Origin of the sequence: Desertivirga xinjiangensis, assembly GCF_024436435.1 — a bacterium.
GTDB classification, from domain to species: Bacteria; Bacteroidota; Bacteroidia; order Sphingobacteriales; family Sphingobacteriaceae; genus Desertivirga; species Desertivirga xinjiangensis.
Map to the genome: position 1 here is coordinate 1 of NZ_JAFMZP010000012.1, position 57,671 is coordinate 57,671.

Here is a 57,671-nt window from a genome sequence, read left to right on the forward strand (position 1 = left end):
GGACGCTAAAAGTAAAAGTTATGGAGCCGAATCTTTCAATCTGAGTATAAAAAAAAACGTCCCATAATTGCTTATGAGACGGCCTCTTTTTTTTGAGATCCGCTCTGTATCATGCTTGTTTCATTAATCAATAAAAAACAAGCTATTTTCCTTCCTATTGCTTAAGTTTGCCACAAGATTTTCGGAATTGAACTTTTACATCACATATGTTCTTGTAGCACTTTTACTGTTCTCTTTTACTGCAGTATTCGCCTTGTTTGCGGTGTATGCCGAGAGGAAAGTCTCTGCTTTTATTCAGGATCGTTTAGGCCCGATGGAAACAGGTAAGTTTGGGAGCTTGCAAACAATCGCGGATATTCTTAAAATGCTTCAGAAAGAGCTTATTACGCCTGCAGCTGCAGATAAGGTGCTGTTCGTGGCTGCTCCTGTCATTATTTTTGTTTCTGTATACATGGGCTTTGCAAGCCTTCCTTGGGGGCCAGGCTTAATTCCTGCATCTCTTAACCTGGGAGTGCTTTATGTATTTGCCATAGTTTCTGTTGAAGCAGTGGGTATATTAATGGCTGGCTGGGGATCAAATAACAAATATTCCTTACTTGGAGCCTTACGCTCCATTGCCCAGGTGATCTCTTATGAGATACCGGCTGGGATTGCAATTATCTCGGCTGTGATGATAGCACAGACGCTTGATCTTCAGGAAATCGCCATACAACAGGGTGTATTAAGTACGGAGGGTTCAAAGTTTTTGGGATTTTGGGATGTCAGTGAAACCGGCGGGATATTCGCCTGGAATATTTTCAGGGCTCCCCACCTGATAGTTGCATACGTTGTTTACTTTATTGCCTCTCTTGCGGAATGTAACAGAGCTCCTTTTGATATTCCGGAAGCTGAATCAGAACTGGTATCGGGTTTCCATACCGAATATACAGGAATACGGTTTGCATTTGTGTTCCTGGCGGAATACTCTATGATGTTCCTGGTAGGAATGTTTGGAGTAATACTGTTCCTTGGCGGATGGAATACTCCTCTGCCTAATATCGGGAACATAAAATTAGCTGAATGGACAACCGGAGCGGCCTGGGGTGTTTTCTGGATTGCAGCCAAAGTTTTGCTTGTTGTATTTGTTCAAATGTGGATTCGTTGGACCTTACCACGTTTCCGTGTAGATCATCTTATGGATTTGTGCTGGAAGGTTTTGACACCTCTGGCCTTTTTGTGCATGGCCATTTCCGGAGTTTGGCGATTATTAATAATGTAATTTGAATATAAAAAACACGATATCGGCATTTACTACAGCTTGTAAGGGTTTACTTCTTACATTGAAGCATTTTTTTGCTATTGCAAAAAAGCGTAAAAGCATTGATGTTAAGGATGATAACTATTTTTCACAACAGGAAGGGGTGGTTACCGTACAGTATCCCAAAGAAAAGATACCGGTACCCGAAGTAGGGCGTTACCAGCTGCATGTGGAAATCGATGACTGTATAGTATGCGATCTCTGCGCCAAAATTTGCCCGGTTGATTGTATTGAGATTGAAAGTATCAAAGGAACAGGACCTCTGGGCCAAACTTCGGATGGAACGGTGAAGCGCTTACACGCAGCTAAGTTTGATATTGACATGGCTAAGTGCCTGTATTGCGGTTTGTGTACTGTTGTATGTCCAACTGAGTGCATCACCATGACCAACCAGTACGACAGAAGTGTGACACAATTGTCGGAACTTACTTATAAGTTTTCTGAAATGACACCCGAAGAGGCTGAACAAAAGAGACAGGAACTTGCTAAGCAGCAGGCAGATAAACAGGCAGCTAAAGAAGCTGCAGCAAAAGCTAAAGAAGGTAAGTAATGAGCGTTGAACAAATAATATTTTATGTTTTCGCAGCAATGGTGCTATCGTCGGCTCTGTTTGTTGTCGCCACAAAAAACCTGGTTCATTCGATCTTTCTTTTTTTCATCACTCTTTTCTCAATGGCCGGCTTGTTTGTTTTTGCTTTGGCCGACTTTATTGCCCTTAGCCAGATCGTGATCTATGTTGGAGGAGTCTTGGTGCTGATGATCTTTGCCTTTCTTCTTTCGAACAAACAGATATTGGATAACCCTAAACCTATGCGGTCGAGGTTTTTGGGGATACATCACCTGCCAGGAATATTTGTGGCACTGGTGTTCTTTTTAGTGCTGATATGGACGATTTCTCTGGTAGACATTGGCCAATTGCAATGGGTCAAAGAATCGCAGGAAAATACCGTGAAGGCTTCGGATAATACTATTCATTATATCGGTATAAATTTAATGACCCGTTACCTGCTGCCATTTGAAGTGGTCTCGGTATTTCTCATGATGGCTTTGATAGGCGCTGCGCATCTCGCCAGAAAGGAAAGAAAGGTATGATTCCATTAGCGCACTTTATGTTTGTCAGTGCGGCTTTGTTTTGCATCGGCATCTACGCCGTGTTGTCAAAGCGAAACGCGATCATGATATTGGTAGGAATTGAATTAATGTTGAATGCAGCTATTCTCAATCTGGTAACATTTAGCAAACACGATAAGTTTGAAGCCAGCGGGCAAGTGTTCGCTCTTTTTGCTATAATTTTAGCTGCTGCAGCGGTGGCAGTTTCGCTGGCAATTATACTTAACGTATATAAATATTACAGAACGATCGACCCAACTAAAATTGATAATCTAAGGAACTGATTTGGATACGATTACACAGGAAACAACATGTATACTGGCTTTGGTAGCCACCCTGATGCCCTTGCTTTCGTTTGCCGGTATTCTGCTCGTTCCGGGAAGGACTGACCGCGGCGCATTTTTCTCCATTTTAAATATTTCTTTCAGTCTGCTTTTGTCTGTCCTTGTTTTTATTAAAGTATGGGACCAACCGGTTGTTCATCAGCAGCTGGAGTGGTTTACAATTGGCAACTGGCATTTTAAAGCTGGCATTTTAATCAACAACCTTTCGGCTTTAATGCTTTTGCTGATTTCATTGATCGCTGCACTGGTGCATATATACTCCCTTAAATACATGGAGGGTGATCCCTATTTGTTCCGTTATTGGGCATATCTCGGCTTGTTCTGTTTCTCCATGTTCGGCCTGGTTATTACAGATAGCCTGTTGCTTTTATACATGTTCTGGGAGCTAGTTGGATTTTCTTCCTATCTCCTGATTGGATTTTGGTTCACCAGGAAAGCTGCGGTTCAAGCCAATAAAAAGGCCTTTATTATGAACAGGTTAGGCGATCTGGGCTTCCTTACGGGAATCATGATCATCTTTACGCAGTTTCAGACATTAGATATCAGCCTTCTTTTTAGTGAAGGTGGCTTCGTAAGTCATGCTACCATTCAAAATGGCTTCTGGGTGTTCAGCTCTAACAAAATGCCGGATATTTGGCTTACCATAGCAGGGCTGGCTTTCTTTTTTGGTGCTGCTGCCAAGTCGGCGCAGTTCCCCTTACATACCTGGCTACCCGATGCCATGGAAGGACCAACCTCGGTGTCGTCCCTTATTCATGCTGCAACGATGGTAGCAGCGGGCGTATTTCTATTAGGCAGGATCTATCCCATATTTAACTCGGAGGTACTGCTGGTAATTGCTGTGATCGGGGCATTTACTGCATTTATGGCGGCTACGATAGCCCTCGTCCAAAATGACATTAAGCGAATATTGGCATTTTCCACTATTTCACAACTCGGGTTTATGATGCTGGCAATGGGCGTAGGCGCCTATGGCTCTGCTATATTTCATCTGATCACTCATGCCTTCTTTAAGTGTTTGTTATTTTTATCGGCGGGCGCGGTGATACATGAAATGCATCACCTGAAGGAAAAATACAAGCTGGATATTGATCACCAGGACATCCGGCTGATGGGAGGATTAAGGAAGTTTATGCCCCTTACATTTATCACCATGCTTCTTGCTGCTTTGGCATTGATAGGAATTCCGGGGACATCAGGCTATTTATCAAAAGATGCCATACTTATTCAGGCCTTTGAATGGTCGGAAGGGCAGGCGGGTTTCTGGAAAGTAATTCCCTACTCAGCACTCATTACATCATGGTTAACGGCTTTCTATATTTCAAGATTGATATTTAAGGTGTTTTTTGGCAGGCTCCGGCTAAATGATATTTGTGGTCAGACGTTTTCCCTGCATGAAGCACCGAAGATCATGACGTATGTCTTAGTAGCCCTTGCAACCTTTTGCTTATTCCCTTTTTTCTCTTTTAATCCACTTCATTACGAGCATTCATGGATCATTGAAGGCCTGAATGTGGTCTCGAACATAGGGAGAGTCAATATTTACCACACACTCATCCCGGCTGCAGTTAATCTTTTTGCAGTGCTTATCATATACCTGAGCTTTACCTGGTATGTAAAACGGGGGAAGTCTCCTGATCTTTCGAACTCTGCTTTATTCCGGTTCGCGGAGAATCAGTGGTACTTTGATAAAATATATCAGAATAGCTTTGTAAATGGTATACTGTTGCTATCGCGTTCGGTTTTCGCTTTTGACAAGGCTGTAGTCGACGGATTCGTCAATTTATTGGGAAGAGCAACGGTTCTTATTGCAGGACTTTCTCAGTGGCTTGACCGCCGTGTGGTAGACGGCGTTGTGAACGGAGCGGGCTCTGTCACAAAAATAATTGGTAATTTCGCGCGTCATTTTCAGACCGGCCGTTTGCAGCATTATCTGGTGACTATGTTGCTGATAGTTCTCTCATTTTTCATTATTAAATACTTTAGCCAGGCTATATGAGTTTGCTTTCTTTGTTGATATTTATTCCATTAGTTGCAGGGCTGATCATACTTCTGCTTCCATCGATATGGCAGCAGCATTATAAATATCTGGCTCTCGGAGCGATTGTTGTCCAGCTTCTCCTGAGTGCTTACGTATATTTGAATTTCGATGGTTCTGTCTATTCAGGGATTGACACTCAGAGTAAATATCAGCTGGTTGAAAGATTACCCTGGATACGTCTTGATCTCGGTTCTTTCGGAGCGCTTGAAATAGACTATTTTTTAGGTATCGACGGCTTGTCTATGCCCTTTCTGGTGCTAAGCTCCCTGGTAATGCTTGTTGCCCTCATATCCTCATGGGAAATAAAAGACAATCTGAAAGGCTTTTTTGCACTTTTCCTTTTGTTAGACACTGCAGTTATGGGGGTCTTTTGTGCGCTCGATTTCTTCTTGTTTTACGTTTTTTATGAACTCATGCTGCTTCCGCTATACTTCCTGATAGGTATGTGGGGAGGCATAAGACGTGAGTATGCTGCCATTAAGTTCTTCCTGTATACTTTATTTGGCTCAGTGTTTATGTTGCTGGTTATCATTGGGCTGTATTTTTCTGTAACTGACCCGCAAACCGGAAATCATACCTTTAACATGCTGCATATGATGAACCCTGACAATTACGTTCAGGGATCTATTTTTTCGGCTTTAGCCAATCAGGAGTTATTTGGTATTCCGGCACGGTTACTGGCGTTCATCGTGTTGTTTATCGCCTTTGCAATCAAGGTGCCTGTTGTTCCCTTGCATACCTGGCTCCCTGATGCACACGTGGAAGCTCCTACACCTGTATCCATAATACTTGCAGGGATCCTGCTCAAAATAGGAGGTTATGGCATATTAAGGATATGTTTCAGTATTTTTCCCGATGCGGCTATTGAATCTGCCTGGTGGTTGGGACTGATCGGCGTGGTCTCTATTATTTACGGAGCTTTAAACGCCCTGGCACAAAAAGATCTTAAACGGCTCATTGCATATTCCTCGGTATCGCATATGGGTTTCGTGATGCTCGGTATCGCGTCGGTCACTTCTGAAGGTATAAGCGGAGCCATGATGCAGATGATCAGCCACGGCTTTTTGTCATCCATGCTCTTCTTTCTTGTAGGAGTGATCTATACACGGGTGCACGACAGGCAAATCCCTAATTTCCGGGGTTTGGCTTTGATCATGCCTAAGTACACCACTTTTGTGATGATCGCTTTTTTTGCCTCGTTGGGATTACCGGGTTTTTCTGCTTTTATTGCCGAAGCGTTCAGCTTGATCGGTGCCTTTAACTCAGAAAGTATCAACGGATTACTTCCACGCTGGATGGCTGTTTGTGGTTCTCTGGGTATGCTGTTAGGTGCCGCATATTTGCTCTGGACCCTGCAAAGAATGTTTTTTGGGAAAACACGCTTGTGGGGAGGGGAGGATTGGAGGCAGAAGCTTACAGACCTGAACGGTCGCGAGATTTTCGCCCTTACATCACTTTCTGTTATGGCTTTATTGCTGGGTATTATACCTTCTCTGGCCTTTGATAAAATGAATGCTTCAGTATTGGAATTAATTCGTTTAGTGAATTTGAGATAAGATGAACGAATACCTGCCTTTTTTATCTGGTCTGCTAAAGGACACGCTTTCAGGGATACCTTATATCCTGCCAGAAATTGTTTTGGTGCTCACTTTCCTTGTTGTTATAGTCGCCGACTTATTCCTTCAGGGAAAACGATCGTCTGCCGCTTTCTGGCTGAGCATTACCGGGATTATTATCTCAGTCTTCTTTAGTTTCAAACAGATCGAGGCTGGTGCCGATGTCCGTTTATTGTTCTTCGAAAATATTCAGCTCGATCAGGTAGCTGTTTCCTTTAAGTTCATTTTTGCCTTTGTGGTTCTTTTGTTTGCACTGTTCATCAGGTACGACAGGAATTTACAAAGCCACGCAAAAGGAGTGGGCGACCTGTACATGCTTTTACCTGCGGTTCTTCTTGGATTAAATTTGATGGCGATGTCAACGAGCCTGCTGATGATCTATATTTCTATTGAAATGGTTTCTATTGGCTCGTACCTAATGGTCGGTTACGTATCTGCCGGAAACAGGCAAACTGAAGCTTCCATGAAGTATGCCTTATTTGGATCGGCATGTTCTGCAATTATGCTTTATGGCATTTCCTTGTTATATGGTTTTACCGGCACAATCAATATTAGCGATCCTGATTTTATTGTTCACTTAGGTGAGATCCCGGAACCGGCGACAGCTTTGGCGATTATTTTAACCATGGTAGGCATCGGTTTTAAATTGTCGTTTGTTCCTCTGCATTTTTGGAGCCCCGATGTATATGAAGGCGCACCTACTCCCGTCACCGCCTTTTTGTCTACGGCACCCAAGATTGCGGGCTTTGCTATCCTGGTCCGGTTTCTATTTCCGTTTTATGATCAGCAATCACAGACTAAAGAAGTGTTTGATTTTGAAACTACCTTCGCAGTTGTCGCTATCATCACGATGATCGTAGGGAACTTTGCTGCCCTGTGGCAAAATAACATCAAGAGAATGCTAGCCTACTCTTCAATTGGGCATACGGGCTTTGCTCTGATGGCGGTGGTATCAAATTCCGACTATGGAGTACAGTCGTTGGTTTTTTATTTCAGCATATATGCTATAATGAATATGGCGGCATTCATGCTCGCCGGAAGAATTGAACGGCAAACGGCGGCCACAGAGGTTGATGATTACAAGGGTTTAGGTAGTGTTCTTAAGGCAGAAATGGTCTGTTTTGTAGTGATCTTAATTTCGCTCACAGGCCTTCCGCCAACAGCAGGGTTTCTGGCAAAACTCTATGTCTTTTCTGCTGCTTTTGAAAAGTATACCTCGTCGGGCTCCATATGGATGGTAGCCCTGCTCATTACCGGAGCTCTTACCACAGTTGTATCTTTATTCTATTATCTGAAAATTCCATTGAATGCCTATTTGCGGAAATCTGCAAACCCTTACAATATTGAGAATGCGAAGGATCCACTCATTTTTATTATTGCAATTCTTACTTTTTGTGTCATTTTATTCGGAATATTCCCTTCATTGATCTCCTGGTGAATTTCCTTTAAATGTTATAACAATTAATTCGATTAAAACCTTAATTTTGCATACTCATAAACAGTCATGAGTGAATCGATAAAACATGAGTGCGGCATCGCCCTCATTCGTCTCTTAAAACCTCTCTCTTTTTATCAGGAAAAATACGGCACGTCGCTTTACGGCCTGAATAAGCTGTATCTTCTGATGGAAAAACAGCATAATCGTGGGCAGGATGGTGCAGGTATAGCTACAATTAAATTTGATGTTGCCCCGGGCAACCGTTACATCAGCAGACACAGAGCTATGGGCTCTTCTGCGGTGTCTGAAATCTTTGAATACGTTCAGAAGAAATTTGCTGATATCCCTTCCGACCTGATGCAGGATGCTGCATGGTTAAAGGAAAATGTCAGTTTCACCGGCGAAGTACTCATGGGCCACCTGCGTTATGGAACCCATGGAAAGAATAGTGTGGAGAACTGCCATCCATTTCTTCGTCAAAACAACTGGATGAGCCGAAATTTGGTAATTGCGGGAAATTTTAACATGACGAATGTTAATGAACTTCTTGAGCAGCTGTATGAATTGGGTCAGCATCCTAAAGAAAAAGCCGATACGGTTACCGTACTGGAAAAGATTGGCCACTTTTTAGACGACGAGAATCAGGAATTGTTTGATCAGTTTAAAAAGCAGGGATACAGTAATGCGGAGATCAGTCACCTGATAGCCGACAATCTGGATGTAGCGAAGATATTGCGCCGCTCGGCAAAAACCTGGGATGGCGGATACACCATAGAAGGCATTTTTGGTCACGGAGACGCATTCGTAATGCGTGATCCCTCAGGTATCAGGCCTGCTTATTATTATATTGACGATGAAATAGTAGTTGTTACTTCTGAGCGTCCGGCGATACAAACTGCGTTTAATGTTCCTTTTAGCCAGATAAAAGAGATTAAACCAGGGCATGCATTAATTATAAAGAAGAACGGAACGATTTCTGAAGAGCAGTTCAGGGAACCTGCCGAACATAAGTCTTGCTCCTTTGAACGTATTTATTTCTCACGAGGCAGTGATGCTGCTATTTATCGCGAGCGTAAGCAGCTGGGTAGGTTACTTGTTCCCCAGATCCTGGGATCTGTAAATCATGATCTAAAAAATACGGTGTTTTCTTTTATTCCGAATACTGCCGAAGTTGCTTTTTACGGAATGGTAGAAGGTTTGCATAAATATATTAAGCAAGTTCAGAAGGATACCCTGTTAAAAAGGGCAGATAAGATCTCCGATGAGGAACTTGAAGAAATGTTGAGTATGGCTCCGAGGGTAGAAAAGATCGCTATCAAGGATGCCAAGCTACGTACCTTTATCACCCAGGATGCCGACAGGCAGGATATGGTATCTCATGTTTATGACACTACCTATGGCCTGATAAAGGCTGGCCAGGATAACCTGGTGGTTATTGACGATTCAATTGTGAGAGGTACCACATTAAAACAAAGTATCCTTAAAATACTGGACCGTTTAAATCCTAAGAAGATTGTGATCGTTTCCTCTGCGCCTCAGATCCGTTATCCTGATTGCTATGGTATTGACATGTCGCGTATGGGCGAATTTGTCGCTTTCGAAGCAGCAATTTCCTTGCTAAAAGAAAGCGGCAGAGAATATATTATCTGGGATGCTTATGAAAAGTGTAAAGCCTCAGTTAATATGGATAAAAATATAGTGCCAAATTATATTAAGGCAATATATGAGCCATTTACAGATGAGGAAATTTCAGCGAGAATTGCGCAGATCATTTCTCCGAAGGGAATAAATGCCAAAGTGGAAGTGATCTATCAGAAGCTGGAGAACCTGCATACTGCATGTCCTGAACATTTGGGCGACTGGTACTTCTCAGGTGATTACCCAACTCCTGGAGGAAATAAAGTAGTGAACCGCGCATTTATGAATTGGGTAGAAGGAAAGAACCAGAGAGCGTACGTTTAGGTTTTATGCTCCAGGTAGGCGTGGTAGCTCGAAATTGCTTAATCGTCATGCCGATCCTGAATCAAGTTCAGGATGACGTTCTCGGCATCTTTTGAACCATGTTTGGATAACTTGCTTAGGCAAGAGGTCCTGAAACAGGTTCAGGGCGACGAAGGAATAAGTTTCCGTACAATGCTAAGAAATCATAGTGGGTCCGTGCGGAGGGCCTTCTTTGATTTTTTTATATCAAACTTTCCGTAAAAACCAGGCTCCAGATCAGTTTAAGTGCAAAGATCAATATCAAGCCTCCTGCAACCCTGTTCAGTAAAATTATTGTCTTTTCTTTAATGCGATACCTGAACTTATTGGCATAATAAGCCTTTAAGGTATCCATGCTGAATTGGGTGATGAGTATGAACCCGAAAAAAGGTATTATTTCATCAGCATCTAATTTACCTTTTACTGAAATAAGGCTGCTTGTCACACTTATCCAGTACAGTAAAAGTGAAGGATTAAATATGCACATCAGAAATCCTTTAAAAAAGTATCCTGTATTGCGTCTTGCTGAGGTCGTATTCTGATAGTTTATCTTAACTTTCTTCAAGAGGTAATAGCAGCCTATTCCAAAAAGCACAGCACTTCCGGCAATGCCTATTGGCATCCGGTATTGATTTTCAAATTTAATGAAGGAGGAGCCATAGATAGCAAGCGAAACATACACGAGATCGCTCAATACCACTCCTGCAGCCAGCCACATTCCTGCATGAAACCCCTTTTCAATGCTGGTCTTTAGCAAAGCAAAAAATACCGGACCAGTTGCAAATGATAACACTATCCCTAATCCAATACCTGATATAATTGATTCAAGCATACTTTGGCCCGTTGCAAATTTGCGAATATGCAATTTTAAATGATAAAATCATTAACATTAAACTTTAATGATTCAAAAATCCAAAAGTTTTGAAATATCCGGAAATTAAATCTATTTGCCGAATTAAAATCCAAATTTTGAAATGTTAGCTTTGCGAAAAGAAGGAGGACAAACATTGTTTAATAAACCGAGCTTTGAAGATATTTTCATGAATCTGGCATCAGATCTGGCTTTACGTTCGCACTGCGTAAAGGCTCAGGTCGGAGCAGTTCTCACTAAAGACACCAGAATCATTTCTATTGGTTATAACGGGCCGCCGGCTCATACGCATAATTGTGACGAGGAATGGCCAGAAACCGGATGCCCTCGTGACGCCCGGGGAAGCTGCTCCCTTGCACTTCATGCTGAAGAAAATGCTATTTTATATGCGACAAAAAATGGGGCGGATCTGGAAGGCTCCACCTTATACGTTACCCTTTCCCCATGTTTGCCGTGTGCCAGGCTAATCTTCTCTTCAGGAATAAAAAAGGTGATTTATAAAAAGTCGTACGCGCAGTATAAAGGCCTGCCATCAGACGAAGGAGTGGAGTTTTTAAATAAGTTCGGCGTCCAGGCTATACAAACACGGTCCGTCATCTCATAAGTCTGCACGACAATATCCTGCATAAACTTGAGAGTCTTTCAACTGGTTGTCGTTACTCGATCTAACTTAAACAAAAAACCTTATTGTGCAAGGCACAATAAGGCTCTAACTAAAAATCAACGATGGGTAACATGAACATTTATTTATACATAAGCAATTAAAGTTGTTGCGATCATTAAAACGTGAACAATAACGCTAAAGAAAAAGGTAGAAAGGCTCATCCTTATTCCCACACCGCCCATGTTGGCAACTATGCAGGCAAAAACGAAATCATACTGATTGCCAGAAATGGTGCAGTTGGCCCCCCGAGCGAATAAACCAAAAGAAAGGTCAGGGGTAAAAAGAATCCTCCGATCAGGATCAGCGATAAGAGCCACCATACAATGGATATTTTTTCTTGTGCGTCGGCGAAAGCATTAAATTTTTGCATTAAATTTAACTCTGTGGTGTTACCTAAAGAGAGAGCTTCGCTGGTTTGAATTTTTTGGATAGCCATGATGTTTTATTTTCTACATCAAAGGTCCGGAATAAGCTGCCTGAAAAGTATGATCTACATCACTGCATTTAAGGATATTAATTATCTTTTACGTTTAATCTGTTTATAACCGTGCTGGCGCAGGCGTACCACTTAGCCAACCCTAAGCTGATCCCAGCACAAAGCCTCATTGTAGCATTTTTGTACTAAAAACTAGAATAGGTCCTGTATTAAGGACATCTTTTGCTTTATAATAAGATTCTGGCTCGGCTATGTAAAATCCTAGGATCTTTTTTTGAAGCTAAGTTTTGAAAACCTGAAGAGCATAGGATGTTTTTAATATGTAAAAATGTTGTTGGAATACATTTTGCTGTATACAAGGAGATAACGTGTGTTTAAATATAGTGTGTTAAATAAAAGAAATATGAGAAACTTTGTGTCCCCCTCGCTAGAAGAAAGTTTAATGAAATTTAGTCCGACAGATTCTATCCGTCAACAACCGGAAACCACATATAAGGCTCAAAACGGATGGTTTGGTGTAGATAGCCTGAAATCTCCACAGCAGAAAACCGGATACAGAAGAAGGATAATCAAAGGGGCTAGAGCATAATCAAGCCCCTTTCCTTTTAGATCTTTTCGAAATCGTGCTCAGCTTTACTATACATTACTCAGCTCATCAAGCAATACAGTACCAATAGCGTCAATTGTTTGAGCTACTATCTCATCCGGAGTTCCTTCGAACTGGAACTTAGTTTTCCATGCCCTGTCTTTCACATAACCATGAACGAACATGGTTCCTACCGGTTTTTCTTCAGACTCGCTTCCCCCTTCGGATGCCAGGCCGGTTACCGCTACAATCACATCGGCAGGTATAAGCGTTTTTAACGATTCAGCAAGATATTGAGTCACCTCTGGTGATTCAGCTGTGTATTTGTCAATAACTTCAGAGGGGATGTTCATTAAGCCCTCTTTAACACTTCGGTCATAACAAACTATGCTGCCCTTTATTATCTCACCACAGTTGGGGACAGATGTGAAGTCATAAATTAGGCGTCCGGTGCTTGCGCTCTCCGCAAAAGCAATTGTAAGATTATGAGAAAGCAAGCTATGGCAGCAGGCAATTACTGATTTTGAAGGCATATCAAGTTTTTTTGTTTTGAAACACTTAATCTGCGCAAAGGTTTATGATTTTCGGTAAGTTTCAGTTTTAGCTTGCTTTTCCTTTTAGTTCCCAATGGTCCTTTATTACGTTTCCCTTGTCGTCCTTCTTCAATCGCCGCGCATATCTTTCGCCTTTGACAGTGCCTTCCGACGTCAATTTTCCAATGAAAAGCAATATAGCTTCACCGTCTTCGTTGGTCTTAATAGCTAGATCATTTCCTTTGAATGTTAAATTAATCATACTTGAAGGTTCATGTGTTTTATTGAGGACTTGCAGCAATGCGGAACTTAATTTCATAGTTTTTGAATAGTTTAGCAGTGTTCGATTTTTCTGATATATTTACCGAAAGCAAATAAATATGTTTAAAAAACTCTATTGTCTTTTAATGGCCAGCTTGATTACTTGTGCTTCGCTGGCTCAACAAACAAAATCCTCTTCAAAACTTCCGCCAAACATGTTCCAGAAGAAACTTGCCAATGGGCTCGACCTTCTGGTTGTGGAAGATAGCAGTGTGCCGCTTGCAACGATTGAGCTTGCAGTCAAAAACGGCGCTTATACCGAAACTCCCGAATACAATGGTCTGAGTCATTTGTACGAGCATATGTTCTTTAAAGCAAACAGGGATTATCCGAGTCAGGAAGATTTTTTGAACAGGGTAAGTGAGCTTGGTATTCAGTTTAACGGAACCACATCTTACGAGCTGGTCAATTATTATTTCACGTTGCCAAAGTTCAATCTGGTTGAAGGACTTAAATTCATGAATTCTGCGGTCAGGTACCCCAAGTTTGATAAGGATGAGATGGCAAAAGAGAATATTGTGGTCGATGGAGAATTCCAGCGCAACGAGTCTAATCCTTATTTCGCCTTAAACGACGAGATGAACCGCAGGCTTTGGGGCGATCTATACAGCCGCAAAAATACTATTGGTGACCATGATGTAATTCGCTCTGCAACTCCTGCGCAAATGGATACTATTAAAAATCGTTATTACTGGCCTAATAACTCCTTGATCACCATTGCAGGCGATGTAAAGCACGAAGAAGTATTTCGCAACGCCGAACTGATCTTTGGCGACTGGCAGCCTTCAGGCTTTGATCCGGCTAAGAAATGGCCGGTGCCTGAATTTAAGCCCCTACAAAAAACAGACTATTTTATCGTAGAGTCTAATTTGTCGCGGGTACCGCTCATTATGATGAATTGGCATGGCCCAGATACCCGTAACGACATTAAAGCTACTTATGCAGCAGATGTTTTCTCCTTCATTATCAATCAAAACTCATCTAAATTTAGCCAGGCGCTTGTAGATGCAGGGCTGGCTCTACAGGCAAACATTGGTTATCTTACGCTAAAACATACGGGGCCTATTAGTGTTTTTGTGGTTCCGAATCCGGCGAAGATTAAAGAATGTATTGAAGAAGTTAATAAACAGATTGCACTATGGGACACAGACAGCTATATCACCGATGCGCAGATCGAAACAGCAAAGAGACAATTGGAGATCAGCCAGGTCAAAGATGAGGAGATCACGTCGAACTTTACCCATACTATTTCGTTCTGGTGGGCTGCCGCTTCTATCGACTATCTTAACTCCTACATTGAAAATCTGAGAAAAGTAAACCGTGAGGACTTAAAACAATATGTGCGGAAGTATATTAAAAACAAACCGCATGCCTCCGGAATGCTGATCAGCGCTGAAGCAAAACAACAAATAAAGCCAGAGCTTTTTTTTAAAGCACCCTAGCTTAGACCTTGAACTACTTATAAATGAAACCAGGCTTGCTCACAAACATTGGCAGATCATTACAATAAACAAATTACCCGAATGAAACATATTCATCTCCATATATTTTTACTATTCATTTCTGTCAGCGTGTTTGGACAGAATACCGCAACTTCTTTTGACGTAGCGGGCATTAAAGTCATCCTTAAGCCTACCATCAAGGAGGTGATCGACGTGAACATGTATTACCGCGGAGGAGTAGCTAATTATCCTGCGGAAAAAGCAGGACTTGAAAACCTGAGCCTTGCTGCTGCCACAGAATGCGGCACAAAAAAGTATAGCGGTAACGCTTTCAGAGACCGGGCGGAAAGTTATGGTATCGACCTGGGAGGCTCTTCCAATTATGACTATGGTATAATTAGTATGACCTGTATTTCGCGCTTCTTTGACCAAGGTTGGGATTTGTTTGCCGAAGCCGTATCCAATCCCGTTTTTGATCAGCGCGAACTAGGTATGCTGAAGGATAAAATTGTGTCGGGTGTTAAGCAGTCTGAATCTGATCCGGATGACAGGATAGAGCAGTTAACGATGCAAAATGCATTTGCCGGCACCCCTTACGCTATTAATCCTGGCGGTGAAGAATCGACTTTGAACAAATTATCGGCTCAGGAGGTGAAGGATTATTATTACAATACACTACTCAACAAAAAGAGGATGTTTATTGTAATCGTAGGAAAGATCACCAAAGAACAGGTAATTAAAAAGATCCAGGCCTCGTTTGCCAACTTGCCTGTGAAGACCTATAAACCAATTGTTCTTAACGTTCCTGCCGCCACAGGTAAACTATTATCTGAACAGCGTCAGCTGGCTACAAATTATATTACCGGAAGCTTCAACGCTCCGCAAGTTAATAGTCCCGACTTTCTGCCATTCCGTTTGGCGATCTCTAATCTCAGTAATAAGCTTTTCCGCGAAATACGTACCAAAAGGAATCTTTCATACGCCCCTTATGCTTATGCATCCACGCGGCTTATGCCCCTTGCTGTTATGTACGTAAGCACTACAGAAGCTAAAGCCTCGGTAGAAGTGATGATCGAAGAGTTACGGCGCTTAAGAGAGACCGGTTTTACCGAAGACGAGCTTCAATCGGGAAAAAGCAACTTCATAACCAGCAACTATATGAAGGAAGAAAGCAGTGGTGCCATCGCTGCTGCCCTGGGTAATGCAGAAATTATGGGCGACTGGCGTATTGCTGAAGAATCGGCAGATCGAATTCAGAAAGTGACCCTGAAAGAAATGAATGAAGTATTAAAAAAATATGTAAGCGATATACGCTGGACCTTCCTCGGTGACGAAAACGTTTTAAACAGCAGCAGGGAAGTATTCAAAAACAAGATCTGATAATCCTTATGAAAACTATTCTTACCGTTACGCTTAACCCTACGGTTGATAAAAGCACAAGCATTGATAAGCTGGTGCCAGAAAAGAAATTGAGATGCGAACAGCCTAAGTTCGAACCCGGGGGTGGCGGTGTGAATGTGTCCAGGGGCTTGTCGCGGTTAGGGCTGAACTCCCGGGCCTTTTTTCCTTCCGGAGGACGCACTGGCCGCTTGTTGCAGGAACTCCTGGAAAAAGAAAGGATCAGCGCAGTGCCGATTGAAGTTAAAGGAGAAACCCGCGAGAACTTTATAGTGGTCGAAACCGGTACGAACCAGCAGTTCCGTTTTGGCATGCCAGGCTCCGGCATCTCAATCGAAGAACAGGATGCTATCATGAAGGCCTTACTTGAATTGTCACCCTTCCCCGATTTTGTTATCGTTAGTGGCAGTCTCCCTCCTGGAATAGATCCGTCTTTCCTGGGGCAGATGGTTAGGCAATTGAAAGTGAAAGGAGCAAGGATCGTTGCTGATACTTCGGGCGAAGCGCTGGAGCGAATGGTAGAAGAAGGGGTATTTCTTTTGAAACCAAATTTGGGTGAACTGGCTAAGCTGGTTGGAAAGGAGAGCCTTGACAATGATTCGGCTGACGAGGCCGCTCAAGAGCTTATACAGCAAGGAAAAACTGAACTCATCGTGGTTTCTTTGGGCCCTCAGGGGGCTTACCTGGTTACAAAGGATATTACAGAACATGTGCCTGCTCCAACAGTAAAAAAGCTCAGTACAGTAGGAGCAGGTGACAGTATGGTGGCCGGTATGGTATCTGTATTGGCCCGGGATGGAAGCTATTCAGAAATGGTAAGAATGGGTGTGGCCTGCGGCAGCGCTGCGACCATGAATTCAGGAACGCAGCTGTTTAAAAAAGAAGATGCATACAGGCTTTTTGAGTTTCTAAGCCGCAACAGCCAGTCATTTTAGGTGGAGTTTGCTGTTTTTATAGCTGTAACTGAAATAGATAAGCAGGCCTAATCCCAACCATACTAAAAAACGCAGCCAGTTGGTATAGCCTAGCTCGGTCATCAGGTAAAAGCAGCTTAATAAACCCAACACGGGTATCAGGGACAGGTTCTTAAGGAAACAAAGTACTGAAACCACGATCGCCAGTACAATAAACAGGAAGTAGGGGAGTACATCTTTGTAGCTGTGCCAGTCGCCTGTATAAACGAAAAGCTTAACCAAAGGCGACCAGAATACGAAGAACGCCGCCAGGGTAAGTCCCGGAACAATATACTTTGAATTGATATAGGGTATCCGGAATCTGCCAGGTCGCGCTTCCATGTCCTCTTCAAGTACTAATACTCCTGCACAAACTAAAACAAAGGCAAAGAGAGTTCCGATACTCGTCAAATCGGTCACTTCCGTCAGGTTCATAAACAAGGCAGGCACAGCCACCACAAAACCGGTAACAATGGTTGCAAAAGATGGTGTTTTATATTTGGGATGGATCCGGGAAAAAGCTTTCGGTAAAAGGCCGTCCCGGCTCATGCTCATCCAGATGCGTGGCTGCCCCATCTGGAAGATCAGCAATACGCTGGCGGTGGCTATAACTGCACTGATAGAGATAATATAGCTGATATTATCAAGTCCGATGCGTTCAAATACAAAAGCTAGCGGATCGGCAACCTGAAGTTCTTTATAGTTGACCATGCCCGTTAACACCAGCGCAATGAGGATGTAAAGTACCGTACAGATCAGGAGAGAGTATATCATACCTTTTGGGAGATCCCTTTGTGGATTCTCGCATTCTTCAGCTGTGGTAGAGATGGCATCAAAGCCAATGTATGCAAAGAATACACCCGAAACTCCTTTCATTACGCCTGAAAAGCCATTCGGTAAAAAAGGACTCCAGTTTGCCGGTGTTACATAGAAAAAACCAAGTATGATAACCGCTACCACTACCCCTATTTTGAGTAATACCATGGCGTTGGTCGCTTTTTTAGTTTCCCTTATGCCGATATAAACAAGCCAGGTGATCAGTGCTACAATCACCAGGGCTGGAATGTCAGCAATAAATTTAAATGCTCCGGCACCCGGCGCAGTATTCCAGGCCTCAGCCTGGTATTTCAGCGTTTCGGTTATTTCAGAGGTCTTTCCTGAGGAGGCAAGTAATGCGGTTTGTTCGCTTGCCCGGTAAGCCGACAAATAATCCATGGTGAGATACGCCGGGATATGAATGTTAAAGCCCTGTAGTAAATTAGTGAAGTACTTGCTCCAGGAGATGGCGACAGCGATATTTCCAATAGCATACTCCATCAGCAGATCCCAGCCAATAATCCAGGCCACCAGCTCGCCAAAGGAAGCATAAGCATAGGTATAAGCACTTCCGGAAACGGGGATGCGTGAAGCGAACTCCGCATAACATAAAGCAGAAAAACCGCAGGTGACAGCGGTTATTACAAAGAGAAGGGTGACACCCGGCCCTCCGTCGAACGCAGCCTGGCCTATGGTCGAAAAGATCCCGGCTCCGATAACTGCCGCAATACCCATAAAGGTAAGGTCTTTAACCCTTAAAACTTTATTTAAACGGGGGGCTCCGGATTCAGGGTTTTCGCCGTCACTAAATCCTGAACTGGCATCCGATAAAATTGCAGACAATGGTTTTTTCCGGAAATAGTTGTTCTGCATGTATAAGCAATTAGTATTTTTCTGGCTCAAACATAAAAAAATATAATCGTTTTCTAACCTGGCTTAGTGCCTCCTGCTTCGCCTGATCAAAAGTATCAGAACAATTATAATCACAAGCCCAATACCGCCGTAGATATAAAGAGAATTATCTTTATTGGCCGGGCTTTGCCCCGTAGTGTTTTCGGGATTGGTGAATTGTGTTTCAAGGCCGGCATCAGGCGGAATCTTCATTGAATAAAAGAAGATGGTGCTTTCCGGCAGTGCATATTCGGTATGAATGTCCTGGTAAAGAAACTGAAAGGTATAAGTGGCATTATTGACATGCAGTATCCGGATGTTTCTGTGCTGTTTCCCGCTGCCGCTATCGACGGATAGCTTGACGTCTTTCACTTTTAATTTCCCCACTAACGTATCTCGTTCATTGCTGATCGATCCATTTTTAGAAGAGCTTTTAATTTTGGATACGAAATTGTCGTAATAGGTCTCCAGTTGCTTCTCTTTCTCGATATCAGGAGTTGATTTGGTATTATCGGGGGAGATCGTGATCAGGATGTTTCCAAAGGAAGTACTCCCTGTAATCATTGTCTGGCCTACCGTATCTTTCCTTTCAAAGCCAGATGGTAAGGAAACCTGGACAGAATCGTCAATTTTATATGGCTTCCAGCTTTGCGCAAAAGCGGTAAACGAGAGTAATACGATTAAATATGTTAGGTGTATGGTTTTCATCTGTAAATAACTGGCGGTATCACTAAATGTTTTCTGTGCGTAGGGCCACGTATATGTCAATTTACGCTTCAATGCTCTAAACATTATTAATTTGTCGTTGTCTTTTATATTTTGGTCATATTATGAGTAAGCTTTTCAGCCCTTTAAGAATCAGGGAAATTGAATTTAAGAACCGAATAGGTGTATCGCCTATGTGCCAGTATTCAAGCGAGGATGGATACGCCAATGACTGGCATATGGTGCATCTGGGCAGCAGGGCCGTGGGTGGTGCCGGTTTAATTATCGCCGAGGCATCGGCGATATCGCCGGAAGGCAGGATAACACCGGCAGACCTAGGCATCTGGAAGGATGATCACATCCCGGGATTGACCAAAGTTGTGGATTTCATTCATGCCCAGGGAAGCGTAGCAGGCATTCAGCTGGCACATGCAGGCAGAAAGGCTAGTACTAATGAACCCTGGAACGGCAGCCGTTTCTTATTTGAGGCGCAGGGTGGCTGGCAAACTCTGGCGCCTAGCGCCATACCCTTTTCGGAAGGGCACCGTTTACCACACGCTTTGACGTCGGAAGATATGGAACGTATCTTAAATGACTTTTATACAGCGGCGAAGCGGGTATTACAGGCGGGATTTAAGGTGCTTGAGATTCATGCGGCTCACGGCTACCTGCTGCACGAGTTTTTATCACCGCTGTCTAATTTCCGGATCGACCACTATGGAGGCTCATTTGAGAACAGAATAAGGTTTTTAATAGAGGTAGTAGAGGCTGTACGTAAGGCCTGGCCATTGGACCTTCCACTGTTCGTTAGAATATCGGCCACAGACTGGGTAGAAGGTGGTTGGAATAAACAGGACTCTGTAGAACTTGCCGGTGTATTAAACACTAAAGAGGTGGATCTTATTGATTGCTCGAGCGGTGGGAATGTTCCTAAGGCTGCCATTCCGGTAGCACCTGGTTACCAGGTAGAGTTTGCAGAAGCGATAAAGAGTTCGGGAGTAATGACTGCAGCAGTAGGTTTTATTACTGATGCTGAACAGGCGGAGGAAATCATTTCCTCAGGTAAAGCAGATATGGTGTTGCTGGCGCGCGAAATGTTGCGTGATCCATATTTCCCTCTTCACGCCGCAAAAGTCCTGAGCGCTGAGATCGAATGGCCAATTCAGTATCAGCGGGCTAAGGCCTGATAGACGCTCGAAAGTTTGTGGAAAGAAGGCTTGAGTAAAATTAGTTAACCTGTAGAAAGGCCGGGAATTGTTTTGGTTTTTCCGAACCTGGTACGGGCTTGATAGGCTTTAGGTACGGGTTCGGTACCTACTCTTCCCGGCAACATTACAGCCCCTGCTTAACGCATCAAGCGGAAAAGTTTGGGGATGTTCTTTCCTTCGTCATCCTGAAAGTGTTTCAGGACCTCTTGCTTAAGCATGTTCTTTATAGTCCAGGAGTTGCCGAATCCTGAACTTGATTCAGGATCGGCATGACGACCGTTTTAAAAAGTTTGGCACTAATGCGCTTAGCCGCCCCCAACTTTTCCACTTGATCCTGCTTAACTTTTAGTTTAATTTACAAAAAAAGGAATCCGTAGATACGAATTCCTTTTTTTGAAAGTATTTCAAAATTACAAAGTAGCTTGTAACTGCGATCCCTGTCCAAAGTTTGTAAGCGCCAGCTCCTCATCCAGGTAAGTCGAGGCGTACTTCTCAGAGGGGCCATTAATGAACAAGGTTGTTTTGCCTTTGATAGCTTCAATAATGGCTGGAGTTAATGCAACGGGAAGAGCGGGGCAGCCGTGGCTGCGACCTAAGCGTCCGTGTTGTTTTATAAACTCTTCACTTACATATTCTGCACCGTGTACCACTACTGCGCGATCCAGGGCATTTGTATTATAGTTCGTATCCATGCCATTCAATTTCAAAGAAAGGCCATGTTTTCCAAAATAAGTATTACTTGTTACGTAAAACCCTAAACTGCTTTGATGCGAATTTGCGGTGTTTGAAAAGCTGGTTGCATAGTTGTTACCGCTGCCCTGACCATGCGCTACCAAAGTGTTAAATAATAATTTTTTGGCAGCAATATCGATGATCCAAAGACGCTTTTCTGTACTGGCTTTTGTAAAATCCACTATTGAGATAACTTGTTTTTCAGTGGAAATAAGATTTGAATTTTTAAAGTTATAATAGCCGGTAAGCGCTTTTTTGAAAACTTCGAAGTCAAGCGATGCTTGTTTAAGATTAGTACTTGTATACAGATCCTGTAAGTATTGGTCGAAAAGTACTTTTGATGAAAGTTTTACTGCATTTGTTTCTTCTGCACGAATTTCCGTATTGTGACTTGGTACGGTGGTGGATTTAATTTCATCACTATCTTTTAAACTCCAGCCAATTGCAGGTAAGCTTAATGTAAGAAGTATGAAACTTGCCCCACGAAAAATCCTTTTCTTCATAATCAATCCCTCAGTAAATAGATGTAATGTAGTAGTTTATACGATAGCGATGTCGATTAGGTTTCAAATGTTATACAAATGTACGGAGTATAAGCTCTAAAAAACAATAAAAGTTTAAATAAAATTGTCACTGTAGTTTAATATATGTCCTATAAATAATTATATGTGAGCGAATTCTATTTAAATGACGCAAAACATATTATTAAGTTACTCAAGTCATTTTTTATGGTTCACGCTTTAATTTCTTTTGAGCGATTAGATAATACCATTTTTTTGATTAAATAAAAGATGTTTTTATCTTTTATTGAAGTCTAAGTATTTTAACCATTAGAATCCCAAGATATGAAACTCAATTCTTTCTTACTTTTTATCACATCTATCATCTATGGAATAAGTTTGATCAGCTGCTCAAAACCAGCAAAAACTAAAGGTAGCGACAAGGTAGTTGGCGAATACGAGGCAGTTCTTACAGATGCTCCAAACGTTCCGAAATCCGCAGGATACGATTCACCTGAAAAGGTTGTTGTAAAGCTGGAAGTTATCGAAAAGGTGATGCGGCTTGCTGATGGGGTGGAGTATAACTTCTGGACCTTTGGGGGAAAAGTGCCTGGTAAGTTTATCCGTATCCGGGAGGGAGATGAGGTTGAGTTTTACCTCAGTAATCATCCCGACAACAAACTACCTCATAACATTGATTTGCATGCTGTAACAGGGCCTGGAGGCGGTGCTGAAGCATCCATGACAGCCCCGGGACATACTTCCCAATTCTCTTTCAAGGCTCTCAATCCTGGCTTATATGTTTACCATTGCGCAACTGCTCCGGTAGGTATGCATATAGCAAATGGCATGTACGGACTCATCTTCGTTGAGCCGAAAGAGGGACTGCCTCCTGTAGATAAGGAGTTTTACATTATGCAGAGTGAGTTTTATACAAAAGCGAAGTTTGGAGAGCCGGGCCTGACCTCCTTTGATATGGAAAAAGCCTTTGATGAACATCCCGATTATGTAGTTTTCAATGGCGCTGTTGGGGCCAGCTCAGGCGATCAGGCGATGCAGGTTAAAGTGGGAGAGACGGTGCGTTTATTTGTGGGAAACGGGGGGCCGGGTCTCATATCCTCATTTCATGTGATCGGAGAAATCTTTGACAAAGTATGGGTTGAAGGCGGGTCGTTAGTAAACAATAATGTTCAAACAACATTGATTCCGGCTGGCGGTGCTGCCATTGTCGAGTTTAAATGTGAAGTTCCTGGCACCCTGAACCTGGTAGATCATTCCATCTTCAGAACTTTCAATAAAGGCGCGCTGGCTCAGATCAAGGTAGTGGGGGAGGAGAATCACCAGTTATTCTCCGGAAAACAGAAGGATATGGTTTATCTGCCGGAGGGATCAGCCGTTCAGTCTATTACGCCTGAAAAGGAGGAAGTGGCGGTGCCCGAAAAGACGTTTGAAGAGCGCATAAGCCAGGGAAAAGTTTTGTTCGAAACAAATTGTGCTGCCTGTCATCAGAAAAACGGGGAAGGTCTTGGTGATGCATTCCCACCATTGGCTAAATCAGATTACCTGATGTCGCAAAAGGACAAGGGGATAGGTATTCTGCTGCATGGATTGTCTGGAAAGATAAAGGTGAACAAGAAGGACTATGATGGAGTGATGCCTCAAATGCAGTTAAAAGACGATGAGATTGCAAGCATATTAACTTATGTGCGAAATAATTTTGGGAATAAAGATGGATTAGTGAAGGCGGCGGAGGTAAAGAAGGTTAGAAATGGAAAATAAGTTCTTAACACAGAGAGCAGGGAGGTTTTTCACAGACAAGCACAGAATATGTCTGTTTATCTCTGTGCTCCTCTGCGAATTTTCTGTGAGCTCTGTGGCTACCATGAAGAGCTTCGCGCAGGGGGGTATGGTCAAAATTCCCACTGGCACCTATAAAGGGTTCTATGAGAATAGCCAGGCTGAAAAGATCAGAGTAAAAACCTTTTACATGGATGTCCATGCCGTTACCAACGCCCAGTATCTCGAATTTGTAAAGGCAAACCCTATATGGTCAAGATCTAAGGTTTCAAGACTCTATGCAGATGCCGGCTACCTAAAGCACTGGGAAAGCGATTTTAAGATCAGCAGGGATAAAAAGATGGATAATAGTCCCGTTGTAAACGTTTCCTGGTTTGCAGCATCTGCATACTGCAAATGGAAAGGCAAACGCTTGCCCGGTTTGGAAGAATGGGAATATGCCGCAAAGGCCAAACCAGATCATTCAGATATTGACAAAATTATTCTGAACTGGTACAGTAAACCAAATCCGGTTACCCTTCCGAACGTTGGTTCTGCTCCCTCAAATTCTTATAAGCTACAGGACATGCATGGTTTGATCTGGGAATGGGTATATGATTTCAACAGCGTGATGCTTGAGGGCGACTCCCGTTCTAATGCAGAACTTAACAGGAATATGTTTTGTGCTGCGGGTTCAGCTGGGGTGTCCGACCGGAAAAATTATGCCGCATTTATGCGCTTTGCATTCAGGAGTAGCCTGAAGGCAAACTATACCGTAAATAACCTGGGTTTCAGGTGTTCAAAAAACGTAGAATAGTATGAAAAAGATAATTGCATGTTTACTCACTTTAGCCTTTGTGGCTATCTATAGTTGCTCAGGAAATAAAGTGGATGTTGGGAAAGAGCCTGGCCCGGCTTTGCCTCCGGAATCCGTTTACAACCTTGAAACTACGTGGGAGGATCAGAACGGTGATTCCCTTCAATTGAAAGAGCTCCGGGGCAAAATACCCGTCATGTCCATGATCTTTACCCGCTGTGCCTTTGCCTGTCCAAGGATCATAGCAGATATGAAGGCTGTAGCGAGCCAGGTTCCCGGCGATAAGAAGGATAAAGTTGTGTTTGTGCTGGTGAGTTTTGATTCCGACCACGACAATGCCGCAAGGTTGAAGCAGTTTGCGTCTCAGATGCAGCTTGACGACCAATGGGTGCTTTTGCACGGGGATCCGGAGCAGGTCAGGGAGCTTTCTATGATATTAAATATTAAATATAAGAAACAGCCCGATGGCAGTTTCAGCCATTCTAATGTACTGAGCGTTCTCGGGCCAGATGGTGTGATTGAGGGTCAGTCGGAAGGCCTCGGAGTTAACCCGGAGATGCTCACCTCTAAAATAGAAGACTTGTAGGTTTTTATTTTTCGTTTGCAGTAACTGGAGGTAAAAATGCGAATCGTTTCTTCGTCATCCTGAACTTGTTTCAGGACCTCTTGTTAAGCTGGTGCTCTAAATATAGCTTCAAGAGATGCCGAAATAAATTCACTGTTGTCCGGTAAAAGATTTTCGTAAAATGTTTACCGGACAGCCGGAATCAAAATGGCTGCGATATTCTGCGATAAAAACCTTTGAAAGTGCTGTATGGCAACCATAAGCGGTCAAACGCAGAAAAAAGGTGTGATTTGGTTAAATGTTTACCGGACAGCCGAATTTTAAATACGATTGTAATTTTTAAGATTTCGGGGGCTTGGAATCTAGTATGAACAAAAAAGGCCTCATTGGAGGCCAGAATAAGGGTTTTTAAATGCTACTTAAAACTTTACCGGACAACAGTGAAATAAATTCGGCATGACGACTGCAAATCAAAAAGCTTGTGATCTAAAGTAAAAGAATTGTAGGTTTATGTTTTTAAAACGAAAAAGGCTTGTATACTCCTGTTCCGGTTGTTCAAGCGCAGCGCAAATGGCTAATTACCTGGCCATACAATTAGACCGCTCGCGGCTGGCGGATATGTCCTGCATTGCCGGTTTAGGGGGTGATGTAAAAAAGATGGTCAAAGCAGCAAAGCAGGCTTCTGAGATCATAGCCATAGATGGATGTCCCCTGGCCTGTGCAAAGGCTTGTCTGGATCGTCACGGGCTGCTCCCTGACATTCACTACCAACTTGGACATAGCGGTGTTAAAAAGAAGGATCATGAGGATTTCGATATCGTCCAGGCCCAGCAGATTTTAAAGAAAATAAAAGAACTTTTGAAGTAAGAGGCTAAGTGTTTTCGGTTAAAAACATAAACTAATATATAGGTGTATTATATATCACAAACTAATCAAATTTAATTTGCTTATGTTAACCGATCAACCAGTAGGTTTCAAATCTCACAAAATCCTTTTCCTTAATACTTTGGGTTTCCTGGTGTCTTTTGCAGCCTGGATGATCAATGGCGTTTTGGTCACCTATCTCACAGATAATGGTATTTTTGAGTGGACCATAGTTGAAATTGGCTGGCTGCTGGGTGTCCCGGTGCTTACTGGTTCGGTTTTCAGACTCCCCATCGGAATATTGACAGACAAGATTGGTGGGAAATGGGTTTTCGGGACTTTGCTTGTCTTTAGTGCTATACCTATGTTCCTCTTATCATTTGCCAACAATTATCTGAGTTTCCTGATATTAAGCTTTTTGTTTGGTATGGCCGGAACAAGCTTCGCGGTTGGCGTAGGCTATACCTCTGTTTGGTATCCTAAAAACTGGCAGGGAAGAGCCATCGGTATCTTTGGAGTGGGCTCTGCAGGTGCTTCGCTCACCACACTGATCGGACCTTCATTATTGGATAAGTTAACAAATGCAGGCGCAAATCCTGAAGGCTGGCGACAAATGCCGGTGATATATGCGGTTATTCTTCTGGGAGTGGGCTTGCTGTTTTTCTTTTTTGCTGAAAACATGAAGCCGGCGGCAAGTAGTAAATCTCTGGCACAGCTTCTTTCACCTCTCAAGGAAATCAGGGTATGGCGCTTTGGCCTCTATTATTTCCTGGTGTTTGGTTGTTTTGTAACGTTCTCGCAATGGCTGGTGCCATATTTTGTAAATGTCTATAACGCAGATCTGGTTCTTGCTGGTTTTTTTGCATCCTGCTTTAGTTTACCTACAGGACTCTTCAGGGCTGTAGGCGGATTTTTATCAGACAAATATGGCGCCCGGAAAGTGATGTATGGAGTTCTGGGAATATCTGTAATATTGAGCTTTTTGCTGATCATTCCCCGTATGGAGATAGCTTCTCCCGGCTCAGGGATCATGGCCACGAAAGACGGCGTGGTGACAGCGGTTGGGCCAGACAGGATAATGGTGGGAGATAAAGAATATAAGATCGTCAAGAAAAACAGGGTGTTTGAAAAAGTAAGGAATAACGTAATGGTTTTTCCGCACAAAGACAACTGGCATGAGGTGCTTGTGAAACCGGGAGATAAGGTTGTTAAAAAGCAACTGTTGGCGCAGGGAACCACGCGGATCTATTTTCAGGCAAATATGTGGATCTTTATTGGCCTGGTTATGCTCATTGGAATGGCCTGGGGGATAGGAACTGCAGCGGTATTTAAACACATTCCTGAATATTTCCCGACTCAGATTGGCCTTGTAGGTGGAATGGTTGGATTAATAGGAGGTTTAGGTGGATTTGTGGGGCCGATCCTGTTCGGCTATCTGTTAACCGGCACAGGTTTATGGACGAGTTCCTGGATGTTTGTATGGGTGCTTTCAGTGATATGCATTGTATGGATGCACCTGGTAATTACGAATATGATGGCTAAACGCTCTCCTGATTTAAAAGATAAGTTTGAGCATTTAAGCTAAGAAACTTGTGCAATTCTGACGTTTATAATCGTCGGAACTGCTATCTGTACTTCACCTTTTTGTTTCTTATGATTCCCGGCATAAAATATAGCCAGCCAAAACCGACCAGGAAAAGGCCTAACGAAGCCAGAAATGCGGGAAATGCGATATCAACATTTTCGTTTAGCGCGTTATTCAAAGCGGTGTAAAGCAACCAGATCTGGATGCTTACATTTAAGATCAGTACAACAATTAAGGCCACCATCAATGTACTGGTTTTGTTAGGATGTGCCTGATTTTGCGCTTCTCTGAAATTACTCATTGGGTTTTTAGTTGTAAGTTGTAAGTGATAAGTTGTAAGTAATAAGTTGTAAGTAATAAGTTATAAGGTTTTAGGACTCGTTTCGAATTCTCTAACATAGATGTCATCGCCCTTGAAGATGACATCTAGTCTCGGTAGCGGCCGCGGCGGCGGCCCGGCCAGCACTTCGCCGGTCAGGGCATCGAACCATCCGTTATGGCAAGGACATTCAATTTTGCCAGACTTTGGCATGTAGAACACTGCACAGGATAAATGGGTGCATTTTTGTTCATAAGCCCTGAAGTCGTCCTTTTCTGTCCGGATAAGCACATAGGGGATAGTGCTGCCCGGGATCACAAATGACTTGGTTCCACCCTGCGGAAGTTCGTCCTTTTTACATACAAAATGTTCACCCTGTACTTTTTCAGCAGGGAAGAAGTTTGCTTTTGCAGCAACGTAGCCACTTCCTACAGCCAGGCCTCCGGAAACCAGGCAGAGAAACTTTGCAAAGTCGCGCCTGCTGACCTGTGTTGCATCCAGTTGCTGAATCGGAAAATCTACCTTCCATTGATTATCTTTATTGTTTGTAGCCATATTTAATCGACTCTTAAAACTGTAGTTCCTTTTGGCATCATGATATTTACTTTTGTGCTTACCTTTTCGTTGCCGAAGATGAAGTTATTAACCGGAGAGCTGTTGGGACGCATCCTGGCAATCTCTTCCCTGGTTCCATAAAACAAGGCTTGTGTTGGACAAACGGTAGCGCACATTGGTTTTTTGCCGGCACTGGTGCGGTCATAACACATATTGCATTTCATCATCAGATCGTATGCCTCGTTCTTTTTGGGAACTCCAAAAGGACAAGCCATTACACAATTTGAGCAGCCAATGCAGCGAGCCGTATTTGCCGTGTGCACTACTCCAAATTCGTCTTTAGAAATGGCGTCTGCAGGACAAACATTTGCACAAACCGGGTCATCGCAGTGCATACACACTTGTACCGTGGTCTGGATGGTCACAGCCCTGTCAACATAATTAACATGGATCATGGAGTCATGTCCGTTTGTTTCACATTCGGCGCATGCCATTTCGCAGGCTTTGCAGCCAATGCATCGCTGCATGTCGACAAAGAATTCCTGGTTGGTCTGATAATTAGTTTCTGGCATAATTTCAATTTATGATAGATGGTTAAACGCTTGCAAAAGCTTGTGAATCGGTTGAGGGCGGCGATTTTATTCCGAGTGGTTCCAGTTTGCATGCACAAACTTTAAATTCCGGGATCTTTGAAACAGGATCTAAGGTTCCAGGGGTAAACTGGTTGGCCGACTTCTTTCCAGGCCAGTGATAAGGGAGAAATACGGTGTCCTTACGTATTGTCTCCACTATATTGGCGGGAAATTCATCCGAGCCACGGCGTGTTGATACTCTTACCATCTCATCCTGGCCGATACCATACTTCGCAGCCAGTTCCGGATGAATTTCAAGCTTAGGCTCAGGATACAGATCCACCAATTTTCCAATCCGGCGGGTCTGGGTTCCGCTCAGATACTGCGATACGACACGTCCGGTAGTCATCACAACCGGGTATTCCTCATCGGTTACCTCGCCGGGCGGGCGGTAAGCTGCAGCATTAAAATGAGCTTTACCATCAGCGGTCGCAAATTTCTTATCTTCCCAAAGCCTGGGTGTTCCGGGATGGTCCAGTGTAGGACAGGGCCAGAAAACTCCCATATTGTCTTCGATCTTTTTATAAGTGATACCGAAGTAATCTGCGGTGCCTCCTTTAGAGGCGACACGTAGCTCATTGAAAATATCTTCGCTGCTATTATAGGTAAATTTATCTTCTGCGCCCAGACGTTTTGCGAGCTCGAGGATAATTGAGGTGTCAGTGCGTGCCTGACCGGGAGGATCCACGGCTCTTTTTATGCGCACCACCCTGCCTTCGGCGGTGGTTACAGTACCCTCCTCTTCTTCATGCAGCGAACCGGGCAGAATAATGTCTGCATGGCGGGACGTCTCATTCATGAAAAAGTCAATGCAGACATAAAATTCCAGCTTTTCAAGTGCTTCGCGAACATAGTTGTTGTTTGGTAAGGATACCAGTGGATTGAAGCAAATGGAAAGCAGTCCCTTTACTTCACCCCGGTGAATCGCCTCAATTAGTTCGTACGCTGTAAGGCCTTTTCCCGGCATGTCTTTTTCGTCAATGCCCCATACATCCGCGATGTATTTCCGGTGTTCGGGATTGGTGATATCCCTGTTTCCCGGCAGCTGATCACATTTATGGCCATGTTCTCTTCCTCCCTGCCCGTTTCCCTGTCCTGTTATGGTACCATAACCGCAATACGGTTTGCCAATACGACCAGTCGCCAGAACAAGGTTAATGCAGCCAACAACATTGTCAACGCCTTTCGAATGATGTTCGATGCCGCGTGCATGAAGCAAAAAGCTGGTAGCGGCTTTTCCCCACCACTGGGAAGCAAGTTCGATCTTTTGTTTTTCTATACCGGTTACCTCTTCAGCCCATTCTAGCGTATAGTCCTTAACGGCTTCGAGGGTTTGTTCAAAACCGGTAGTATAGTTTTCAATGAAATCATGGTCAAGCATGTCATGATCGGCCAGATACTTAAGCATGGCTCCGTATAATGCAGAGTCGGTACCAGGTCTGATAGCCAGGTGAAGATCGGCAGTCCGTGCCAGGGGTATAACCCTGGGGTCCACTACGATCAGCTTAGCTCCGTAATCCCTTGCGCGCCAGATCCAGTGTGTAAGGGTAGGGAAGGTTTCGCTTACATTAGCTCCGCTTATCATAATAACTTCGGCCCGTTCAAGATCCTGGAAGTTGTTTGAAATGCGGTCGAGTCCAAATGCTTTTTTATTTCCGGCACCGGCACTCACCATGCACAGGCGGCCGTTATAGTCGAGGTTGGCAGTCTTTACAGCTACCCGGGCAAACTTGCCCATTAAATAACTTTTTTCGTTGCTTAATGACACCCCTGATAATATCGAGAAAGCATCATTACCATAGCTGGCCTGGATACGTTTAATTTCCGAAACCGTTTTTTCCATGGCCTCATCCCATGAGGTGTTTTGGAAGCCTACACCCTCCTGTCGCTGAATAGGCTGTAATAAACGGTCGGGATGGTTGTTTTGCATATAGCGCTGAACTCCTTTAGGGCATAAACGGCCTTCATTAAATGGGAACTCCATCCAGGGTTCAAACCCGACCACATGATTTTTCTTGACCAGTAATTTAATTCCGCACTGCATACCGCAAAAACAGCAGTGGGTATTCACTATTTCGTCCGGCTCGTCGCGACCAACGAAGCCTTCCTGCGGAGGGTAATTGCGATGAGGGCCGAATTGTTCAATTAATTTTTCTGGAGAAACAGGGAGACGCGCCATAAATGCTTTATCTGAATAATAATTTTAACCAAATAGTTTCCCGCCATTTTCCTGACGGGCTTTAAGATGAGCCATTGCCAAACGCGAGCGTTTACCTTCGGGACTAAGATCAAGATGGGAAGAGCCGTCTTCGAGGCGAAAATCAAATCCAAGTTCTTTGGTAACGATCTTTAAATCGTCAATATGCAGCTGAGTAGCAAATTCCTTTCCTGTGTGCGGGCAGGTAGCCATTCCTCGCTTCATGCCCTCCCTCTTATAGATATGGGCTCCAATCTGAGCCGGGCGTTGGATGATGTGGAAGAACTTGCCGAAGGGGATCCATATCAGGAACATAATAACTGTTACAGCGTGTGTTACAGCCATGAAGTCGTAGGCCATCCCTTTCATAAACTCATAGTCGTAGCTTAATCCCAAACCTGTGATAGAGATAGCTAATAACAGTATCAATGGCAATAGATCTCCCTCAAAAGTTTGTGTGGCGATCAATCCTGCCTGAGTGAGCCGCCGTCGCATAAATATCAGTACCCCTATAATAACCAGCCAGGAACACCAGTTCAGCGCGTGAAATGTTAAAAAAGCGATGAAAGAGCCCAGTTTGAATTCGAAGATCTTAAAACCGAAAAAATGGGCTTCATACATCCGGATACTTTCCGGATTAAGACTTGTTTCGGCATTCATAGTAAAGTGTATCCAGCCGAAGGTAAGCGGAAAAGTAATGGCAAAGGCCAGTGTACAGCCAATTGCCATAAGAAAATGCCCAATCCAGCGGGTTCTTCCACGTGGGTAGATAAATTTCTGAAAACCGATGTTTTGAACGAACTCTTTGCCGAAAAATAATAGATGAGCAAATACCTTACCCTTGAAAAAGAACTGCCAGGTGCGTTTAAAATACATCCAGGTAGGCGGGCGCTGCAACCAAACCGAGTACCGGTAAACCACTCCAAAAAAAGCAAACACAGTACCAAATAAGTAACCTATAAGTGCCGGATCAAAGTTCTGGAGTTCCCGTGAACCATAAAAAACCATGGCAATTACAAGGGCCGAAACCAAGGTCGCTATTATTAAGGCTTTTTTATTAAGGGAGGCAATCATATTTATCTCCTGTTAATTGGTAAAAATATGGTAGGTTATGTTTAAAAAATATGATCTAAATCATATTCCTTAAAAAGAAGATCAATGGAAATTGTTTTACACCCTCTTTGTACATAAAAACCTAAACAAGCCCTTGTTGCTTTTGTTTTCCTGAAGGTTACGTCTTAAACTTCGAACTTTTGATATGGACAATAGAAATGATTCCTTAACTCACCATCAGTTATCCCTGAAGATCAATTACCAGGAGTCCTTGCAGATCATCGATATTAGTGAAGACCTTGACCTGGCTGATCTTCCTTATCCAAACGTTTTGCACGTCCCGGCAAGCAAACTCCTGGAACTTACAGATCAGATTCAGCAAGATATCCCGGTAATACTGGTAGATAAGGATGAACGGCGAAGCAGAAAGCTTTGTACACTGCTTAATGAGGAATATGGATTTGGTAATATATATTATTTAACAGAAGTACCTGCGGGAGCTGATCACTAGTCATAGACTATCTTTGATTTTTCCAGCTACTTCAAAAAATACTTATTCTCTTCGAAATCTCTCACCATTTCAAATACTGATTTCTTACTGAATTCAATAAGCAATTGCGTTCGGATAGGTTTTATTTGATGATGCATTGGGCAGGGCTTTATATCGGAACAGGTTTTTAAGCCCATAACGCAGGCGCTGAACAGATCGTTGCCGTCAACAGCTCTCACTATTTCTATGAGATGAACAGTTTTAGGATCATCGATAAAAAAGCCGCCGTTGGGACCTTTAGCTGAAGAGATAACCCCTTTTCGTGATAAGGCCTGTAGAATCTTGCCTACGAAATGCATAGGAGCACCGATAGCCTCTGAAATTTCGATAATTCCGGCTTTGCTACCCTTGTGGCTGCGGTAAGCTATATAAACCGTTGCTCTGATTGCATATTCGCACGACTTGGAAAGTATCATAGTATAAATTGAAGGTGCCCAAAAAGTTAATTATTAGCACACGCGTGCACTAGCAAAACCTCACGCTCTTCGGGATGTGTCATCATGTGTCATCCCGAAGCCTCACTCTCTTCGGGATGTGTCATCCCGAAGCCTTATCATAGGTTCTGTGAACCGAAGCACATAGCGTTTTAGGGAGTCGGAGACTCCTTTTTTATTTTTGAATCCTTAGACTCGCTTCGCTCAAGTCTAAGGACAGACGCGTGCCGCGTGCCTGACAATGCATAGATCGTGCTACTCTTCTTTTTGGACACCTCTCGTAAATTAGTTTTCGAGTTTTTCCAGTTCTTGTTTTATAAACTTAGCGAGGTCGTGAACATATTCGGTACTGAAATCAAATTTGATCCCCGCCGTTTTATAAATTTCCCTGATCGTTTTGGTATAGCCCAATTTTAACGCAGCAAGGTAATTTTTCAGACCCAACTGAGGATTCTCTTTGTAGTTTTTCCATACCGCTATAGCTCCTAGCTGGGCAATAGCATATTCAATGTAGTAGAAAGGAACCTCAAAGATATGCAGCTGCTTTTGCCATAAGTTTTCAAGAGCTTCCTCGTAGCCTTGCCAGTTAGCGAAGTTATTACCAAAAGGCTTAAATATTTCTTTCCAGGCCTCTTTGCGCTGTTCAGTGGTATGATCCGGATTAGTATAGATCCAATGTTGGAACTGATCTACAACTGCCACCCATGGAAGGGTTTTCAGAACATCTCTCAACTGGTCTTTTTTTGCACGTATCAGGTCCTCCTGGTTGCTAAAGAAAACTTCCCATTTATCCATGGAGATCAGTTCCATACTCATGGAAGCAAGTTCTGCTACTTCAGATGGAAGGTGTTTAAAATCGTTTAATTCCAGATCGGCTGAGATGAACGTATGCACTGCATGCCCCCCTTCGTGAACCATAGTGGTCAAATCCCTGAAAGTATTGGCAGAGTTCATGAAAATAAAAGGTGCACCTGTTTCAGCCAGTGGATAGTTGTACCCACCCGGAGCTTTTCCCTTGCGGCTTTCCACATCAAACAAACCATTTGCTTTCATTATTTTTAAGCGCTCGCCTATGTAAGGATCAAGACCATCGAAACATTCTATCGACTTATCTACGAGTTCCTGTCCGTTGTTAAATGGTTTCAAAGCAGGTTTGCCTGAAATGTCTACATCCATATCCCATGGTCTTAAGGTATCCAGGCCTAAAGCTTTCTGACGTTTGTCGGCTTCTTTACGTAAGATCGGTACAATCTCCTTTTCAATTGCTGCATGGAATTTATAACAATCATGAGGAGTGTAATCAAATCTGCCCAGAGTATGGAACATGTAGTCGCGGAAGTTTTCAAATCCTGCATTAAGGGCCACCTGATGCCGAAGCTTCAACAGCTCATTAAACAGGTCGTCTAACTGTTGTTTATCCTGCAAACGACGAGCCGTAATCGCTTCCCATGCTCTTTGCCGTATACTTCTGTCGGTGTCTTTTAAAAATACAGATGCTTGTTCAAGAGTGTATTCTTTACCATCAATAGTGACGCTCATGGCGCCGGTGATCGACTGGTATTTTTGTTGCGTTACCTGTATCTGGGTTAATAAAGGCACATTCTCTTCACGGAAAAGCTCAAGAGCTCTTTTCGTTCCACGAATAAAAACAAAGTACTTGTCTTTGTCGAGTTTCTCGGTGTAAGGACTGTCAATAAATTTTTGATTCAGTTCGTTGGCAATAGGAGCTATTTTGGGTTCTATCTCGGTAGCAAAATACTGAAAATCCTGTAAGAGTTGTTCGCTCGCTGTATCGCAGGTCATACGGATATAACGCCATGCAAAATTCTCCTCCAGGGCGGCCTCCAGTTCGCTGCGGTTTCTAAGCCAGGTTTCCAGTTCCTCAACAGAGCTAATTTCTCTTTCTTTAAGATTATTGAAAAGGGGCTCAAGGTTTTCCCATTTTATTTCAAGATTTTCAGGAACAAATGTTCTTGGTTTTTTCTCGATAATCATGTCGCTTCGGTTTTTTTAAGATTTACGAAGTTAAATGAAATTCGGAGTATCTGCTTGTTATTCTCTCTGCACATTGTAATATGTTGCAAAAAGATGTTCAATTCCAGCGCGGTAAGTAACAGGTGTATAGGGAAACCTCTTTTCGAATTTGTCTGAAATGAAATTATAATCGTATTCATACTGGTAATACATTTCAACAGTTCCTTTAATTGCCTGATTAAATAAGCCAAGGGTTTTCAGCATCAGCTTATTAACCTTCATGAATTTAGGTTCTGTCTTAAATATTCCCGCCGCAAGCCGGATAAATTCATGTCCTGTAAGCGCTTTTGCAGTTGGCAGATGCCAGATCTGGTTATCTGTGTCGGGATTTTGTCCCAATAAAAAAACTCCCCGTGCGGCATCCGGGACATAGGTGAATGCATGCAATGTTTCCGGCTTGCCCAGCCATAATGCCTTTTGTTTTTTGGAGTACTTCTCCAGAACCATCATGTCGAAGAAACTGTTCATAGAGTCTGTAGCACCGTAAAAATCCGCAGCTCTTGCAATGCTGGCCCTGATGTTGCCCGCCTTAACTTCATCCATCAGCAGGCTGGCAATCTTCGCCCTTACCTCTCCCTTTACACTGATTGGCTTATATGGGCAATCTTCAGTTATTGGTCCTTTTACATGGCCATACATGTACACATTATCGAAAAATATAAGTCTGGCCTGCGTTTCCCGGGTTGCTTTAATGACGTTTTCCATAACCACCGGCCATTGCTGCTGCCAGACCGCCTTATCGTATTTCAGGCCGGCACATAAATAGATCACCTCCGATCCCTTAACCGCTTGTAAGACCTCGGGGTAGTTGAGAAGATCACCTTTCATCCAGGTGGTGTTGCCATGAGTTTGGATGTGATTTCTGCTCACAAGGCGGATTTTGAGGGATGTTTTTGCCAGTTCTGCTGCAAGGGCGTTACTTACCGGTCCGCCGGCGCCTAAGATAGTATGCATCTTTCAATTATTTGTTTTGATACAAATCTAGATACAAGCACTTGGGGAAATCGTTAACAAAAGATAAGTAATCAGGTCAGCCCTGAACGGTTTTTAGCTGGATGGGAGGCTGGATGATCCTTTTGCGTATCCGCGACAAAGAGACAGGAGTGATACCGAGATAATTTGCAACATAATGCTGCGGAATACGCTTTAATATGTCTTGACCACTTTTAAGCAGGTCGAGGTATCGCTCTTCCGGACTTTGTGTAACAAACGAGTGCACTCTGTCCTCATAACAGCAGATCAGCGCTTCCGCCACCAGTCGCCCGAAACGCTCCATCTTCAAGTTAATGCGAGGGTCCTGCTCTAAGCTCAGAAGATCGCGTTTGTTAAATACAATAAGCTGTGTGTTTTCCAGGGCTTCAATATAAGCGGTTGACGGTATTTCGGTAAGAAAGCTCTTGTATGCGCTTACAAAGTCATTTTCGAGCGTGAAATAACCAGTGATCTCGGTCCCATCTTTAACGTGGTAATATCGTATGGATCCTCTTAGTATAAATCCGACTTCAGCACAAACATTCCCAGCTTCGACAAAAAAATCTTTTTTTCTGAGCTTCCTGAGGTGCAGGTAAGTTTTGAAGATGCTCCATTCCTCCTCTGTAAATACAATAAATTGTTCCAGGAACTTCCTGTATACCAATAGTTGCAGTTCTGTGGGATAAGTGGCAGGCTTCATTACATGGTTCTACCTGGTTCTGAAATAAACATCCAGTAGGAAAAATACTGCAAATATTACGGATGCAATCCCATTTGTGGTTCCGAAAGCCAATCCTACTTTACTCAGGTCGTCGGGTTTCACCAGGCGGTGCTGGTAGATCAGCAAACCAATGAAAAAGACTATTCCAGTAATATAAAAGCCGCCCAGGTCAGTCAGGAAGAAGGGTACAATCAGAAATATAACGCATAGAACGTGCAGCAACGTTGATACCAGCAAAGCATTTTTCCTGCCTAAAACCGATGGGATAGAGTAAAGTTTGGCACCCTTGTCAAATTCATCATCCTGCAGGGCATAGATAATATCGAAGCCGCTTACCCAGCAAACAACCGCCAGCGAAAAGAAGATGGGCAGTAAGGCGAACTCGCCGGTGATACTTAAATAGGCACCAAGGGGAGCAAGTCCTAAGCCAATGCCAAGAATTAGGTGACAAAGAGGAGTGAAGCGTTTTGTAAAACTGTATCCCAGAATTACCGCTAAGGCAACAGGTGAAAGGTAGAAGCACAGGTAATTTATGAAATAAGTGGCGAAAACAAAAAGTGCACAATTAGTAAGAGTAAACAGCAGGGCGTTCCTGGCTGGTATCCTCCCGGAAGGGATATCTCGCACCACGGTCCTGGGATTCTTTGCATCAAAATCTCTGTCGAGGTAACGATTAAAAGCCATAGCTGCATTTCTGGCAAACACCATACAGAGGATCATTAATCCTAATTTTATCCAGCTAAAGGTATAGTCAGTGGTACTTAAGGCCAAAAAGAAACCTATAAATGCAAATGGCATGGCAAATATGGTATGGGCAAAGAGTACTAAAGACAGGTATTTCTTCATACAATTAAGCGTTATTATTTGAAGTAGGAGGGATAAACCTTGCGTTAATATCATGTATAAAAGCCAGGACCTCTTCCCGTCCATTTTTCGACTCAGACGAGGTAATAAACTGAGGTGGCACTTCCTCGAAATATTCGAGCATTGCTTTCTTAAACTTGCTAACCGATTGTTCCGTTTTTAACCGCGATTGCTTATCTGCCTTGGTGAACACAAGAACGAAGGGAATTCCATGCTCTCCAAGCCATGCGCAAAAGTCTTTATCGACCTTTTGTGGTTCGAGTCTGCTGTCGATCAAGACAAATACACATTGCAGGTTTTCCCGGTTCTTTAGATAATAGCGGATAAAGCGTTCCCATTCACCCCGGTTTGTTTTAGATGCCCTTGCATAACCATAACCTGGCAGATCCACAAGATACCAGTCTTCATTTATAAGAAAATGATTTATTAGCTGTGTTTTTCCCGGGGTTTGTGATGTTTTCGCCAGTCCCTTCTTTTGTGTAAGCATGTTTATCAAGGACGACTTGCCTACATTTGAACGTCCGATAAAAGCGTACTCCGGTAATTCGGGAAGCGGTAACTTATCGGTTCGGGTGTTGCTGCATTTGAATTCTGCTGAACGTATTTGCATTTGGGCAAAGTTAGGCATTTTGAAACAGAGTATCCGCTTAATAAAAGCTTCCAGGAGAGAATGGAATTTAAACAGGCAGAGCTGCGGCTGCGATTTGGTTTTCTGCAAGGCATACGCCAGCCCCGGTTTTAAACAGAGAATAAAGCCCCTGCTAGCGCAGGCCGTGCCGTGACTATTGCACAACTAGACAATTAACAGGCTTTCTGTCCATAGACTTAGCGAAGCGGAGTCTATGGATTAATCCAATAAACGAGAGTCTCCGACTCTCTGGACGTCAAGGACATGGCGCTTTATCGAGTCGGAGACTCTCGTTCATTGATGGATGACAGTACGGAACCTTTTAGGGCATGTTGAGCAACGGCCACGTGCAGCGTGTGCTCGGCGGAACTAGCAGCCCGGCCCGTATTTTCGACACCCGCCACCTCGGCCTAACATGGAGGGTGTCCGCACACGCGGCACGTAGCGCCTATGTGGTCGTTTTTTCGCATTTTCAAATAAATTCTTTATATTTTCCTTTCTGATGGAAAATTTTTAAATAACTAAGTATCTATATTGATACATTTGCAGAAAAATAGCATTAAATTTCTGAATCTGATGAGGGATAAGAATGTTCGGATAAAAGACATTGCTTTAAAGGCCAAAGTATCTACCGGCACAGTCGACCGCGTATTACATAACAGGGGGAAAGTCTCTGAGAAGGTGCGTGTACGGGTTCTTAAAATACTGGAAGAAATGGACTATCAGCCCAACCTTATGGCCCGGGCCTTGGGTTCAAACAAAGTGTATAGAATTGCCGCATTAATTCCTGATCATAAAAATGACTCCTATTGGTTTGCCCCTAAGGCAGGTATTGAGAAAGCCGAAAAGGACTTGAAACAATATGGCATCACTGTTGAGCAGTTTCTATTTAATCAGTATGACGGGGGATCTTTCATAACGCAGGCGGAAGAGGTTACTAAAAGTAATCCCGACGGCGTGCTGGTCGCCCCGGTTTATTACCGGGAAGTATTGCCGTTTTTTGAGAAATGGAAAGAGCTTAATATCCCCTTTGTGCTTTTTAATACTCAGATTCCCGACTTTGATCCTTTGAGTTATATTGGCCAGGATTCTTACCAGAGCGGCTTGCTTGCTGCTAAGCTCACGCACTTCGGTCAATCGCATCCGGGAACAGTGATGATCGCGCACATTGATGAGGAAATAAGTAATGCCGCTCACCTGATAAAAAAGGAGCAGGGTTTTCGAAATTACTTTATACAAAATAACCTGGACATGTATACGGTAATGCGGGCTGAATTAAAAAAGAACGAAACCACATCTTTCAACAAGCAACTGGACGATATCATTGAAGAGACGCCCGATCTTTCAAGTATTTTTGTAACTACATCAAAAGCGTTTGACATCGCAAAGTATCTGGAGGAAAGGATGATTAAGCACATCAGGCTCATTGGGTATGATCTCCTTTCACAAAATCTTTATTACTTAAATAGAGGAACTATCAGCTTCCTGATCAATCAGAACCCAAGAGGTCAAGGATATTGGGGTATTCATCAGCTAACCGATTTCCTGGTATTCAAAAAGGAAGTGAAAAGCATAAAGTATCTTCCTTTGGATATCGTAACAAAAGAAAATGCCAGTTATTATACTGATGAAGACAGTATCTATAATGACATTGTATAAGCTTGTGATCGTGCAGGCTGTTAAATTCAAATCAAGTTAGCTATTCAGCTAATAGGGATCCCTTACGATATTTCATTTTTATCAATTTTTGTTGACGCTCTGCCAAACCTGAAGGAAGACAAATCAGAAAAAATATTTTCAATTAAAATGTGTGCGAACACATTTTAATTTTTTAAGTTTGTAATGCGTTATATTTAATGCCGGGTGTCTACGTGCACGTGTTAGAACTGTGCCACACTTGAATTTGAATACTAGAACATCATTTCATGGATTCTAACACATCTTATAATTTCCCTGAGATCCTTTCCTCATTTGATTTGGAAGGCTCTGTAGCCGAAATCAAACCTTTTGGTTCAGGACATATCAACAGTACTTTTTATCTTAAAAATGCCATTGAGGATCGCCCGGACTATCTGTTGCAGCGTATAAACCACTATGTTTTTAAAGATGTGGCTGCATTGAGCAATAACATAAAGTTAGTTACCGACCATCTGCGCAAAAAGATTTCTCTTCAGGGAAATGCTGATCCGCAGCGGGAGGTGCTTAATATGCTTCCGGCAAAAACTGGCTTATACTATCATCAGGACGAACAGGGAAATTACTGGCGCATTTATCATTACCTGAAAGGCACCAAAAGTTACGATCTTCTGGAAACTGCGCAACAGGCGTATGAAGGAGGAAAGGCTTTTGGGAGGTTTCAGGCACTGCTTGCAGATATGGATTCCTCTCTACTTGCAGAAACAATTCCCAATTTTCACAATATTGAATATCGTCTCGATAATTTCGATAAGGCATTGGAGAATGACCCTCTTTCGCGATCAAAGGAGTGCTTACCCGAGATTGACTTCATCAAAGCACGTACACAAACTATGTGCACCATTCTAAATCTCGGACGCCAGGGCAAACTGCCTTTGCGGATCACTCATAACGACACGAAGTTCAACAATGTGCTTCTTGATCAGAACGATAAGGCACAATGTGTAATTGACCTTGATACCGTAATGCCTGGTTATACAGCCTACGATTTTGGAGACGCTATTCGTACCATCATCAATACAGCCGAGGAAGATGAAAAGGATCTGAGTAAAATTGGGTTGAATGTTGACCTGTTTAAAGCATATACACGCGGTTATCTCAGCGAAACTATTAACTTTCTAAGTTCGGAGGAGTTTAAGGCTCTCATTTATGGGGCGCTTCTGCTTCCGTATATGCAGGCAGTTCGTTTTCTGACAGATCACCTTGACGGAGATAACTATTTCAAAATTCACTTTCCGGGACATAATTTACAGCGTGCCCGTGCCCAGCTTCAACTATTAAAGAACTTGGAGGAGAACCGGGAGCTCCTGGAATCCTTAATATATGAGATCGCAGATGATCTTAGAGCTTCAAAAGAGCGTGGCCCTAACACATAATAAATATGCTGACAATTACTCATCAATCTTTCGATAATAATATTAAGGCTGCGTCCCTGCTATTGGACAAAGCACCTAGAAATTCAATTGATATTGCTCCCTGGAGAGAATATCCATATAAACCGGATGCTTCCTTTTCAATACTTTATACCGACGACAGTATCCTCCTTAAGTATTTCGTAAAAGAGAAAAATATTAAGGCTATACATTACGAAATAAACTCCTCAGTCCATAAAGATACATGTGTAGAGTTTTTCATCGCATTTGATAATGAGAAAGGTTACTATAATCTGGAGTTTAATTGTGCAGGAACGTGTCATGCTGCTTATGGGGAGGGCCGTAACGGCAGAGAGTTGCTACCTGTTAATCTGATTCAGAAAATCAGTTATTTGTCGGCTATAAATGGCGCAACTAAAGATGATGAAGATATTGACTGGGAACTAACTCTGGTGATCCCCATTGAAATCTTTCGCTATCATCAGATACAATCGTTAAGCGGGAAGAAGTGCAGAGTTAATTTTTATAAATGCGGTGACGATTTACCTGAACCGCATTTTTTGTGTTGGAACGACATTAAAGTAGATTCTCCGGATTTTCATCTACCCGAGTTTTTTGGCGAAGCTCTTTTCGCTGGCCGGGTTGAAGAACTTGTAAGCTAGCAGTATTTGTTAACAAAAAAATTAAAGAATATAAAATATTAATTTATTCATAGATTTATAAATATATAGTATGTCCCGATTAAACCTTCTGGAAGAAACCCGATTTGAAAAACTACCGGTAACGGTGTATCCTGACGAGCAGAAAGCATCTGTTGCTGTTGCCCGCAAGATTGCGAACCTTATACAGTCGAAACAAGCTAAGGGTGAAACCACTGTATTGGGCCTTGCAACTGGTGCCACACCGGTGAAAGTATACGCAGAGTTGATACGTATTCATAAGGAAGAAGGCTTGAGTTTTAAATCAGTTGTCACCTTTAATCTGGATGAATATTATCCGATGGCACCGACAGCTGCGCAGAGTTACGTAACCTTTATGAAGGAGAATCTGTTCAATCATATTGATATCGATATGAACAACGTACATATTCCAGATGGTACGCTGCCAGTTGAGCAGATCGCCGATTTCTGCCTTGATTATGAACAAAAGATCTCTTCTTATGGCGGACTAGATCTTCAGGTTCTTGGAATTGGACGTACAGGACACATTGGTTTTAATGAGCCAGGTTCTGCACCAAATTCAGGTACACGTTTGGTAACCCTGGATGATCTTACAAGGAGAGACGCCTCAAGGGACTTCGGTGGAAAACAAAATGTACCAACGAAGGCCATCACCATGGGGATCGGTACCATCTTTAAGGCCCGCGAGATCATCCTGATGGCCTGGAACAAGAAAAAAGCCGGGATCATTAAAAAGGCCGTTGAGTGTGAAATCTCATCAGACGTTCCTGCTACTTATCTGCAGCTGTCCGATAATGTTGAATTTGTACTGGATCAGGATGCTGCCTCAGAACTTACCCGCTTTGATACGCCATGGCTCGTAAAAGATTGCATCTGGGATGAAGCTCTGATTAAGAAAGCGGTAATCTGGCTGGCAGGTTTCCTGAATAAACCAGTTTTAAAGCTTACTGAAGAAGATTATAACAATCATGGTATGTCGCAGCTGGCTACTGAAAAAGGGCCTGTTTATAACATAAATATTGATATCTTTAATAAAATACAACGTACGATCACCGGATGGCCTGGCGGAAAGCCAGGGGCTGAAGATAACCAGCGTCCTGAAAGAGCAGAACCTGCAAAAAAACGTGTTTTGATCTTTTCTCCGCATCCGGATGATGATGTGATCTCGATGGGAGGAACTTTTATCCGTTTGGCAGATCAGGGGCATGATGTTCATGTTGCATACCAAACTTCTGGTAATACTGCGGTTTGGGACGATGATGCACTTCGTTTCGTGGAGTTTGCTATCGATTTTTCGGAGTCGCAGGGTAAAGAAAGTACTGATCTCAAAAACCTGTATGGCAGCATGCGTAGTTTCCTTGAAACTAAGCAGCCTAACCAGGCGGATACCAAAGAGATCCAAACGATAAAAGGTTTAATAAGAAAAGGTGAAGCCATTGCCGGTGCCCGCTTTGCAGGTCTCGACGATGAGCATATCCATTTTATGGCTCTGCCTTTCTACGATCTGGCTAAAACTCAGAAACGTGCTATATTGGAAGAAGATGTTCAGCAAACTATTGACCTTCTTCAAAAAGTTAAGCCTCATCAGATATTTGCAGCAGGCGATTTTGCCGATCCTCATGGTACACATAAGGTTTGCTTTGATATTATCCTCAAGGCGATGGAGAAACTGAGAGCTACCGAAGAGTGGACAAAAGATTGCTGGTTGTGGATGTACAGAGGGGCATGGCATGAATTTGAGACCTACGAAATTGAAATGGCTGTCCCTTTATCTCCGCAAGAGGTTGAAAGAAAACGCCTGGCAATCTTCAAACATCAGTCACAAAAAGACCGCCCGGTGTTCCCAGGCGACGATTCAAGAGAGTTCTGGGTACGTGCAGAAGATCGCACCAGGGAAACTGCGAAATGCTACGATCAACTTGGGCTTGCCGAATACGAAGCAATGGAAGCCTTCGTAAGATGGAAATTTAATAATTAAAAAATAACAGATAGCTTTATGTCTACACCTCAATCCGCAGCAGTGCAAACAGAGAAGAAAGCAATTAATCCTATTGTAATTATAGGTGCCTTGTTCTTTGTCTTTGGTTTTGTCACCTGGTTAAATGGTACGCTGATTCCATTTCTTCAGCTGGCTTGTGAATTAAATACCTCGCAAGCCCTACTGGTAACTTTTGCCTTTTACATGGCCTACTTTTTCTTAGCAATACCTTCATCATTTATTTTGAAGAAGACGGGCTTTAAAAACGGGATGTCCTTAGGGCTTTTTGTAATGGCAATTGGTGCCTTGATCTTTGTGCCAGCGGCTATGGTTCGTACATTTCCATTGTTCCTGGTAGGATTATTTGTGCAGGGGATGGGCTTATCCCTATTGCAAACAGCATCTAATCCGTACATTGCTGTGGTAGGTCCGATAGAAAGTGCTGCCAAGCGGATCAGTATTATGGGTATCTGTAATAAGATAGCCGGGGCACTAAGTCCGCTAGTTTTAAGCGCCCTTGTACTAAAAGGTGCTCAGGCTATTGAAAATCAGCTCACCACGATCACCGATCCGGCTCAAAAGGAAATATTGCTGAGCGATCTGGCACACCGGGTTATTATGCCTTATATCATTATCGCAGCAGTTCTGATTGTGCTTGCATTACTGGTTAGATATTCATCTTTGCCAGAGATCAACACGGATCAGGATGATATCGACGAAAGCGGAGCCGTGGTTGCGCCGAAGTCAAGCATCTTTAAATACAAGAACCTTAATCTTGGTGTGATCTGTCTCTTTCTTTACGTGGGTGTTGAAGTGATGGCTGGGGATGTGATTGGAACTTATGGCAAATCTTTAGGCATGAGCCTGGATCAAACAAAAATTTTCACTTCATACACGCTGGCTTCAATGGTAGTGGGTTATATTATCGGAATAATAGCCATTCCTAAATACGTTAAACAGGAGCAGGCTCTGTTGATTTCGGCAATAGTTGGAGTTGCATTTACCATTGCTGCTTATTTAACTACAGGCTTTACCAGTATTGCTTTTATAGCTCTGCTTGGTCTGGCTAACTCACTTATGTGGCCAGCTATTTTTCCACTCGCTATAAAAGGCCTCGGAAAGTATACCAAGTTGGGTTCGGCCTTATTAGTGATGGGTATTGCCGGTGGTGCTATTCTGCCACAGATATATGCTTCTCTTGAGGAATCCATGGGTACTCAACCTGCGTTCTTGTGGAGCATGTTGCCTTGTTACTTATATATCCTTTACTATGCAGTTTCCGGCCATAAAACAAAGAACTCTGCAGGCAGGAATACTCCGGCAGAACAAACTATCCTTACAGTTCCAAGAGATATTTAAGGATTAAAAATTGATGAGGTGGTGTTCTGCGAGTTTAGGCGCTTTTAGCACACGCGGTACCAATTCTGTCCAGAGAGTTCCGAAGGAGCTCTCTGGATTATTAAATGAAAAGGAGTCTCCAGACTCCCGAAACAAAAAGGAATTAAATTGATAAAATTTGATTCCTTTTTTATAACGACATATTCAACATAGGATCGCTGGCAGATCTGGCCGCAGCTTTGCTGACCACCACAGCTGCCCTGCATTCATACCGCTTACTCTTAACTATGGCTAAAGTATCTGACTTATGGTTTTTGTTGCACTTGAACCAATGATCTTTCGGATTGTACGAGACCGCAATGGTATCGCCGATCTTCACGTCCTTCTTAAGAATTCTATTTGAAGAAACAATTTCTTTGTTGTGTAAAAGCTTGACATACACATGTCTGGTGATAAGCTGAGCTTTAGCTGTATTAAAAAAAACGACAACAAGTATGAAGCTGAGCAGAGGTTTAATGTATTGGGGAAGAGCAGTCTCGTTTTGGGTTTTGCTTGCCCCGGAATAATTTATTACTTTTTCAGCGCAGCATGATCCCGGGAAAAACAAAGAACCTTTTTTTGCTCTGCTGGTAAATATTTTTCGAAATTTAAGTAAAAGCATAACCTTAGGTTTGTACAGTGTTGTACAAGCCAAATGCCATTTGCCATTCTGTAGTTTCTAATGTGAACCACTTTCACGCAGAGCAAGCCGTTTTGTATAAATTATTGTTTCCATTATTCGTGATGTGCACAGTACAAAAAGATCCTTTCTTTTGCCTGACCATTATCTCTGACACCTGCATGCTCACTATCAGCTACCTGTCACGTGGTGACTCACACAATAGAAATACAAAGGCCCGGAAGATATCTCTCCGGGCCTTTCTTATCTTGTTCGCTGATGATCAAAACTCAGCGTTCTTTGGCGTTCGTGGGAAAGGAATTACATCTCGAATATTAGTCATTCCTGTTACAAACAATACCAATCGCTCAAAACCTAGCCCGAAGCCTGCATGCGGCGCTGTTCCGAAACGACGGGTATCCAGGTACCAGCTGAGTTCTTCAGCAGGAATATGCATTTCACCCATGCGTTGTTCAAGCAGTTCTAAACGCTCTTCACGCTGAGAACCTCCAACGATTTCTCCGATACCAGGAAACAAAATATCCATAGCCCGAACAGTTTTTCTACCTTCGGCATCCACATCATTCTGGCGCATATAAAATGCCTTGATCGCTGCAGGGTAGTCTGTAAGTATAACCGGCTTCTTAAAGTGTTTCTCTACCAGAAAACGCTCATGTTCCGATTGCAGGTCAGCTCCCCATTCATCAATTAAATATTTAAACTGTTTTTTCTGGTTAGGCTTTGAGCTTTTAAGAATCTGGATAGCCTCAGTATAAGTGATTCGCTCGAAATCATTTTCCAGGCAGAAGTTCAGTTTTGCTAGTAAATCCAGTTCAGAGCGCTCATTCTGAGGTTTCTGTTTTTCTTCTTCCTGCAAACGGCCTTTTAAGAACTCCAGTTCTTCAGTGCAGTTGTCTAAAGCGTAACGGATCACATACTTCAGCAGGCTTTCAGCCAGGTCCATATTGTCATTCAGATCATAGAAAGCCATTTCCGGCTCAATCATCCAAAACTCCGCAAGATGGCGTGTGGTATTAGAATTTTCAGCCCTGAACGTTGGGCCGAAAGTATAAATATCACCAAAAGCCATAGCCGCCAGCTCTCCTTCCAACTGACCAGAAACCGTCAGGTTGGTTGGTTTGCCAAAGAAATCCTCTTTGAAATTTACCGAGCCATCCTCGTTACGCGGAATGTTATCAAAGTCGATGGTCGATACCCGGAACATTTCCCCCGCTCCCTCAGCATCAGAACCTGTCACAATAGGAGTGTGCATATAAACGAAGCCGCGGTCGTTGAAAAACTTGTGGACCGCGAATGCCAGTGCATGACGAACTTTGAATACGGCATTAAAAGTGTTAGTGCGGAAACGCAAATGAGCAATCTCACGTAAAAACTCCAGGCTATGTTTCTTCGGTTGTAACGGAAACTTTTCGGGATCACTGTCTCCAAGGATCTCCAATTCCGTTACCTTCACCTCCACACGTTGACCTTTACCTAGTGATTCGACCAGTTGCCCGGTAACAGAAACTGCCGCACCTGTAGTAAGCCGTTTTAACAAACTGTCTTCAGTGGTGTTGAAATCAACAACTGCCTGTATATTATTAATAGTAGAACCGTCATTAATAGCTATAAACTGGTTGTTACGGAAGGTCTTTACCCATCCCTTTACCGTAATGGTCTGTCCAAAATCAGTGGAGTTTAATAGATCTTTTATTTTAATGCGTTTTGGCATCTTCTAAATTGTTTTTTTGTTTGTGCGGATGTTGTAGAACAATCCCTAGTTTCACAAAAATACAAATCCCTTTAGCATTTTAAATTAAATGCTGTTTTTTCATGATTCCCGTCAAATAATTGCCAGAAAAAGGTGTGGAATGTGATTTAGCAATTACGGTTGTGTAAAACTTCCGCAGTTTCATCCTGTAGAAAGCAGTGTTGATGTAAATCTTTTTTTTTATTCAGGGGCTTTATGGATGTTTGTATCATTAAACAGTAGCTATTCTGCAAAAGCCTTAGGGGCGGTTGGAGAGAGAAGGAAAGAAGAAATTGAGGCCTAAACCTTATTCCTAAACCTTATACATCTATCTAAATAAAATTAATGCATACTGGTTAATTGGGTAAGCTGAATACAACGTATTCAGCTTTTTTTGCGCTTATGGTATCTTAAGGCACACGGCACGCGTGCGCCAAGAAAAGGGATCAAGCGGAAAAGTTGGGGGGATGTTCTTTCCTTCGTCATCCTGAACTTGTTTCAGGACCTCTTGCTTAAGCATGTCCTTTATAGTTCAAGAGTTGCCGAATTGAATTCACTGTTGTCCGGTAAAGGATTTTTTTGATAAAAGTTAAGGGGTAGTTTTTTGCTACCCCTTTGTTGTTGATATTTGAGTTACGACACTTAAATATTCAACATGGGCAAAAATACTTTTTTTACCGGACAGCCGGTGCTGAACCAGCTATTAAGTTTACTTGACCGTAATGGAATAAGATCGATAGCCAGGCGCGGTGACCATGACCGTTACTATCGTTATTTCGACACCTATACACACCTGGTAACGATGCTGTATTGCGCTTTCAATAAATGCACCAGTAGCCGGGAGGTTGTCAGTGGCATGCAGGCATGCCTGCATAAACTCGGCCATACCGGCATTGTTAAATGTCCGGCACGAAGTACTTTATGTGATGCCAATGCCAGGCGAAGCTTTGCGGTATTTGCCGATGTTTATGAGCAGCTATATCGTCGTCATAAGCATCTTTTACCGGACAGCCGGTTACGGATAGACCCTAAACTTTTTATTGCCGACTCTTCGACCATCACTTTGTTTCAGCGGATATTGAACGCGCCAAGTCCTGGTAAATCCGATGGCAGAAGAAAGGGCGGTATCAAAGTCCACACCTTGATCAACGCTGCAGACGATGTGCCCTTAAAGGTAAGCTTTACTGCCGCCAGCGCCAATGACATGCCTTTTCTAAAAGAGATACACCTGCAACCAGGATCATTCATCGTTTTTGATAAAGGATATGTAAACTATTCTCAATATGAAAGATTCTGTAAGGAAGGTGTATTCTTCGTTACCAGGCAGAAAAAAGATGCCCGTTATGTAGTGGAGGCTGTCAATGAATTAAGCGAACATAGTAAGGAACTGGGCGTAATAGAAGATAAAGCACTTCTGCAAGGAACACGGACACAAAAAGAAGGTATAAAGCTAAAGGTCCGGCTGGTTACTTTTTTCGACAAAGAGTCCGCCAGAACGTTTGAGTTCCTGACCAACAACTTTTCCCTGCCACCAGAATCGATAGCTGACATTTATAAAAAAAAGATGGCTCATCGAAATACTTTTTAAAAGAATCAAACAGAACTTTCCGCTCAGATACTTCCTTGGCGACAATGAAAACGCCATAAAGATCCAGATATGGTGTGCTTTTATTGCCGATCTGCTAATTAAGCTGGTACAGGTACAACTCAAAAGGAAATGGGCTTTTTCTAATCTGACCTCTATCATCAGATTACATTTGATGAGTTACATCCGTCTCTTTGACTTCCTGAATAACCCCGAACGGCTGTCCGCAACAATTGACAATGGCGGACAACTCAAATTAGGGGGCTTGGAAATCGGATTTAAGACATAAAACTTGTCGCAAACACTCAAATTACAGATTTTTCTTATCTATTGAAGATTTACCGGACAACAGTGAATTGAATTCGGCATGACGACCGTTTTAAAAAGTTTGGCACTAATGCGCTTAGCCGCCCCCAACTTTTCCACTTGATCCAAGAAAAGCCCGAACTTTTCCGTTTGATCCGTTAAAACCCAATAAAAGCCTCGCCCGGCCTGTTAATATTGCGTTTTGTTTTTAACAGCCTTTCGTTCAGCTTTAGATGGAAATTGTTGCGGTAAGATGCTCCAATAATAATTCTTTCACCATTGTTCAGGAACACCTGGTTACCGTCAACTGCCCTGATCTTATTGATGTTGACGATATATGATTTATGCACCCTGATAAACTTTTCACAGGGAAGATTTTCTTCGATCTCTTTCATAGTGAGATAAGCAAGGTGCTTTTCCTGTTCCATAATAAGAGAAATGTAGTTTAGTGAAGCTTCTACATAGATGATCTCATCGTATTTTACTTTGACAAACTTTTTTCCGCTGGAGTCTTTCTTTATGAAAAAGTGGTCGTTGGGATCACTTAGTAATCGCAAACTTTTCTCCATCTCCCTGAATCTGATCTTTTTGGACTTGATTATTGTTCTAAGGAAGCTTGAATACTCCACTGGTTTAATCAGGTAGTCGATCGCATTTAGTTCAAGAGCTTCATAAGCATATGCTTCATTTTCGCCTGTAATGATCACTGATGAAAAGTTGCTGTATTGAATCACATCGGTTGGATACTGCCTGGCAAGATCAATACTGATGAAAATGATATCGGGTTTGGTTACAATAAATCTGTCAAGAAGTCCCTTTGGTGTTTCAGATGAACCAATCAAAGTAATGTGTTCAACCAACGAAATAAAGCCTGACAGCGTTGAAATATCGATATCGCTGTCAATTATATGACACGTAAACATTAGTCCTCTTGTGTATTGTTCTCCCCCTCCTGCAATATGCGATGGTTTACGAAAATACGATTATGTTTTCAAACCTTCAACTTTTTAACTCTCGAATTTAAACTTTTACTTACAACTCATCACTTATAACTATAAATAGCACCCTAAGCTCTCCTGCCCGACGTCTCGGCTCTAACGCTTTACTCCAGGCTCTGCTCTTTCACCTACAATTTGACCGCTCTCAGCATTTCCCTTTTACCCGGAGCTCCTGGTGCTTTTTCAATCTCAAATCCGAGTGCCTTCATAATTCGCTTCAAATTTCCTGTAATGGCGTAGGTTACAAACACGCCTCCCTTTTTTAAAAACTGGCAGCAATGAGCCAACGCGTTTTCCGTCCACATTTCAGGCTGGTGAATAGCAGCAAAGGCATCAAAGTACAGTACATCATAGGATTGCTGTGTGCCGAATTTTAAAAGTTCCGTATGAGCGATTTCTAACCAGGAGTTTTCTCCAATATCGGTACGTGAGGCCAATGCCGCTGCATACCGATTCTTAAATGCCTGCCATGTATCATCAGCCACAAAGGCTTCATATCCTGTGCTTATGATAAGCTCATCGCTCAATGGGAAGGCTTCGATCCCTGTATAATTAAGTGAGATCTTACGGCTGGAGCAGTAATCGGCCGTCAATAGAAAATTGAGGCCTGTTCCAAACCCAACCTCCAGTATGTTAACAGTATTTGCGCTGTTCCATTCCAGAAAATAATGCAATCCTGAAGCCAGAAAAACATGCCTGCTTTCTTGTAAAGCGCCGTGTTTTGAATGATAATGTTCTCCGATCTGTTCATTCCAGATGGTATTGCTGCCGTCGGCTGTGCTAACCAGTTTCAGTTCAGTTTCCATAATCCGGCAATAGTACATAATATGTCTTAAATAATAAATGATAAAAACATACCTGTAAATACTTTCCTGTGATGTAATTTTGCCTCATGTATCAGCTAATTAAGCCCCTTCTCTTTCGCTTCGATCCAGAAGATATCCATCATTTTGTAACCTCGGCTTTAAAAACACTTAACCGGGTATGGGGGGTAGCCTCCCTTCAGAAAAAGGCTTTCCATATTGAAGATCCGCGGTTAGAACGGGAAGTGTTTGGTCTGAAGTTTAAAAACCCTGTAGGTTTAGGCGCCGGTTTCGATAAAAACGCTTCCATGGTTGAAGACCTCGCAAATTTTGGGTTCGGCTTTATTGAAGTAGGCACAGTTACACCGTTGCCGCAGCCAGGGAACGATCAGCCGCGCATGTTCCGTCTCCCGAAAGATGAAGCCCTTATCAATCGCATGGGTTTTAATAACCAGGGTGTTGATGTGGTAGTTCACCGCTTAAAGCAGATCAAACGTAATGGTCTCATCATAGGAGGTAATATTGGGAAAAACAAACTTACCCCGAACGAAGAGGCGGTAAGTGACTATATAAAGTGTTTTGATGCCCTGTTTGATGTGGTAGACTATTTTGTTGTGAATGTAAGTTCACCCAACACGCCGGGCTTACGCGAATTACAGGAAAAAGGCCCGTTAAAAAATATTCTGAATACCTTGCAGCAGCGTAATTCCAGAAATAATATTTCCCGCCCTATATTGCTCAAAATAGCTCCCGATCTGACCAACAGCCAGCTGGATGACATTGTTGAGATTGTGCAGGAAACCGGTATAGCCGGAATTATCGCAACTAATACCACCCTTTCGCGGGATGGACTTTACTCGTCTGAGAAATTGAAATCTCAGGCAGGGGGACTTAGCGGAAGGCCTTTGACCAGGCGTTCAACAGAGGTGATCCGTTATTTATCCGAGAAATCTAATAAATCTTTCCCGATCATTGGGGTAGGAGGAGTGCATACTGCTAAAGATGCGATTGAAAAATTGAATGCGGGTGCTTCTTTAATACAGGTCTACACGGGTTTTATTTACGAAGGCCCCGGAATAGTAAAAAACATTAATAAAGGATTGCTTGCCAACCCTTAACCAAATGACAATAAAAAAGCCCTGTTACAGTAACAGGGCTTTTTTATATGCTGAAGACAAATTATTTTGCCTGAGCTTCAATCTTAGCTAAAACTTCGTTGTTTTTTACAATCTGGCTTTTTGCAGATTCCTTTGAACGGCTGCCTATCTCAAGGTTACGTCCTAATTTAAGAAACTGAACTTCCAGGCGTGAAACAGTTTTGTTCTTTCTGTCTTTTCTTTTTAAACGTGTAACTCCCATGGTTTTCTTTTTATAATACTAATTATCCCGAGGTCGGAAGCGGATTCGAACCGCTGTAGAAGGTTTTGCAGACCTCTGCCTAGCCACTCGGCCATCCGACCCTTTGTTTTAAAGGAATGCAAAAATAGTAATTTTTAGTGTTTGACCAATAAATTTTAAGAATTTCTTTTCAACTCGGAACAAAAGATCGCTGCAGAGACCGCAACATTCAGAGACTCTGCCTTTCCGAACCGCGGAATCGTTACTGCGCGATCGATTTTTGAGACCACAGCCTCCGATATTCCCTTGCCCTCATTTCCTAAAACCAGGAATCCTTCCTTTTCAAAATTAGTTTGATATAGATTTTCCCCTTCTAGTAAAGCACCGAACACAGGTAATTTATAATGGTCAAACAATGCACAAAGATCGGTGTAATACACATTCATTCTGGAAAGTGAGCCCATAGTAGCCTGTACAACCTTAGGATTGTAAGCCTCTACGGTATCCGGCGAGCAAATGAGGACCGAAAATCCAAACCATTCGGCAGTACGGATAATAGTTCCAAGATTCCCCGGGTCTTGCACCCCATCTAATACCAAACTAAACTTTCCTTTAAAACTTTCCGCATCAATATGGGTTTTTTTAGGGATCTGAACTAAGGCGAGTGCATGTTGCGGGCTGGTAAGGGTACTAATTTTTTTTAGTTCATTTTCTGTAACTTCAAGAAGTTTTACTTTTTGTGTTATTTTGCTAAACTTTTGAAAATGTTCAGAAGTACAGAAAATAGTGTCAACGGTATAATCAGAGTCTAAAAATTCAGTTATTGATTTAATACCTTCTGTAATGAACAGAGCATGCTCTTTTCGTTGTTTTTTATGATGTAATGCATTTACAAAACTGATTTGCGATTTTGAAAGCATATTTTAACGTTAATTATTTATACGCTGCAAGTATACTGCTTTTACTATTTATATTCTCTGCCTGTTCCACAACCCGTTTCCTGGAAGAGAATCAGGCAATTGTACGGAAAGTGGAATTGGCAGGCATTGATAAGCAGTTCTCTGAACAGGCCTATATCTATATTCAGCAGGATATTAAACCCAACTCACGCCTTAATCTTGGTTTGTATAATTTGTTCAATACAAAAAATGGGAAGTATCGCACTGACAGGATTAAGAACATAGGTGAAGCCCCTCATATTCTCGACACACCTTTGGTGGAAATATCACGTAATGAAGTCGAAAAGTTCCTGAAAACTAAGGGATTTCTTAAAGCGGAGGTTAAAAGCAAGATCAAGGTTGAACGTAAAAAAGCCTATATCACTTTCTCTGCAAATCCAGGACCTGCCTTTAAACTTCGAAATTATACTTATACAGCAGGGGATTCAGCTGTCAAAAACATCTACGAACAGAACAGAGCCTCTTTTACAAAGCTGAGCCCTGGTATGCGTTATGACGAAGATTCGCTTAAAAATGAAAGCAAACAGCTTTTCGATGTATTAAAGAGAAAAGGATATTACGATTACCTGCAGCAATATATGCGTGGCTTTGCCGACAGCAATCTAAATTCCAGCCAGGTCGATGTAAAAATGATAATTGATAATCCTCCTAATCGCGACAAACACCAGGTTTATAAGATCAATAATACTTCATTCAGGATAAGGAACAGCGAAGGCCGTTTGGGGCGCAGCCGCCGCCCTATAGATTCGGCTGTTCTGGATTCTCAGTATTATTTCAAAGATCACTCAGGGCGCTTTAAATTTAATATACTCTCAAAATATATTTTCTTTGAGAAGTACGACCTGTTTGATATCGACAAGCGCGATCTTACCTACGATCGCCTTTATGATCTGAACATATTTAAGAACGTAGAGATCGACTTCGTTAAAAGAAAGGATGATACCACAGCCCTGGATGTTACTATTGAAGCCACTCCCTTGAAGCGAATGAGTAACCGGATAGAAGGGGAGTATACATTTAATTCAGGACGGAACGGTTTTAATATTGCTAATACCTACACTAACCGTAACCTGTTTCGCGGCGCAGAGCAGCTCGATATTAAGTTTCGCTATGGAGTGTTATTTGACTCCCGTCTCAGTGGCAGGCTTTGGAACCGGGTATTCAGCAGAGATATACAAATTGGTGCAAACCTGGTGTTCCCTAAGTTATTGTCTCCTTTTCCAATTCCCTCGTTAGGACGTCATGGTGTACCAAGAACTACCATTTCCAGTAGTCTTCAGTTATTTGATCAGCCCGGCTCTTTTTCTAACCGACTGTTCATTAATTCTATCACCTATAACTGGGTAGAAACCAGGTATAAGTTACATAGCCTTACTCCCATAAGTATAGAATACCGCGACGGACGCCTGGAGACTGCTTTCAGGGATACGTTGGATAGTCTCGGCTATCAGCTTTACATCATCACAAACGACAGGCGCTATGTTAATCTTGGTACCCAATACAGCTTCACCTTGAACAATATCAGGCTGAACACCTACGAGAACTTTATTTATTTCAGGACTTTCGTGGATATGGGAGGAAATACACTTGCTTTGCTTGCCAACACCCTGAAACTCCCGAAAGATAGCAATGGCGACAGAACTCTGTTTGGATTGCCTTATCTTCAATATGCCAAAACGGAGTTCGATTTCAGGATATATCGCACCCTGGGCGGTGAGCGGCAGTTTATAGCCAGGCTGAATCCCGGTATAGCGTATCCATTCGGTAACTCCAGGGAACTACCTTTCGAACGGAACTTCTACGCGGGCGGATCTACGGGTATACGTGCATGGCAGGCAAGAACCCTGGGGCCCGGTAACTACGACCGGGCATTTTTGGAGGACGCAGACACCCGCAGGAAGTTCACCAACCTTGACCAGTTTGGCGAAATTAAACTGGAGGGTAACCTGGAGTATCGCTTCAAGATCATAGAAAGCTTTTTTGGTTCAAAAGTTAAGGGGGCCACTTTTGTTGACTTTGGAAACGTGTGGCGACTGAACGAACTGGCCCTGCCGAACCGGGATATTGAAAGTAATGCACAATTAAAACTCAACAGATTATTCAAACAAATAGCTATTGGCACAGGAGCGGGTCTACGATTCGACCTGCAATATTTTGTGTTCAGGTTCGATGTGGGAATCAAGCTAAAAGATCCGCAATTTGGCGACGGTGATCAGTGGGTAATTAAACATCTGTTTAAAAACAACGAATTTAAGGAGCAATACTATCAGACGCACAATCCCGACAGATACCGCTTTTTGCAATATAATTTCGGCATAGGTATGCCGTTCTAATGTAACGATTCGAAACAGAATTTAGAGAAATGACTTGAGTCCATCAAAAATGGTTTCAAAAAATGTTGGGATATTTAGCCCGTTACTCGAATTGAAAAGGAAGATTCCAATAAGAATTATTATCGCGAATACCAAAAACTTACGAAACATGCTTCCGATAATGATCAGAAGGAGAGGAATCAATATTAGCATCTGCCAACTGATCTTAACAGGATTGAGACCGCTTTCTTTTTTTAGTACATAATACAATTTCGCTGTAGTAGTACTGTCGTTTATATGTTTTAAATAAACGAAGGTAGATTTTTCTATGGGTTGCGGAGCTACAGCGACCCCCTCATGAAATTTCAATTCCTGTTTAAAACCGTTTATATTAAACAAAAAAGTGCCTGAGATTTCCTCCATTGGCTTTTCAGCACTGTCGGCGGCGATAATGGCAAGCTTATCATTTTTCAACAGGTTCTCTTTTACTATGAAATTCTTCAGTATCATAGTTTGTCCCCTTAATCCCTTACAGGTAAAAATTAAAACAAGGGCCAATAAAAAAAGATAAGGTGTCTTCATCAAAATTCGAAACAGTACGGCGTAAATATAGTAAACCTGGAGGGCTTCAAAGCAAAAAATCCGTCCTGCTATGAGGACGGATTTTCAATTTAAATTTAGAGGTATGTTATTAAGATAATAAAGGCAATTAAAATGCGTAACCTAGGGAGAATGACCAAACGCGGTTAGTTTGTTTTCCATCACTGCTTCCATTATCTGGTCTCAGGTCGTTAATACCAAGTCCATAACCGGCAGAAACGTTTACTCCACTACCTAATTGGATACCACCGATGAAGTTAAAACCAAGGTCTAACGCTTTTAAGTCGTCGCCATCACTGTCGCCAAATTTAACGTCAGTGCTTACTTCGTCTCCATTGTCGGCGTTTTCAATTTTATTTTGTCCGGCAATTCCATAAGCAGCATAAGGTCCTGCCCCAACGAAAAGGTTACTGCCCCCAATGCCCAATGGAAGTTTAGCTACCAGGTTTATCGGAACTTCTATCCACATTGTACTTTGTTTGTTTTCTATGGTGGTACCTGCTACTTCAAATTCTGAGAACTTACCACCTTTTCCCTGCAATGACAGTCCTGGCTGTACTGCCAGGTGGGTGCCTAGGGGAAGATCGGCATATCCGGTTACGTGGAAGTTAGTGATCGTTCCGGTTTCAGGATTTTCACCATCATCTACGTGAAAACTATATTTCGGAATGTTAACACCTACTTTTAAACCCCATTTCGGACCTGTACCCGACATTGTGCTTGTAGAGGTTTGAGCAATTGCAGTTGTTCCTGCAAGGAACGCTACCGCTAGTAAAGCTATTTTTTTCATTTTAATTTCAATTTAATTGTAAGCGAATTGTGTGTTTTAATGCTGATTATTCAATAAGGA

54 protein-coding genes and 1 tRNA gene are annotated in these 57,671 nt (G+C 42.7%); 28 read left to right on the forward strand and 27 right to left on the reverse strand.

Annotated features, from left to right (window positions below; all coding sequences use genetic code 11):
* Positions 1-187: 187 nt before the first annotated feature.
* The 8 genes from nuoH to J3P37_RS20870 all read left to right on the forward strand — a co-directional run bounded on the left by nuoH (position 188) and on the right by J3P37_RS20870 (position 9,808).
* Positions 188-1,258, forward strand: a complete 1,071-nt coding sequence (gene nuoH, locus J3P37_RS20835; RefSeq protein WP_256013500.1) for an NADH-quinone oxidoreductase subunit NuoH — start codon at positions 188-190, stop codon at positions 1,256-1,258.
* 1 nt (position 1,259) lies between these two features.
* Positions 1,260-1,847, forward strand: coding sequence for a 4Fe-4S binding protein (locus J3P37_RS20840; RefSeq protein ID WP_256013502.1), 588 nt, complete (start codon positions 1,260-1,262; stop codon positions 1,845-1,847).
* Positions 1,847-2,389 (forward strand): NADH-quinone oxidoreductase subunit J family protein, encoded by a 543-nt coding sequence (locus tag J3P37_RS20845; RefSeq protein ID WP_256013503.1) that lies wholly within the window; start codon positions 1,847-1,849, stop codon positions 2,387-2,389. Before J3P37_RS20840 ends, J3P37_RS20845 begins: the two co-directional genes overlap by 1 nt.
* Complete coding sequence (nuoK, locus tag J3P37_RS20850; protein WP_256013505.1) at positions 2,386-2,691, forward strand: NADH-quinone oxidoreductase subunit NuoK; 306 nt, start codon at positions 2,386-2,388, stop codon at positions 2,689-2,691. The genes J3P37_RS20845 and nuoK overlap by 4 nt, the downstream gene beginning before the upstream one ends.
* Before the next feature lies 1 nt (position 2,692).
* On the forward strand, positions 2,693-4,750 hold the full coding sequence (gene nuoL, locus J3P37_RS20855; protein ID WP_256013507.1) for an NADH-quinone oxidoreductase subunit L: 2,058 nt from the start codon (positions 2,693-2,695) through the stop codon (positions 4,748-4,750).
* Complete coding sequence (locus tag J3P37_RS20860) at positions 4,747-6,348, forward strand: complex I subunit 4 family protein (protein ID WP_256013509.1); 1,602 nt, start codon at positions 4,747-4,749, stop codon at positions 6,346-6,348. The genes nuoL and J3P37_RS20860 overlap by 4 nt, the downstream gene beginning before the upstream one ends.
* A 1-nt stretch (position 6,349) precedes the next feature.
* Positions 6,350-7,846 (forward strand): NADH-quinone oxidoreductase subunit N, encoded by a 1,497-nt coding sequence (locus J3P37_RS20865; protein WP_256013512.1) that lies wholly within the window; start codon positions 6,350-6,352, stop codon positions 7,844-7,846.
* Between the two features lie 66 nt (positions 7,847-7,912).
* Positions 7,913-9,808 (forward strand): amidophosphoribosyltransferase, encoded by a 1,896-nt coding sequence (locus tag J3P37_RS20870; RefSeq protein WP_256013514.1) that lies wholly within the window; start codon positions 7,913-7,915, stop codon positions 9,806-9,808.
* A gap of 220 nt (positions 9,809-10,028) precedes the next feature.
* Here the strand turns inward: J3P37_RS20870 and J3P37_RS20875 are convergent, their stop codons facing one another.
* On the reverse strand, positions 10,029-10,658 hold the full coding sequence (locus J3P37_RS20875; protein WP_256013515.1) for a LysE family translocator: 630 nt from the start codon (positions 10,656-10,658) through the stop codon (positions 10,029-10,031).
* Between the two features lie 208 nt (positions 10,659-10,866).
* On the opposite strand from J3P37_RS20875, the gene J3P37_RS20880 reads away from it, so the two are divergent.
* Complete coding sequence (locus tag J3P37_RS20880) at positions 10,867-11,301, forward strand: deoxycytidylate deaminase (protein WP_256013516.1); 435 nt, start codon at positions 10,867-10,869, stop codon at positions 11,299-11,301.
* Between the two features lie 250 nt (positions 11,302-11,551).
* Here the strand turns inward: J3P37_RS20880 and J3P37_RS20885 are convergent, their stop codons facing one another.
* The gene (locus J3P37_RS20885) at positions 11,552-11,797 is read right to left on the reverse strand and encodes a hypothetical protein (RefSeq protein ID WP_256013517.1); all 246 of its coding nucleotides are present in this window, start codon (positions 11,795-11,797) and stop codon (positions 11,552-11,554) included.
* 442 nt (positions 11,798-12,239) lie between these two features.
* Between J3P37_RS20885 and J3P37_RS20890 the strand changes: the two genes are divergently transcribed.
* Positions 12,240-12,386: a hypothetical protein gene (locus J3P37_RS20890; protein ID WP_256013519.1), complete on the forward strand. Its 147-nt coding sequence runs from the start codon at positions 12,240-12,242 to the stop codon at positions 12,384-12,386.
* A gap of 47 nt (positions 12,387-12,433) precedes the next feature.
* Here the strand turns inward: J3P37_RS20890 and J3P37_RS20895 are convergent, their stop codons facing one another.
* Both J3P37_RS20895 and J3P37_RS20900 read right to left on the reverse strand, forming a co-directional pair.
* On the reverse strand, positions 12,434-12,916 hold the full coding sequence (locus J3P37_RS20895) for a CinA family protein (protein ID WP_256013522.1): 483 nt from the start codon (positions 12,914-12,916) through the stop codon (positions 12,434-12,436).
* Between the two features lie 67 nt (positions 12,917-12,983).
* A complete protein-coding gene (locus J3P37_RS20900; protein WP_256013524.1) occupies positions 12,984-13,178 on the reverse strand; it encodes a hypothetical protein in 195 nt (64 codons plus the stop codon).
* Positions 13,179-13,392: 214 nt separating this feature from the next.
* Here J3P37_RS20900 and J3P37_RS20905 point away from each other — a divergent pair, with 214 nt between their 5' ends.
* From J3P37_RS20905 to J3P37_RS20915, 3 genes are all read left to right on the forward strand, one after another.
* Positions 13,393-14,679 carry a M16 family metallopeptidase gene (locus J3P37_RS20905; RefSeq protein WP_256013526.1) on the forward strand — a complete coding sequence of 429 codons (1,287 nt, stop codon included), beginning with the start codon at positions 13,393-13,395 and terminating at the stop codon, positions 14,677-14,679.
* A gap of 81 nt (positions 14,680-14,760) precedes the next feature.
* Positions 14,761-16,059: a M16 family metallopeptidase gene (locus tag J3P37_RS20910; protein WP_256013528.1), complete on the forward strand. Its 1,299-nt coding sequence runs from the start codon at positions 14,761-14,763 to the stop codon at positions 16,057-16,059.
* 8 nt (positions 16,060-16,067) lie between these two features.
* Positions 16,068-17,012, forward strand: a complete 945-nt coding sequence (locus J3P37_RS20915; RefSeq protein WP_256013529.1) for a 1-phosphofructokinase family hexose kinase — start codon at positions 16,068-16,070, stop codon at positions 17,010-17,012.
* On the opposite strand, the gene J3P37_RS20920 is transcribed toward J3P37_RS20915, so the two are convergent.
* Positions 17,004-18,719 (reverse strand): APC family permease, encoded by a 1,716-nt coding sequence (locus tag J3P37_RS20920; RefSeq protein WP_256013530.1) that lies wholly within the window; start codon positions 18,717-18,719, stop codon positions 17,004-17,006. The genes J3P37_RS20915 and J3P37_RS20920 overlap by 9 nt on opposite strands.
* Before the next feature lie 63 nt (positions 18,720-18,782).
* Positions 18,783-19,445, reverse strand: a complete 663-nt coding sequence (locus tag J3P37_RS20925) for a hypothetical protein (RefSeq protein WP_256013531.1) — start codon at positions 19,443-19,445, stop codon at positions 18,783-18,785.
* Positions 19,446-19,567: 122 nt separating this feature from the next.
* Between J3P37_RS20925 and J3P37_RS20930 the strand changes: the two genes are divergently transcribed.
* Positions 19,568-20,629: an NADH:flavin oxidoreductase/NADH oxidase gene (locus J3P37_RS20930; RefSeq protein WP_256013532.1), complete on the forward strand. Its 1,062-nt coding sequence runs from the start codon at positions 19,568-19,570 to the stop codon at positions 20,627-20,629.
* Positions 20,630-21,060: 431 nt separating this feature from the next.
* Here J3P37_RS20930 and J3P37_RS20935 read toward each other — a convergent pair whose 3' ends face one another.
* Complete coding sequence (locus tag J3P37_RS20935) at positions 21,061-21,885, reverse strand: murein L,D-transpeptidase catalytic domain family protein (RefSeq protein WP_256013533.1); 825 nt, start codon at positions 21,883-21,885, stop codon at positions 21,061-21,063.
* A 342-nt stretch (positions 21,886-22,227) separates the two neighbouring features.
* On the opposite strand from J3P37_RS20935, the gene nirK reads away from it, so the two are divergent.
* From nirK to J3P37_RS20960, 5 genes are all read left to right on the forward strand, one after another.
* A complete protein-coding gene (gene nirK, locus J3P37_RS20940) occupies positions 22,228-23,661 on the forward strand; it encodes a copper-containing nitrite reductase (RefSeq protein ID WP_256013534.1) in 1,434 nt (477 codons plus the stop codon).
* Positions 23,651-24,475, forward strand: a complete 825-nt coding sequence (locus tag J3P37_RS20945) for a formylglycine-generating enzyme family protein (RefSeq protein ID WP_256013535.1) — start codon at positions 23,651-23,653, stop codon at positions 24,473-24,475. The genes nirK and J3P37_RS20945 overlap by 11 nt, the downstream gene beginning before the upstream one ends.
* Position 24,476: 1 nt before the next feature.
* A complete protein-coding gene (locus tag J3P37_RS20950) occupies positions 24,477-25,061 on the forward strand; it encodes an SCO family protein (RefSeq protein WP_256013537.1) in 585 nt (194 codons plus the stop codon).
* 489 nt (positions 25,062-25,550) lie between these two features.
* Positions 25,551-25,907, forward strand: coding sequence for a putative zinc-binding protein (locus tag J3P37_RS20955; RefSeq protein ID WP_256013539.1), 357 nt, complete (start codon positions 25,551-25,553; stop codon positions 25,905-25,907).
* 82 nt (positions 25,908-25,989) lie between these two features.
* Positions 25,990-27,489, forward strand: coding sequence for an MFS transporter (locus J3P37_RS20960; RefSeq protein ID WP_256013541.1), 1,500 nt, complete (start codon positions 25,990-25,992; stop codon positions 27,487-27,489).
* Between the two features lie 40 nt (positions 27,490-27,529).
* Here the strand turns inward: J3P37_RS20960 and J3P37_RS20965 are convergent, their stop codons facing one another.
* The 5 genes from J3P37_RS20965 to J3P37_RS20985 are packed head-to-tail and all read right to left on the reverse strand — an operon-like array spanning position 27,530 to position 32,266.
* Positions 27,530-27,790: a DUF6755 family protein gene (locus J3P37_RS20965; protein ID WP_256013543.1), complete on the reverse strand. Its 261-nt coding sequence runs from the start codon at positions 27,788-27,790 to the stop codon at positions 27,530-27,532.
* A 60-nt stretch (positions 27,791-27,850) separates the two neighbouring features.
* Positions 27,851-28,363, reverse strand: a complete 513-nt coding sequence (locus J3P37_RS20970; protein ID WP_256013545.1) for a Rieske (2Fe-2S) protein — start codon at positions 28,361-28,363, stop codon at positions 27,851-27,853.
* A gap of 2 nt (positions 28,364-28,365) precedes the next feature.
* Positions 28,366-28,935, reverse strand: a complete 570-nt coding sequence (locus J3P37_RS20975) for a 4Fe-4S dicluster domain-containing protein (protein WP_256013547.1) — start codon at positions 28,933-28,935, stop codon at positions 28,366-28,368.
* A gap of 22 nt (positions 28,936-28,957) precedes the next feature.
* Positions 28,958-31,174 carry a molybdopterin oxidoreductase family protein gene (locus J3P37_RS20980; RefSeq protein WP_256013549.1) on the reverse strand — a complete coding sequence of 739 codons (2,217 nt, stop codon included), beginning with the start codon at positions 31,172-31,174 and terminating at the stop codon, positions 28,958-28,960.
* A gap of 24 nt (positions 31,175-31,198) precedes the next feature.
* The gene (locus J3P37_RS20985; RefSeq protein WP_256013551.1) at positions 31,199-32,266 is read right to left on the reverse strand and encodes an MFS transporter; all 1,068 of its coding nucleotides are present in this window, start codon (positions 32,264-32,266) and stop codon (positions 31,199-31,201) included.
* A gap of 184 nt (positions 32,267-32,450) precedes the next feature.
* Between J3P37_RS20985 and J3P37_RS20990 the strand changes: the two genes are divergently transcribed.
* A complete protein-coding gene (locus J3P37_RS20990) occupies positions 32,451-32,756 on the forward strand; it encodes a rhodanese-like domain-containing protein (protein WP_256013553.1) in 306 nt (101 codons plus the stop codon).
* 26 nt (positions 32,757-32,782) lie between these two features.
* Here the strand turns inward: J3P37_RS20990 and J3P37_RS20995 are convergent, their stop codons facing one another.
* The 6 genes from J3P37_RS20995 to yihA form a co-directional block, all read right to left on the reverse strand.
* A complete protein-coding gene (locus tag J3P37_RS20995) occupies positions 32,783-33,211 on the reverse strand; it encodes an RrF2 family transcriptional regulator (protein WP_256013555.1) in 429 nt (142 codons plus the stop codon).
* A 303-nt stretch (positions 33,212-33,514) separates the two neighbouring features.
* Entirely contained in the window at positions 33,515-35,224 is a 1,710-nt protein-coding gene (locus J3P37_RS21000) for a M3 family oligoendopeptidase (RefSeq protein WP_256013557.1), read from the reverse strand.
* A gap of 57 nt (positions 35,225-35,281) precedes the next feature.
* Positions 35,282-36,217: an NAD-dependent epimerase/dehydratase family protein gene (locus J3P37_RS21005; RefSeq protein WP_256013559.1), complete on the reverse strand. Its 936-nt coding sequence runs from the start codon at positions 36,215-36,217 to the stop codon at positions 35,282-35,284.
* A 76-nt stretch (positions 36,218-36,293) separates the two neighbouring features.
* Positions 36,294-36,935 (reverse strand): Crp/Fnr family transcriptional regulator, encoded by a 642-nt coding sequence (locus J3P37_RS21010; RefSeq protein WP_256013561.1) that lies wholly within the window; start codon positions 36,933-36,935, stop codon positions 36,294-36,296.
* 9 nt (positions 36,936-36,944) lie between these two features.
* Positions 36,945-37,802: a UbiA-like polyprenyltransferase gene (locus J3P37_RS21015; RefSeq protein WP_256013563.1), complete on the reverse strand. Its 858-nt coding sequence runs from the start codon at positions 37,800-37,802 to the stop codon at positions 36,945-36,947.
* Between the two features lie 4 nt (positions 37,803-37,806).
* Positions 37,807-38,430 carry a ribosome biogenesis GTP-binding protein YihA/YsxC gene (gene yihA / locus J3P37_RS21020; RefSeq protein WP_256013565.1) on the reverse strand — a complete coding sequence of 208 codons (624 nt, stop codon included), beginning with the start codon at positions 38,428-38,430 and terminating at the stop codon, positions 37,807-37,809.
* A 594-nt stretch (positions 38,431-39,024) separates the two neighbouring features.
* Between yihA and J3P37_RS21025 the strand changes: the two genes are divergently transcribed.
* The 5 genes from J3P37_RS21025 (at position 39,025) to J3P37_RS21045 (ending at position 45,533) form a co-directional block, all read left to right on the forward strand.
* Positions 39,025-40,107, forward strand: a complete 1,083-nt coding sequence (locus tag J3P37_RS21025) for a LacI family DNA-binding transcriptional regulator (RefSeq protein WP_256013568.1) — start codon at positions 39,025-39,027, stop codon at positions 40,105-40,107.
* Between the two features lie 266 nt (positions 40,108-40,373).
* Positions 40,374-41,519 carry a phosphotransferase enzyme family protein gene (locus J3P37_RS21030; protein WP_256013571.1) on the forward strand — a complete coding sequence of 382 codons (1,146 nt, stop codon included), beginning with the start codon at positions 40,374-40,376 and terminating at the stop codon, positions 41,517-41,519.
* Positions 41,520-41,524: 5 nt separating this feature from the next.
* On the forward strand, positions 41,525-42,178 hold the full coding sequence (locus J3P37_RS21035) for a carbohydrate-binding family 9-like protein (RefSeq protein ID WP_256013574.1): 654 nt from the start codon (positions 41,525-41,527) through the stop codon (positions 42,176-42,178).
* Between the two features lie 70 nt (positions 42,179-42,248).
* Complete coding sequence (gene nagB / locus J3P37_RS21040) at positions 42,249-44,174, forward strand: glucosamine-6-phosphate deaminase (RefSeq protein WP_256013577.1); 1,926 nt, start codon at positions 42,249-42,251, stop codon at positions 44,172-44,174.
* A gap of 18 nt (positions 44,175-44,192) precedes the next feature.
* Positions 44,193-45,533, forward strand: a complete 1,341-nt coding sequence (locus tag J3P37_RS21045; protein WP_256013580.1) for a sugar MFS transporter — start codon at positions 44,193-44,195, stop codon at positions 45,531-45,533.
* Positions 45,534-45,702: 169 nt separating this feature from the next.
* On the opposite strand, the gene J3P37_RS21050 is transcribed toward J3P37_RS21045, so the two are convergent.
* On the reverse strand, positions 45,703-46,173 hold the full coding sequence (locus J3P37_RS21050) for a hypothetical protein (protein ID WP_256013582.1): 471 nt from the start codon (positions 46,171-46,173) through the stop codon (positions 45,703-45,705).
* 280 nt (positions 46,174-46,453) lie between these two features.
* Positions 46,454-47,902 carry an asparagine--tRNA ligase gene (gene asnS, locus J3P37_RS21055; protein ID WP_256013585.1) on the reverse strand — a complete coding sequence of 483 codons (1,449 nt, stop codon included), beginning with the start codon at positions 47,900-47,902 and terminating at the stop codon, positions 46,454-46,456.
* 673 nt (positions 47,903-48,575) lie between these two features.
* On the opposite strand from asnS, the gene J3P37_RS21060 reads away from it, so the two are divergent.
* A complete protein-coding gene (locus tag J3P37_RS21060) occupies positions 48,576-49,508 on the forward strand; it encodes an IS4 family transposase (RefSeq protein WP_256013588.1) in 933 nt (310 codons plus the stop codon).
* Positions 49,509-49,969: 461 nt separating this feature from the next.
* Here J3P37_RS21060 and J3P37_RS21065 read toward each other — a convergent pair whose 3' ends face one another.
* Positions 49,970-50,734 carry a LytR/AlgR family response regulator transcription factor gene (locus J3P37_RS21065; RefSeq protein WP_256013591.1) on the reverse strand — a complete coding sequence of 255 codons (765 nt, stop codon included), beginning with the start codon at positions 50,732-50,734 and terminating at the stop codon, positions 49,970-49,972.
* A gap of 203 nt (positions 50,735-50,937) precedes the next feature.
* Positions 50,938-51,615 carry a tRNA (5-methylaminomethyl-2-thiouridine)(34)-methyltransferase MnmC2 gene (gene mnmC2, locus J3P37_RS21070; RefSeq protein WP_256013594.1) on the reverse strand — a complete coding sequence of 226 codons (678 nt, stop codon included), beginning with the start codon at positions 51,613-51,615 and terminating at the stop codon, positions 50,938-50,940.
* Between the two features lie 86 nt (positions 51,616-51,701).
* Between mnmC2 and J3P37_RS21075 the strand changes: the two genes are divergently transcribed.
* On the forward strand, positions 51,702-52,730 hold the full coding sequence (locus tag J3P37_RS21075; protein WP_256013597.1) for a quinone-dependent dihydroorotate dehydrogenase: 1,029 nt from the start codon (positions 51,702-51,704) through the stop codon (positions 52,728-52,730).
* A 61-nt stretch (positions 52,731-52,791) separates the two neighbouring features.
* On the opposite strand, the gene J3P37_RS21080 is transcribed toward J3P37_RS21075, so the two are convergent.
* From J3P37_RS21080 to J3P37_RS21090, 3 genes are all read right to left on the reverse strand, one after another.
* Positions 52,792-52,971 (reverse strand): spore protein, encoded by a 180-nt coding sequence (locus tag J3P37_RS21080; RefSeq protein ID WP_256013600.1) that lies wholly within the window; start codon positions 52,969-52,971, stop codon positions 52,792-52,794.
* Between the two features lie 30 nt (positions 52,972-53,001).
* A tRNA-Cys gene (locus tag J3P37_RS21085) sits at positions 53,002-53,072 on the reverse strand.
* Between the two features lie 54 nt (positions 53,073-53,126).
* Positions 53,127-53,870 (reverse strand): TrmH family RNA methyltransferase, encoded by a 744-nt coding sequence (locus J3P37_RS21090; RefSeq protein ID WP_256013603.1) that lies wholly within the window; start codon positions 53,868-53,870, stop codon positions 53,127-53,129.
* Between J3P37_RS21090 and tamL the strand changes: the two genes are divergently transcribed.
* On the forward strand, positions 53,861-56,242 hold the full coding sequence (gene tamL, locus J3P37_RS21095; RefSeq protein ID WP_256013606.1) for a translocation and assembly module lipoprotein TamL: 2,382 nt from the start codon (positions 53,861-53,863) through the stop codon (positions 56,240-56,242). The genes J3P37_RS21090 and tamL overlap by 10 nt on opposite strands.
* 21 nt (positions 56,243-56,263) lie before the next feature.
* Here tamL and J3P37_RS21100 read toward each other — a convergent pair whose 3' ends face one another.
* Positions 56,264-56,731: a hypothetical protein gene (locus J3P37_RS21100; RefSeq protein WP_256013609.1), complete on the reverse strand. Its 468-nt coding sequence runs from the start codon at positions 56,729-56,731 to the stop codon at positions 56,264-56,266.
* A gap of 199 nt (positions 56,732-56,930) precedes the next feature.
* Positions 56,931-57,611 (reverse strand): porin family protein, encoded by a 681-nt coding sequence (locus J3P37_RS21105; protein WP_256013611.1) that lies wholly within the window; start codon positions 57,609-57,611, stop codon positions 56,931-56,933.
* Positions 57,612-57,671 lie beyond the last annotated feature (60 nt).

Excerpts from the sequence above, each read along its gene's own strand:
- J3P37_RS21060 (WP_256013588.1), top strand. The coding sequence starts at position 48,576 with ATGGGCAAAAATACTTTTTTTACCGGACAGCCGGTGCTGAACCAGCTA.
- J3P37_RS20900 (WP_256013524.1), bottom strand. The coding sequence starts at position 13,178 with ATGATTAATTTAACATTCAAAGGAAATGATCTAGCTATTAAGACCAAC.
- J3P37_RS21075 (WP_256013597.1), top strand. The coding sequence starts at position 51,702 with ATGTATCAGCTAATTAAGCCCCTTCTCTTTCGCTTCGATCCAGAAGAT.
- J3P37_RS20980 (WP_256013549.1), bottom strand. The coding sequence starts at position 31,174 with ATGGCGCGTCTCCCTGTTTCTCCAGAAAAATTAATTGAACAATTCGGC.
- nagB (WP_256013577.1), top strand. The coding sequence starts at position 42,249 with ATGTCCCGATTAAACCTTCTGGAAGAAACCCGATTTGAAAAACTACCG.
- mnmC2 (WP_256013594.1), bottom strand. The coding sequence starts at position 51,615 with ATGGAAACTGAACTGAAACTGGTTAGCACAGCCGACGGCAGCAATACC.
- J3P37_RS21080 (WP_256013600.1), bottom strand. The coding sequence starts at position 52,971 with ATGGGAGTTACACGTTTAAAAAGAAAAGACAGAAAGAACAAAACTGTT.
- J3P37_RS20880 (WP_256013516.1), top strand. The coding sequence starts at position 10,867 with ATGAATCTGGCATCAGATCTGGCTTTACGTTCGCACTGCGTAAAGGCT.
- J3P37_RS21035 (WP_256013574.1), top strand. The coding sequence starts at position 41,525 with ATGCTGACAATTACTCATCAATCTTTCGATAATAATATTAAGGCTGCG.
- J3P37_RS21105 (WP_256013611.1), bottom strand. The coding sequence starts at position 57,611 with ATGAAAAAAATAGCTTTACTAGCGGTAGCGTTCCTTGCAGGAACAACT.
- J3P37_RS20970 (WP_256013545.1), bottom strand. The coding sequence starts at position 28,363 with ATGGCTACAAACAATAAAGATAATCAATGGAAGGTAGATTTTCCGATT.
- J3P37_RS21090 (WP_256013603.1), bottom strand. The coding sequence starts at position 53,870 with ATGCTTTCAAAATCGCAAATCAGTTTTGTAAATGCATTACATCATAAA.
- J3P37_RS20905 (WP_256013526.1), top strand. The coding sequence starts at position 13,393 with ATGTTCCAGAAGAAACTTGCCAATGGGCTCGACCTTCTGGTTGTGGAA.
- J3P37_RS20915 (WP_256013529.1), top strand. The coding sequence starts at position 16,068 with ATGAAAACTATTCTTACCGTTACGCTTAACCCTACGGTTGATAAAAGC.
- J3P37_RS20890 (WP_256013519.1), top strand. The coding sequence starts at position 12,240 with ATGAAATTTAGTCCGACAGATTCTATCCGTCAACAACCGGAAACCACA.
- J3P37_RS21050 (WP_256013582.1), bottom strand. The coding sequence starts at position 46,173 with ATGCTTTTACTTAAATTTCGAAAAATATTTACCAGCAGAGCAAAAAAA.
- J3P37_RS20975 (WP_256013547.1), bottom strand. The coding sequence starts at position 28,935 with ATGCCAGAAACTAATTATCAGACCAACCAGGAATTCTTTGTCGACATG.
- J3P37_RS20930 (WP_256013532.1), top strand. The coding sequence starts at position 19,568 with ATGAGTAAGCTTTTCAGCCCTTTAAGAATCAGGGAAATTGAATTTAAG.
- J3P37_RS20860 (WP_256013509.1), top strand. The coding sequence starts at position 4,747 with ATGAGTTTGCTTTCTTTGTTGATATTTATTCCATTAGTTGCAGGGCTG.
- J3P37_RS20995 (WP_256013555.1), bottom strand. The coding sequence starts at position 33,211 with ATGATACTTTCCAAGTCGTGCGAATATGCAATCAGAGCAACGGTTTAT.
- J3P37_RS20955 (WP_256013539.1), top strand. The coding sequence starts at position 25,551 with ATGTTTTTAAAACGAAAAAGGCTTGTATACTCCTGTTCCGGTTGTTCA.
- J3P37_RS20925 (WP_256013531.1), bottom strand. The coding sequence starts at position 19,445 with ATGAAAACCATACACCTAACATATTTAATCGTATTACTCTCGTTTACC.
- J3P37_RS21045 (WP_256013580.1), top strand. The coding sequence starts at position 44,193 with ATGTCTACACCTCAATCCGCAGCAGTGCAAACAGAGAAGAAAGCAATT.
- J3P37_RS21005 (WP_256013559.1), bottom strand. The coding sequence starts at position 36,217 with ATGCATACTATCTTAGGCGCCGGCGGACCGGTAAGTAACGCCCTTGCA.
- J3P37_RS20910 (WP_256013528.1), top strand. The coding sequence starts at position 14,761 with ATGAAACATATTCATCTCCATATATTTTTACTATTCATTTCTGTCAGC.
- J3P37_RS20875 (WP_256013515.1), bottom strand. The coding sequence starts at position 10,658 with ATGCTTGAATCAATTATATCAGGTATTGGATTAGGGATAGTGTTATCA.
- nuoK (WP_256013505.1), top strand. The coding sequence starts at position 2,386 with ATGATTCCATTAGCGCACTTTATGTTTGTCAGTGCGGCTTTGTTTTGC.
- J3P37_RS20990 (WP_256013553.1), top strand. The coding sequence starts at position 32,451 with ATGGACAATAGAAATGATTCCTTAACTCACCATCAGTTATCCCTGAAG.
- J3P37_RS20945 (WP_256013535.1), top strand. The coding sequence starts at position 23,651 with ATGGAAAATAAGTTCTTAACACAGAGAGCAGGGAGGTTTTTCACAGAC.
- yihA (WP_256013565.1), bottom strand. The coding sequence starts at position 38,430 with ATGCAAATACGTTCAGCAGAATTCAAATGCAGCAACACCCGAACCGAT.
- nirK (WP_256013534.1), top strand. The coding sequence starts at position 22,228 with ATGAAACTCAATTCTTTCTTACTTTTTATCACATCTATCATCTATGGA.
- J3P37_RS20950 (WP_256013537.1), top strand. The coding sequence starts at position 24,477 with ATGAAAAAGATAATTGCATGTTTACTCACTTTAGCCTTTGTGGCTATC.
- J3P37_RS21030 (WP_256013571.1), top strand. The coding sequence starts at position 40,374 with ATGGATTCTAACACATCTTATAATTTCCCTGAGATCCTTTCCTCATTT.
- J3P37_RS20985 (WP_256013551.1), bottom strand. The coding sequence starts at position 32,266 with ATGATTGCCTCCCTTAATAAAAAAGCCTTAATAATAGCGACCTTGGTT.
- asnS (WP_256013585.1), bottom strand. The coding sequence starts at position 47,902 with ATGCCAAAACGCATTAAAATAAAAGATCTATTAAACTCCACTGATTTT.
- J3P37_RS20935 (WP_256013533.1), bottom strand. The coding sequence starts at position 21,885 with ATGAAGAAAAGGATTTTTCGTGGGGCAAGTTTCATACTTCTTACATTA.
- J3P37_RS20895 (WP_256013522.1), bottom strand. The coding sequence starts at position 12,916 with ATGCCTTCAAAATCAGTAATTGCCTGCTGCCATAGCTTGCTTTCTCAT.
- J3P37_RS21000 (WP_256013557.1), bottom strand. The coding sequence starts at position 35,224 with ATGATTATCGAGAAAAAACCAAGAACATTTGTTCCTGAAAATCTTGAA.
- J3P37_RS20960 (WP_256013541.1), top strand. The coding sequence starts at position 25,990 with ATGTTAACCGATCAACCAGTAGGTTTCAAATCTCACAAAATCCTTTTC.
- J3P37_RS21010 (WP_256013561.1), bottom strand. The coding sequence starts at position 36,935 with ATGAAGCCTGCCACTTATCCCACAGAACTGCAACTATTGGTATACAGG.
- J3P37_RS21100 (WP_256013609.1), bottom strand. The coding sequence starts at position 56,731 with ATGATACTGAAGAATTTCATAGTAAAAGAGAACCTGTTGAAAAATGAT.
- J3P37_RS20870 (WP_256013514.1), top strand. The coding sequence starts at position 7,913 with ATGAGTGAATCGATAAAACATGAGTGCGGCATCGCCCTCATTCGTCTC.
- J3P37_RS20885 (WP_256013517.1), bottom strand. The coding sequence starts at position 11,797 with ATGGCTATCCAAAAAATTCAAACCAGCGAAGCTCTCTCTTTAGGTAAC.
- J3P37_RS20965 (WP_256013543.1), bottom strand. The coding sequence starts at position 27,790 with ATGAGTAATTTCAGAGAAGCGCAAAATCAGGCACATCCTAACAAAACC.
- J3P37_RS21065 (WP_256013591.1), bottom strand. The coding sequence starts at position 50,734 with ATGTTTACGTGTCATATAATTGACAGCGATATCGATATTTCAACGCTG.
- J3P37_RS21015 (WP_256013563.1), bottom strand. The coding sequence starts at position 37,802 with ATGAAGAAATACCTGTCTTTAGTACTCTTTGCCCATACCATATTTGCC.
- J3P37_RS20865 (WP_256013512.1), top strand. The coding sequence starts at position 6,350 with ATGAACGAATACCTGCCTTTTTTATCTGGTCTGCTAAAGGACACGCTT.
- J3P37_RS20845 (WP_256013503.1), top strand. The coding sequence starts at position 1,847 with ATGAGCGTTGAACAAATAATATTTTATGTTTTCGCAGCAATGGTGCTA.
- J3P37_RS21025 (WP_256013568.1), top strand. The coding sequence starts at position 39,025 with ATGAGGGATAAGAATGTTCGGATAAAAGACATTGCTTTAAAGGCCAAA.
- J3P37_RS20920 (WP_256013530.1), bottom strand. The coding sequence starts at position 18,719 with ATGCAGAACAACTATTTCCGGAAAAAACCATTGTCTGCAATTTTATCG.